Annotated in this window: 51 protein-coding genes and 1 pseudogene (2 of these 52 cut by a window edge); 25 read left to right on the forward strand and 27 right to left on the reverse strand. The window is 70.4% G+C overall.

Annotated features, from left to right (window positions below; genetic code table 11):
• From ACZ5XS_RS01845 to ACZ5XS_RS01860, 4 genes are all read left to right on the forward strand, one after another.
• Positions 1-170 carry the 3' end of an isoprenyl transferase gene (locus tag ACZ5XS_RS01845; protein WP_468647252.1) on the forward strand. 604 nt of this gene lie to the left of the window's left edge, so only the last 170 of its 774 coding nucleotides appear in the window; its start codon lies off the left edge, out of view; it ends in the stop codon at positions 168-170.
• A 326-nt stretch (positions 171-496) separates the two neighbouring features.
• Positions 497-1,822 (forward strand): PhoH family protein, encoded by a 1,326-nt coding sequence (locus ACZ5XS_RS01850; RefSeq protein WP_217241169.1) that lies wholly within the window; start codon positions 497-499, stop codon positions 1,820-1,822.
• Between the two features lie 415 nt (positions 1,823-2,237).
• The gene (locus ACZ5XS_RS01855) at positions 2,238-2,921 is read left to right on the forward strand and encodes an aggregation-promoting factor C-terminal-like domain-containing protein (RefSeq protein ID WP_468647253.1); all 684 of its coding nucleotides are present in this window, start codon (positions 2,238-2,240) and stop codon (positions 2,919-2,921) included.
• Positions 2,922-3,044: 123 nt separating this feature from the next.
• Entirely contained in the window at positions 3,045-4,355 is a 1,311-nt protein-coding gene (locus ACZ5XS_RS01860; RefSeq protein ID WP_468647254.1) for an AI-2E family transporter, read from the forward strand.
• A gap of 103 nt (positions 4,356-4,458) precedes the next feature.
• Here ACZ5XS_RS01860 and ACZ5XS_RS01865 read toward each other — a convergent pair.
• Positions 4,459-4,640 (reverse strand): annotated as a pseudogene (locus tag ACZ5XS_RS01865) (carboxymuconolactone decarboxylase family protein); the annotation flags it as partial.
• 413 nt (positions 4,641-5,053) lie between these two features.
• Here ACZ5XS_RS01865 and ACZ5XS_RS01870 point away from each other — a divergent pair.
• Entirely contained in the window at positions 5,054-5,452 is a 399-nt protein-coding gene (locus tag ACZ5XS_RS01870; RefSeq protein ID WP_468647255.1) for a roadblock/LC7 domain-containing protein, read from the forward strand.
• A gap of 44 nt (positions 5,453-5,496) precedes the next feature.
• On the opposite strand, the gene ACZ5XS_RS01875 is transcribed toward ACZ5XS_RS01870, so the two are convergent.
• The 5 genes from ACZ5XS_RS01875 to ACZ5XS_RS01895 form a co-directional block, all read right to left on the reverse strand.
• Complete coding sequence (locus tag ACZ5XS_RS01875) at positions 5,497-7,836, reverse strand: ABC transporter permease (RefSeq protein ID WP_468647256.1); 2,340 nt, start codon at positions 7,834-7,836, stop codon at positions 5,497-5,499.
• Entirely contained in the window at positions 7,833-8,522 is a 690-nt protein-coding gene (locus tag ACZ5XS_RS01880) for an ABC transporter ATP-binding protein (protein WP_468647257.1), read from the reverse strand. Before ACZ5XS_RS01880 ends, ACZ5XS_RS01875 begins: the two co-directional genes overlap by 4 nt.
• A complete protein-coding gene (locus ACZ5XS_RS01885) occupies positions 8,519-9,043 on the reverse strand; it encodes a PadR family transcriptional regulator (RefSeq protein WP_217241163.1) in 525 nt (174 codons plus the stop codon). The genes ACZ5XS_RS01880 and ACZ5XS_RS01885 overlap by 4 nt, the downstream gene beginning before the upstream one ends.
• Positions 9,044-9,137: 94 nt before the next feature.
• Entirely contained in the window at positions 9,138-9,392 is a 255-nt protein-coding gene (locus ACZ5XS_RS01890; protein WP_308406917.1) for a type II toxin-antitoxin system antitoxin, read from the reverse strand.
• The gene (locus ACZ5XS_RS01895) at positions 9,389-10,324 is read right to left on the reverse strand and encodes an SPFH domain-containing protein (protein WP_468647258.1); all 936 of its coding nucleotides are present in this window, start codon (positions 10,322-10,324) and stop codon (positions 9,389-9,391) included. The genes ACZ5XS_RS01890 and ACZ5XS_RS01895 overlap by 4 nt, the downstream gene beginning before the upstream one ends.
• A 235-nt stretch (positions 10,325-10,559) precedes the next feature.
• Here ACZ5XS_RS01895 and ACZ5XS_RS01900 point away from each other — a divergent pair, with 235 nt between their 5' ends.
• Positions 10,560-12,845 (forward strand): transglycosylase domain-containing protein, encoded by a 2,286-nt coding sequence (locus tag ACZ5XS_RS01900; RefSeq protein WP_468647259.1) that lies wholly within the window; start codon positions 10,560-10,562, stop codon positions 12,843-12,845.
• 449 nt (positions 12,846-13,294) lie between these two features.
• Positions 13,295-13,858 (forward strand): hypothetical protein, encoded by a 564-nt coding sequence (locus tag ACZ5XS_RS01905; protein ID WP_468647260.1) that lies wholly within the window; start codon positions 13,295-13,297, stop codon positions 13,856-13,858.
• 119 nt (positions 13,859-13,977) lie between these two features.
• Here ACZ5XS_RS01905 and ACZ5XS_RS01910 read toward each other — a convergent pair whose 3' ends face one another.
• The 6 genes from ACZ5XS_RS01910 to ACZ5XS_RS01935 all read right to left on the reverse strand — a co-directional run bounded on the left by ACZ5XS_RS01910 (position 13,978) and on the right by ACZ5XS_RS01935 (position 21,751).
• Positions 13,978-14,514 (reverse strand): hypothetical protein, encoded by a 537-nt coding sequence (locus ACZ5XS_RS01910; protein WP_468647261.1) that lies wholly within the window; start codon positions 14,512-14,514, stop codon positions 13,978-13,980.
• Between the two features lie 78 nt (positions 14,515-14,592).
• Positions 14,593-15,066 (reverse strand): hypothetical protein, encoded by a 474-nt coding sequence (locus tag ACZ5XS_RS01915; RefSeq protein ID WP_468647262.1) that lies wholly within the window; start codon positions 15,064-15,066, stop codon positions 14,593-14,595.
• A 211-nt stretch (positions 15,067-15,277) separates the two neighbouring features.
• Entirely contained in the window at positions 15,278-17,380 is a 2,103-nt protein-coding gene (locus tag ACZ5XS_RS01920; RefSeq protein WP_468647263.1) for a SpoIIE family protein phosphatase, read from the reverse strand.
• Positions 17,381-17,675: 295 nt separating this feature from the next.
• Positions 17,676-18,371: a cytidylyl-2-hydroxypropylphosphonate hydrolase gene (gene fomD, locus ACZ5XS_RS01925; RefSeq protein ID WP_468647264.1), complete on the reverse strand. Its 696-nt coding sequence runs from the start codon at positions 18,369-18,371 to the stop codon at positions 17,676-17,678.
• 83 nt (positions 18,372-18,454) lie between these two features.
• Entirely contained in the window at positions 18,455-19,864 is a 1,410-nt protein-coding gene (locus ACZ5XS_RS01930) for a class II fumarate hydratase (RefSeq protein WP_468647265.1), read from the reverse strand.
• Positions 19,865-20,086: 222 nt separating this feature from the next.
• Entirely contained in the window at positions 20,087-21,751 is a 1,665-nt protein-coding gene (locus ACZ5XS_RS01935) for a fumarate hydratase (RefSeq protein WP_468647266.1), read from the reverse strand.
• Positions 21,752-21,916: 165 nt separating this feature from the next.
• Between ACZ5XS_RS01935 and ACZ5XS_RS01940 the strand changes: the two genes are divergently transcribed.
• Both ACZ5XS_RS01940 and ACZ5XS_RS01945 read left to right on the forward strand, forming a co-directional pair.
• Positions 21,917-22,609 carry a DUF1707 SHOCT-like domain-containing protein gene (locus tag ACZ5XS_RS01940; RefSeq protein ID WP_468647267.1) on the forward strand — a complete coding sequence of 231 codons (693 nt, stop codon included), beginning with the start codon at positions 21,917-21,919 and terminating at the stop codon, positions 22,607-22,609.
• Between the two features lie 228 nt (positions 22,610-22,837).
• Complete coding sequence (locus tag ACZ5XS_RS01945) at positions 22,838-23,215, forward strand: WhiB family transcriptional regulator (protein ID WP_468647268.1); 378 nt, start codon at positions 22,838-22,840, stop codon at positions 23,213-23,215.
• A 95-nt stretch (positions 23,216-23,310) separates the two neighbouring features.
• Here the strand turns inward: ACZ5XS_RS01945 and glpX are convergent, their stop codons facing one another.
• Positions 23,311-24,345, reverse strand: coding sequence for a class II fructose-bisphosphatase (glpX, locus tag ACZ5XS_RS01950; protein WP_468647269.1), 1,035 nt, complete (start codon positions 24,343-24,345; stop codon positions 23,311-23,313).
• A gap of 126 nt (positions 24,346-24,471) precedes the next feature.
• Between glpX and ACZ5XS_RS01955 the strand changes: the two genes are divergently transcribed.
• A complete protein-coding gene (locus ACZ5XS_RS01955; RefSeq protein WP_468647270.1) occupies positions 24,472-24,993 on the forward strand; it encodes a DUF4245 domain-containing protein in 522 nt (173 codons plus the stop codon).
• Positions 24,994-25,108: 115 nt separating this feature from the next.
• Here ACZ5XS_RS01955 and ACZ5XS_RS01960 read toward each other — a convergent pair whose 3' ends face one another.
• From ACZ5XS_RS01960 to xseA, 3 genes are all read right to left on the reverse strand, one after another.
• Entirely contained in the window at positions 25,109-25,699 is a 591-nt protein-coding gene (locus ACZ5XS_RS01960) for a malonic semialdehyde reductase (protein WP_468647271.1), read from the reverse strand.
• 178 nt (positions 25,700-25,877) lie between these two features.
• Entirely contained in the window at positions 25,878-26,117 is a 240-nt protein-coding gene (locus ACZ5XS_RS01965; protein WP_468647272.1) for an exodeoxyribonuclease VII small subunit, read from the reverse strand.
• Positions 26,118-26,126: 9 nt separating this feature from the next.
• Complete coding sequence (xseA, locus tag ACZ5XS_RS01970; RefSeq protein ID WP_468647273.1) at positions 26,127-27,335, reverse strand: exodeoxyribonuclease VII large subunit; 1,209 nt, start codon at positions 27,333-27,335, stop codon at positions 26,127-26,129.
• 165 nt (positions 27,336-27,500) lie between these two features.
• On the opposite strand from xseA, the gene ACZ5XS_RS01975 reads away from it, so the two are divergent.
• Together ACZ5XS_RS01975 and ppgK are read left to right on the forward strand one after the other, a co-directional pair.
• Positions 27,501-28,517: a 4-hydroxy-3-methylbut-2-enyl diphosphate reductase gene (locus ACZ5XS_RS01975; protein WP_217241145.1), complete on the forward strand. Its 1,017-nt coding sequence runs from the start codon at positions 27,501-27,503 to the stop codon at positions 28,515-28,517.
• Positions 28,518-28,587: 70 nt separating this feature from the next.
• Positions 28,588-29,334, forward strand: a complete 747-nt coding sequence (gene ppgK, locus ACZ5XS_RS01980) for a polyphosphate--glucose phosphotransferase (protein ID WP_468647274.1) — start codon at positions 28,588-28,590, stop codon at positions 29,332-29,334.
• Between the two features lie 4 nt (positions 29,335-29,338).
• Here ppgK and ACZ5XS_RS01985 read toward each other — a convergent pair whose 3' ends face one another.
• Complete coding sequence (locus tag ACZ5XS_RS01985) at positions 29,339-29,926, reverse strand: DUF6542 domain-containing protein (protein ID WP_468647275.1); 588 nt, start codon at positions 29,924-29,926, stop codon at positions 29,339-29,341.
• A 197-nt stretch (positions 29,927-30,123) separates the two neighbouring features.
• Between ACZ5XS_RS01985 and ychF the strand changes: the two genes are divergently transcribed.
• The gene (ychF, locus tag ACZ5XS_RS01990; RefSeq protein ID WP_468647276.1) at positions 30,124-31,212 is read left to right on the forward strand and encodes a redox-regulated ATPase YchF; all 1,089 of its coding nucleotides are present in this window, start codon (positions 30,124-30,126) and stop codon (positions 31,210-31,212) included.
• A 145-nt stretch (positions 31,213-31,357) separates the two neighbouring features.
• On the forward strand, positions 31,358-32,776 hold the full coding sequence (locus ACZ5XS_RS01995) for an ATP-binding protein (protein ID WP_468647277.1): 1,419 nt from the start codon (positions 31,358-31,360) through the stop codon (positions 32,774-32,776).
• Positions 32,777-32,995: 219 nt separating this feature from the next.
• Here the strand turns inward: ACZ5XS_RS01995 and ACZ5XS_RS02000 are convergent, their stop codons facing one another.
• The 5 genes from ACZ5XS_RS02000 to ACZ5XS_RS02020 all read right to left on the reverse strand — a co-directional run bounded on the left by ACZ5XS_RS02000 (position 32,996) and on the right by ACZ5XS_RS02020 (position 36,950).
• Entirely contained in the window at positions 32,996-33,865 is an 870-nt protein-coding gene (locus ACZ5XS_RS02000) for an ABC transporter permease (RefSeq protein ID WP_468647278.1), read from the reverse strand.
• On the reverse strand, positions 33,862-34,773 hold the full coding sequence (locus ACZ5XS_RS02005; RefSeq protein ID WP_468647279.1) for an ABC transporter ATP-binding protein: 912 nt from the start codon (positions 34,771-34,773) through the stop codon (positions 33,862-33,864). The genes ACZ5XS_RS02000 and ACZ5XS_RS02005 overlap by 4 nt, the downstream gene beginning before the upstream one ends.
• On the reverse strand, positions 34,770-35,123 hold the full coding sequence (locus tag ACZ5XS_RS02010) for a transcriptional regulator (RefSeq protein ID WP_468647280.1): 354 nt from the start codon (positions 35,121-35,123) through the stop codon (positions 34,770-34,772). The genes ACZ5XS_RS02005 and ACZ5XS_RS02010 overlap by 4 nt, the downstream gene beginning before the upstream one ends.
• A complete protein-coding gene (locus ACZ5XS_RS02015) occupies positions 35,120-35,629 on the reverse strand; it encodes a hypothetical protein (protein WP_468647508.1) in 510 nt (169 codons plus the stop codon). The genes ACZ5XS_RS02010 and ACZ5XS_RS02015 overlap by 4 nt, the downstream gene beginning before the upstream one ends.
• Positions 35,630-35,765: 136 nt before the next feature.
• Positions 35,766-36,950, reverse strand: coding sequence for a serpin family protein (locus ACZ5XS_RS02020; protein ID WP_468647281.1), 1,185 nt, complete (start codon positions 36,948-36,950; stop codon positions 35,766-35,768).
• Between the two features lie 102 nt (positions 36,951-37,052).
• Here ACZ5XS_RS02020 and ACZ5XS_RS02025 point away from each other — a divergent pair, with 102 nt between their 5' ends.
• From ACZ5XS_RS02025 to ACZ5XS_RS02050, 6 genes are all read left to right on the forward strand, one after another.
• A complete protein-coding gene (locus tag ACZ5XS_RS02025) occupies positions 37,053-38,270 on the forward strand; it encodes a DUF4190 domain-containing protein (RefSeq protein WP_468647282.1) in 1,218 nt (405 codons plus the stop codon).
• Positions 38,271-38,417: 147 nt separating this feature from the next.
• Positions 38,418-39,170, forward strand: a complete 753-nt coding sequence (locus ACZ5XS_RS02030) for a GntR family transcriptional regulator (protein WP_217241131.1) — start codon at positions 38,418-38,420, stop codon at positions 39,168-39,170.
• A gap of 404 nt (positions 39,171-39,574) precedes the next feature.
• Positions 39,575-39,766 (forward strand): SPOR domain-containing protein, encoded by a 192-nt coding sequence (locus tag ACZ5XS_RS02035; RefSeq protein WP_030041955.1) that lies wholly within the window; start codon positions 39,575-39,577, stop codon positions 39,764-39,766.
• Between the two features lie 45 nt (positions 39,767-39,811).
• Complete coding sequence (locus tag ACZ5XS_RS02040) at positions 39,812-40,222, forward strand: (deoxy)nucleoside triphosphate pyrophosphohydrolase (protein ID WP_468647283.1); 411 nt, start codon at positions 39,812-39,814, stop codon at positions 40,220-40,222.
• A gap of 203 nt (positions 40,223-40,425) precedes the next feature.
• On the forward strand, positions 40,426-40,833 hold the full coding sequence (locus tag ACZ5XS_RS02045; protein ID WP_468647284.1) for an ATP-binding protein: 408 nt from the start codon (positions 40,426-40,428) through the stop codon (positions 40,831-40,833).
• Positions 40,834-41,085: 252 nt separating this feature from the next.
• Entirely contained in the window at positions 41,086-43,710 is a 2,625-nt protein-coding gene (locus ACZ5XS_RS02050; protein ID WP_468647285.1) for a SpoIIE family protein phosphatase, read from the forward strand.
• A 23-nt stretch (positions 43,711-43,733) separates the two neighbouring features.
• On the opposite strand, the gene ACZ5XS_RS02055 is transcribed toward ACZ5XS_RS02050, so the two are convergent.
• Positions 43,734-45,317 carry a hypothetical protein gene (locus tag ACZ5XS_RS02055; RefSeq protein WP_468647286.1) on the reverse strand — a complete coding sequence of 528 codons (1,584 nt, stop codon included), beginning with the start codon at positions 45,315-45,317 and terminating at the stop codon, positions 43,734-43,736.
• Between the two features lie 107 nt (positions 45,318-45,424).
• Here ACZ5XS_RS02055 and ACZ5XS_RS02060 point away from each other — a divergent pair, with 107 nt between their 5' ends.
• Positions 45,425-46,510, forward strand: coding sequence for a glycoside hydrolase family 18 protein (locus tag ACZ5XS_RS02060; RefSeq protein ID WP_468647287.1), 1,086 nt, complete (start codon positions 45,425-45,427; stop codon positions 46,508-46,510).
• Positions 46,511-46,788: 278 nt separating this feature from the next.
• Positions 46,789-47,742 carry a class I SAM-dependent methyltransferase gene (locus ACZ5XS_RS02065; protein WP_468647288.1) on the forward strand — a complete coding sequence of 318 codons (954 nt, stop codon included), beginning with the start codon at positions 46,789-46,791 and terminating at the stop codon, positions 47,740-47,742.
• Here the strand turns inward: ACZ5XS_RS02065 and ACZ5XS_RS02070 are convergent.
• The 4 genes from ACZ5XS_RS02070 to ACZ5XS_RS02085 are packed head-to-tail and all read right to left on the reverse strand — an operon-like array spanning position 47,734 to position 51,631.
• Entirely contained in the window at positions 47,734-48,510 is a 777-nt protein-coding gene (locus ACZ5XS_RS02070; protein ID WP_468647289.1) for a succinate dehydrogenase/fumarate reductase iron-sulfur subunit, read from the reverse strand. The two genes, ACZ5XS_RS02065 and ACZ5XS_RS02070, sit on opposite strands and share 9 nt — an antisense overlap.
• A complete protein-coding gene (locus ACZ5XS_RS02075) occupies positions 48,507-50,465 on the reverse strand; it encodes a fumarate reductase/succinate dehydrogenase flavoprotein subunit (RefSeq protein ID WP_468647290.1) in 1,959 nt (652 codons plus the stop codon). The genes ACZ5XS_RS02070 and ACZ5XS_RS02075 overlap by 4 nt, the downstream gene beginning before the upstream one ends.
• Positions 50,465-51,304, reverse strand: a complete 840-nt coding sequence (locus ACZ5XS_RS02080) for a hypothetical protein (protein WP_468647291.1) — start codon at positions 51,302-51,304, stop codon at positions 50,465-50,467. The genes ACZ5XS_RS02075 and ACZ5XS_RS02080 overlap by 1 nt, the downstream gene beginning before the upstream one ends.
• A gap of 36 nt (positions 51,305-51,340) precedes the next feature.
• Positions 51,341-51,631, reverse strand: coding sequence for a hypothetical protein (locus tag ACZ5XS_RS02085; RefSeq protein ID WP_217241121.1), 291 nt, complete (start codon positions 51,629-51,631; stop codon positions 51,341-51,343).
• Positions 51,632-51,916: 285 nt separating this feature from the next.
• Here ACZ5XS_RS02085 and ACZ5XS_RS02090 point away from each other — a divergent pair, with 285 nt between their 5' ends.
• The 3 genes from ACZ5XS_RS02090 to ACZ5XS_RS02100 form a co-directional block, all read left to right on the forward strand.
• The gene (locus tag ACZ5XS_RS02090) at positions 51,917-54,109 is read left to right on the forward strand and encodes an ABC transporter family substrate-binding protein (protein WP_468647292.1); all 2,193 of its coding nucleotides are present in this window, start codon (positions 51,917-51,919) and stop codon (positions 54,107-54,109) included.
• A 139-nt stretch (positions 54,110-54,248) separates the two neighbouring features.
• Positions 54,249-56,156: a translational GTPase TypA gene (gene typA, locus ACZ5XS_RS02095; protein WP_468647293.1), complete on the forward strand. Its 1,908-nt coding sequence runs from the start codon at positions 54,249-54,251 to the stop codon at positions 56,154-56,156.
• A 665-nt stretch (positions 56,157-56,821) separates the two neighbouring features.
• A protein-coding gene (locus ACZ5XS_RS02100; RefSeq protein WP_217241118.1) for an ABC transporter permease crosses the window boundary here: on the forward strand, positions 56,822-57,066 show its beginning. 790 nt of this gene lie beyond the right edge of the window; only the first 245 of its 1,035 coding nucleotides appear in the window; its start codon is at positions 56,822-56,824; its stop codon lies beyond the right edge, outside the window.

Raw genomic sequence — 57,066 nt, forward strand, 5'->3', positions numbered from 1 at the left:
ACCTGGTGATCCGTACCAGCGGCGAACAGCGGCTGTCCGGATTCATGCTGTGGCAGACGGCCCACTCGGAGTACTACTTCTGTGAGGTCTTCTGGCCGGCCTTCCGCAAGGTCGACTTCCTGCGTGCCCTGCGTGACTACGCCGCACGCCACCGGCGTTACGGCGGCTGAGGACGCGCCTCGCCGAAGGGCGTCTGTATACCCCGTTTGGGGCGGAAGTAACAAGGAGTTCACCAGCGCGTCGTCATATGCACTGGCATGGCGGCGCATGTTCGAGGGCATAAGCCAAGCAGGTCGACGCCCGAACCACGGGTGTCGTATCTCAGCGGACGGCACGGGGCCGTCCGCCCGGGAGGCCCTTTGCACCAGCCCGACCGTGCGGTCACAGCGCGGACGACGACGCGGAGGGCCGGTTATCGGCCCGTGCAGGGCGGCCGACGACCGGTCCAGCTCCACTCCGTCGCTCCCCGACCTCATCCGAGGGGGTACGTCCTTCCGTGGTGACCAGCACAAAGCGCCCCAAGCCAGACCGGCGCACTTATGTTCTCGACACCAGCGTCCTGCTGGCCGACCCGCACGCCCTGAACCGCTTCGACGAGCATGAAGTCGTGCTGCCGATCGTCGTGGTGACGGAGTTGGAGGCCAAGCGGCACCATCCCGAACTCGGCTACTTCGCCCGGCAGGCACTGCGCCTGCTCGACGAGTTCCGGGTCCGGCACGGCCGCCTCGATGCCCCCATCCCGATCGGGGACCTCGGCGGGACCCTCCGTGTCGAGCTCAACCACTCGGACCCGAGCGTGCTGCCCAGCGGCTACCGCCTCGGGGACAACGACTCCCGCATCCTCGCGGTCGCCCGCAACCTGCAGGCCGAGGGGTTCGACGTCACGGTCGTGTCGAAGGACCTCCCGCTCAGGATCAAGGCCTCGTCCGTCGGGCTCCTCGCCGAGGAGTACCGCGCCGAGCTCGCCATCACGGACTCCTCCGGCTGGACCGGAATGTCCGAACTGACGCTGCCCGGCGAGCAGGTGGACATCCTCTTCGAGGAGGGACAGGTCTACGTCCCCGAGGCCGCGGACCTGCCGGTGCACACCGGACTGACCATCCAGTCCGAGCGCGGCAAGGCGCTCGGCCGGGTCACGCCCGAGGGCAACATCCGGGTGGTGCGCGGGGATCGCGAGGTCTTCGGCATCAAGGGCAGGAGCGCCGAGCAGCGCATCGCGCTCGATCTGCTCCTCGACCCGGACGTCGGGATCGTGTCCATGGGCGGCCGGGCCGGCACCGGCAAGTCGGCGCTCGCGCTGTGCGCGGGGCTCGAGGCGGTCCTGGAGCGCCGTCAGCACAAGAAGGTGATGGTCTTCCGGCCGCTCTACGCGGTGGGCGGGCAGGAGCTCGGCTATCTGCCCGGCTCCGAGTCCGAGAAGATGAGCCCCTGGGCACAGGCGGTCTTCGACACGCTGTCCGCGGTCACCAGCCGCGAGGTCATCGAGGAGATCACCGCACGCGGGATGCTGGAGGTACTCCCTCTCACCCACATCCGCGGCCGCTCCCTGCACGACGCGTTCGTGATCGTGGACGAGGCGCAGTCGCTGGAACGGAACGTCCTGCTGACCGTTCTGTCCCGGATCGGCGCGAATTCACGGGTCGTCCTGACCCACGACGTGGCGCAAAGGGACAATCTGCGAGTCGGCCGCTACGACGGTGTCGTCGCCGTCGTCGAGAAGCTGAAGGGGCATCCGCTCTTCGCTCATGTCACGCTGACGCGATCCGAGAGGTCCCAGATCGCCGCCCTTGTGACCGAAATGCTGGAGGACGGACACATCTGACCTTCACGCCCCATCTCGGGGTGGTTTCGCAGCAGTTGGCGCCGTCCGGAAAGGCAGTGAGCCTAGCCGGGCGGCGCCTTCGCGTGTGGAGTTTTCCGATATCCCCAGGCCCAAACGGCATGTGAGCTTTCACACGCAACACAGAATTGCCTTGCGGCGTCCGGTTACGGCAGAGTCTCACTCCTGTCAGGCCCCGCATACGGCACACCTGTACCCCCAGCGGTACGGCACCACAGTCAGACCACATCAACTCCATATCGTCGCCGTATGCCGCCCGCGTCTCCACATGGCGCTCCTCTCGGGGAGTTGCCCCACCGGGCCCGCGCCTCCGTGACCCGTAGTTGGGAGGCCAGTGCAAGGGGCACGATTGCGTCCGCCAGGGTCACCGAGGCGGGCGATGCTGGAAGGAAACCGTGTGAGCCCGATTTCGGTCCGGGGATTCGCAGTGGCCTCTGCCACGGCGGTCACCGCTGTCGGAAGCGTTGTTGGAGTTGCCTCGGGCAGCACCGCGCAGAACAACGACGCCGAGGTGACGGCAGCCGACTCGACGCTCCTCGCAGACATCCCCGCGGGTCAGCAGGCCCAGGTGCAGACCGCCTCCCTGACACAGCAGGCGGACGTACAGGCCATCGCCGCGGACGCGAGCGCCAAGAAGGTGGCGGAGGAAGCGGCCCGCAAGGCTGCCGCCCAGACCGCGATCGAGAAGAAGGAAGCCGCCGAGAAGGCTGCCCAGGAGGCCAAGGAACGCGCCGAGGCGAAGACCAAGGCCAGCCGGGACTCCTCCAGCTTCCCCGTCCAGAACTCCTACACCATCGCGCAGATCCAGGCGATGGCGCAGGCGATGGTGCCGAGCGGCCAGTGGCAGTGCTTCAGCAACATCGTGGACCACGAGTCCACCTGGAACTACCGGGCGGTCAACCCCTCCTCCGGTGCCTACGGTCTCTTCCAGGCCCTGCCGGGTTCCAAGATGTCGTCGGTCGGCTCCGACTGGCAGACCAACCCGGCCACCCAGATCAAGTGGGGCCTCAACTACATGGACAGCCGCTACGGCAGCCCCTGTGAGGCCTGGTCGTTCTGGCAGGCCAACCACTGGTACTAGCCGACACCCGCTCAACCCGGCGCAGCCCCTCCCCGTCCTAGGGGGAGGGGCTTTCGCCATGTACGGTCGGTGCCGACGACGCCAGGGGGAGTGGTGGGGACGGACGGGGGAGAGGGACGGATCATGTCACGAGTGCCAGGGTGGCTCGGACGGCTCGGCGCCAGACTGACCGACATGGGCGAGCGGTTCGGCGAGCGCCGGGCCGAGGCGGAGCGGGAGCATGCGGAGGCGGAAGAGCGGGACCTGCCCGCCGACCACCTCCCGCCGCCCGCGGACCCGGTGCCCGTGGTCGTGGTGGAGCGCCCGGATCCCGCCCTGGCCGTGCCCTGGGGGATGCGTGTCGCCGCCGAGGCCGGCTGGCGTCTGCTCGTCCTCGCGGGCACGCTCTGGGTCCTCATGCGGATCATCAGCGCCGTACAACTCGTCGTGCTGGCCTTCGTGGCGGCACTGCTCATCACGGCCCTGCTCCAGCCGACCGTGGAACGGCTGCGGCGGCTCGGTTTCCCGCGCGGGCTCGCCACCGCCCTCACCGCGATCCTCGGGTTCGTCGTGATGGGCCTCATCGGCTGGTTCGTGACCTGGCAGGTCATGGAGAACATCGACAACCTCTCCGACCAGATCCAGGACGGCATCGACGAGCTGCGCAAGTGGCTGCTCAACAGCCCCTTCCACGTCACCGACAAGCAGATCAACGACATCGCCGAAAACCTGCGCGAAGCGGTCGGCGCGAACACCGACCAGATCACCTCGGCCGGTCTGGAGGGCGTGACGGTCGTGGTCGAGGCGCTGACCGGCATACTGCTGGCGGCCTTCTCGACGCTGTTCCTGCTGTACGACGGCCGGCGCATCTGGGAGTGGACGCTGAAGCTGGTGCCGGCGGCGGCCCGGCCGGGCGTGGCGGGCGCGGGCCCGCGGGCCTGGCGGACGCTGACGGCGTACGTCCGCGGCACGGTGATAGTGGCCCTGATCGACGCCATCTTCATCGGCCTGGGCATCTACTTCCTCGACGTCCCGATGGCCGTCCCGCTCGCCGTCTTCATCTTCCTGTTCGCCTTCATCCCCCTCGTGGGCGCGGTCATGTCCGGCGCGCTGGCGGTGGTCGTCGCGCTGGTGACGCAGGGCGTCTTCACGGCGGTCATGGTGCTGGTGGTGGTCCTGGCGGTCCAACAGATCGAGGGCCACATCCTCCAGCCGTTCATCCTGGGCCGCGCGGTGCGGGTGCATCCGCTGGCGGTGGTCCTGTCGGTCGCCGCGGGCGGGATGGTCGCCGGCATCGGCGGGGCGGTGGTGGCGGTGCCGCTGGTCGCGGTGGCGAACACGGTGGTCGGCTATCTGCGGTCGTACTCCCACGAGGTCGCGCTGAAACAGTCGCCGCGTCCCAGGGGCGCCACGGCGGTGGGGTCGGCCCCGCCCGAAACGCCCCCGCCGGCATAGCCCGCGGCCCTGGGTCCCGGCGCGGGCCCCTTCGGCAGCGGTCACGGCAACGCCGAGAGCCCCGCCCGGCACCGACGGGGAACGGGGCCCGGACGCCGCCGTACTCGGAGAGCACCGCTTCCGCGTCCAGCGTCGCGCCGACCGCAGGCCCGCCTTGCGGAGCGCCTGCTCGGGGGAGTCGAGGCACATGCCGCAGCCGTTGACCGCGGAGACCGCGGACGATCACAGGTCGAAGTCGACCTTGTCGACACCCGGGTTGCCGATGACGTTCATCCGCAGGCCGGCCCACACCTCGCGGTCGCCAGGACCGTACCCCACAACCGCGCCGGAAGGCCGGAGTCGCCCCGTGGAAACGGGCTTGGGGCAATCGCGCAAACGGCGACCGATAAACGCAGTTGGTGAGGCCGGAGGCCTCAACTTCCGTCAGTCGTGGACAGCTTGGGAGACCGCGTCCAGAATATGCGCCCGGCCTGATACACCTTGCCCCTCAGCGCCACGCGATGCCGGGCTGCCGGCTGCTCCCACGACCCTGACCGGGCACGGCCCCGAAGGCCGTACCGGACGCCGCGGGACGCCGGGTCCGGAGCCGAGCGGATCAGCGGCGGGCAGCGGGCCGGCCGGTAGGGCAGCCCTGCGGTTCACGCCGACCACACACGGCCGGCCGACCGGATGCCAACAGAACTAGGGGAGTGCGATACATGGATCACAAAGCCCTCGCGCTGGAAATGCGCGGCTTGCGCGAGCAGGTCGCCGGGATCACCGACACCGCCGTAGCCGCCGCCGACGGGCTGCTGATCGCAGCCGACACCGCCGACACCGCCGACTCCATCGAGCCCGAGGGCATCGCCGCGCTCGCCGCGGCAGGTCTCGGTCTCGCCCGCCGTACCGCCGAGGCGACGGGGCGCGGCGCGCTGTCCCGGACGGTGACGTACGGCAGCCACGGCTGCGCGGCCGTCTACGCCGTCGGCGAGAGCGCGCTGATGGTCGTCGTCGCCGACGAGGGGACCGACGTGGACCAGCTCCACCGCGCGACCCAGCCGGCTCTGCGCCGTATCGACGCGATCCTCACCGGCCAGGCGACCACCGCGACCGGGTGAGGAGAAAGCGGGGCCCTCCGGGAAACCGAAGGGCCCCGCTGCCGCTACTCCGTCCGCAGCCCGTCCGGCCGCATCAGCCTCAGCAGCGGTGGCAGGCTGAGCAGCGTCACCACCAGGACGACCGCCGCACCGACGCCGGCCATCGAGAGCACGCTCGGCCAGTCCACGCGTACGGTCGTGCTCGTCATCCGCAGCAGGACCGCGCCCAGCGTCAGCCCCACCGCCGTGGCCAGCAGCAGACCGAGGGCGATCGGGATGGCCGTCTGCCACAGCACCGACAGACTCAGTGTGCGCCGCCGGGTACCGAAGGCGACCAGGGCCGACAACAGCTTCTTGCGCTCGCGCAGCTGCTCCAGCTGCGAGACCAGGATGCTCGCGCCGATGAGGGCGAGCACGCAGGCTGCGCCGACGAACAGGCCGGTGCGGATGGCGGCGTAGCCGTCGGCCTGCCGGTCCGACTGCCAGACCATGGGCTCCGTCAGCGGGTCGATGGTCGCCGACGTGTTCCGCACCAGGTCGTGGACGTCCGGCACGGACTCGTCGAGCTTGAGGTAGAGCTGTCCGTCCAGGGCCTCGCCGGCCGCGTCCGGCAGCGCCTTCGGGGTGATCAGGAAGCCGCCCCGCTCCGACCCGGTCGGGTCCGGGCGGGTCTGCGCCTGCTTCATGCCCGACGGGACCACCCAGGGCACCTCCGAGCTCTTCACGTCGCCCTCGAAGGACGGGTCGAGGTACAGCGTGTGTCCGGCCTTCGCCAGCTTCAGCGTGTCGGTGTCGTAGTCGGCATCCCGTACGAAGAACACGTCGCCGTCCCGGCACGAGGGCAGCGTGGCCACCTCCCGCAGTGACGCGCAGTCCGCGACGGTCACCTGGGTGCCGAGGAGCGGATCCGTGCGCCGCTCCCCGGCGTACCCCTCGGAGTACGCGTAGACCTGGCGCACGCCCTGGGTCCGCCGGAACTTCTCGGCGGAGGGGCCGAGCGGTTCCCCGTCCCTCAGCGACACCTGCATCTGCGCCAGCGAGACGTCGTAGCCGGTGTCTTTCGTGTAGTCCTTCTCCACCCCGGCGAACAGCATCTGCAGCGCGATCGCCCCGGCCACCGCCACCGCGATGCCGTTGACCATGCGGGCCGCCGTACCGCTGCTCAACTGGAGCCTGCGTACGGCCAGTTGCCAGGCCACGCCGCCCCCGTCGAGCCGGCCGACGACCGCCTCGACGATCCACGGCAGCAGCGCGGTCACGCCGACGAGCAGGAGGACGACCCCGCCGGTGACGAGGTACTGGTTGAAGTCACCCTCGTCGCGGCCCTGCCCGACCATCGGGTAGAGCATCGCGAGCCCGGCCAGCGGCAGCAGCAGCCGCCACCACAGCCGGCGCCGCGTGGGCTGCGCCGTACGCACCACACCGAGCGGCTCGATCACCACACGGCGCAGCGCGAACAGCGTGACCAGCACGGCGGCCGCCGGCACCGCGAGGCCGACGAGCAGGGCGAGCGCGGGGGAGGGGTTGAGGTAACTCGGGAACACGCTGATGTCGAAGACCTCGACCGAACCCGCCACCTCACGGCCGATCAGGAAGAAGCCCGCTCCGAACACCAGCCCGAGCACCGCGCCCGCGAGCGCCTCGCCGGCGGCGATCCGCCGGGTGGACCGGCTGTCGGAGCCCACCAGCCTGAGCGCCGCGAGCCGCCGGTCGCGCCGCTCGCCGCCGAAGCGCACGGCCGCGGCGATGAAGACGGCGACCGGCATCAGCAGGACGACGAAGACCACGAGGATCAGCAGGAGCAGGACGGGGTCCAGATCCTCGGACGTCTCCTGGGAGAGTCCGAACCGCTCGATCCGCGCCACCTCGCCTCCGCCGAGCCCTTCGGCGAGGCCCTGGCCGCCGCGGTAGAAGGCGAGCTCGGCCGAGCCGATCAGCCCGCTCTCGCCGATCGTGCCGACGATCCGCTGCGGCAGCCGCTCCCGCAGCAGCTTCCCGGAGCCGGACTCCAGGAGGTCCTTCAGCGCGGGGGAGACCACCATCTCGCCCTTCGCCGGGAACTTCTCCACCCCCGGCGGCAGCGGCGCCCGCGGTCCTTCCGGCTCCAGCTCCCGCCCCCGGACGTCCTTGTCGCGGAAGGTCGTACCGGCGTTCGCGATCAGGAGCGAGTGGTCCGACCTGGCCACCTTGGTGTCGGTGTCGCCGTAGTAGAGGTCGTTGCGGGCGGCCTCCCGGTCGTCCCGGACGGCCAGCGCGTTCGGCAGCGCGGTCGTCAGCAGCAGCAACGCCACCCCGAGCCCCACCCCGACGGCCGTCAGCAGCGCCCGCATCCACCCCTCGCGCCCGCCGGCGAAGGCGAACCTGACCCCCATGGCCAGGTCCCGCCACCACTGCCGCACGCTCATACGACCCGCTCCATGTCCCGGGACTTCCCGTCCCGTACGACGATCTCGCGGTCGGAGTAGGCGGCCACCCGCGCCTCGTGCGTGACCAGCACGACGGCGGCGTTGGTGGACCGGGCGGCGTCGGTGAGCAGTTCCATCACGCGCTCGCCGTTGAGGGAGTCGAGTGCGCCGGTAGGCTCGTCGGCGAACAGCACGCGCGGGTTGGTGACGAGGGCCCGGGCGACGGCGACCCGCTGTCCCTGCCCGCCGGACACCTCACCGGGCCGCTTCCTGCGCAGGTCGTCGACCTCCAGCCGCTCCATCCAGGACAGCGCGGCCTGTTCGGCCGCCTTGCGGGAGGCGCCGTTCAGCCTGAGCGGCAGGGCGACGTTCTCCACGCAGGTCAACTCGGGCACCAGCTGCCCGAACTGGAAGACGAACCCGAACTCGCTGCGCCGGAGCGCACTGCGCTGGGCGTCGTTCATGGTGGCCATCTCGTGCCCGTTGTACGTGATCGACCCGGAGTCGGGCGGCACGATCCCGGCGAGACAGTGCAGCAACGTCGACTTGCCGGACCCGGACGGGCCCATCACGGCGACGATCTCACCGGCGTGGACGGAGAACTCGGCGCCGTCGAGCGCGACGGTCGGCCCGTAGGCCTTGCGCAGCTCGTCGGCCGCGAGCAGGGAGCCTGCGGGCGCGCTCACTTGGCCACCACCTCGGCGAGCTTCTCCAGCCGCGCGGCCGTCAGCTCCAGCCAGCGCAGGTCGGCTTCCAGGTGGAACAGCGCGTGGTCGCAGATCAGCTGGTCGGCCAGGTCGCCCTTGCGTTTGCGGTCGGTGAGGATCCGCATCATGCGCAGGTGCTCGGCGCGCTGGGTGTCGAGGATGTCGCCCGCGTCGCGCCGGGTGAGCAGCGCGAGGACGACCTTGGTGTACAGCGTGGACTGGAGGTAGGGCTCCGGCTTTTCGGGGGTCGCGAGCCACCGCTGTACGTCGGTGACGCCGGCCTCGGTGATGGCGTAACGCTTCCGCTCCGGCCCGTCGCCGGGTTCGACCCCGTCGACCTCGACGAGCCCGTTCTTCAGCAGGCGGGACATCGTCGAGTAGACCTGGCCGTAGTGCAGCGGCCGGTCGTGACCGAACTTCTCGTCGAAGGCCCGCTTCAGGTCGTAACCGTGACGGGGGCCGGACTCCAGGAGTCCCAGGAGGGTGTGACCGATGGACATGCGGAGGACTGTACATGGGGTGTATACCCCGCATGTATACCTTGAGTGTGTAGCCCGCCGCGGACCGTGCGGCCGTGCAGGTGGGAGCCGATTGTCACGGTTCTGCGACAGGCCCCGAACCCCCGGGCGGACGCCCCCGGCGGGGCAGCGGGCCGGTCTCCCTCGGCAGCCGCCCCGCGTCGGCCAGCGCCTTCCGCAACAGGAACTCGATCTGCGCGTTCGCCGACCGCAGCTCGTCCCCGGCCCACCGGGCGAGCGCCTCGTACACCGCGGGGTCCAGCCGTAGCAGCACCTGCTTGCGCTGCTGCGGCCGACGCTGAGGGGCCTGCCCCTCGGAGGGATCCGTCACTGGTAGAGCGTCCCCGTGTTCAGGACCGGCTGCGGTGCCCGGTCGCCGCACAGCACCACCATCAGGTTGGACACCATCGCCGCCCTCCGTTCGTCGTCCAGCTCCACGATGCCCCGTTCGGAGATCCGGGCGAGTGCCGCCTCGACCATGCCCACCGCTCCGTCGACGATTTCCCGCCGCGCCGCGACGACCGCCCCGGCCTGCTGCCGCTGGAGCATCGCCGAGGCGATCTCGGGGGCGTACGCGAGGTGCGTGAAGCGGGACTCGATGATGGAGACGCCGGCCGCCTCCACGCGCGCGTGCAGTTCGACGGCGAGCTTCTCGGTGATCTCCTCGGCGTTGCCGCGCAGCGAGAGGCCGTCCTCCTCGTGGGCGTCGTACGGGTACTCGATGGCGATGTGCCGTACCGCCGCCTCGGTCTGGGTGGAGACGAACTCCAGGAAGTCGTCCACCTCGAAGGTGGCCTGCGCGGTGTCCTCGACCCGCCACACCACGACCGCGGCGAGCTCGATCGGGTTGCCGTAGGCGTCGTTGACCTTGAGGACGGCCGTCTCGTGGTTGCGGACGCGGGTGGAGATCTTCTCGCGGGAGGTGAACGGGTTCACCCAGCGCAGCCCGTCCTCGCGGATCGTCCCCCGGTAGCGCCCGAAGAGCTGGACCACCCGGGCCTCGCCCGGCGCCACCGTGTTCAGACCGCACATGGCGATGAAGGCGGCGAGGCCGATCAGGATGCCGAGGACGATCAGGGCGGCCTTGACGCCGCCCGCGGCTTCCGCCGAAGCGCCCACCACCAGCCCGATGCCCAGCAGCAGGCCCACCAGGCCCAGCAGCAGGGCGAGCGCGCCGCCGATGCTGTGCGCGGCGAACTCCCGCACGCGTGGGGCGGGCATCCGGGGCAGGTCGGCGGTGGGCGCGGAGTCGTGCGTGGACATGTGGTCCCCCCGTTCTCGTAAGACGTACGTATAGCTAAGTGATATCACTTTACCCCGCCGCGGCAACCATGAAGCCCTTTCGGGAGTCAGGTTCCATGGACACAGGTGCTGATTCTCACGTCCGTAAAAGACCGGATCGAGGGCCCTTTGTCACATACGGCGGTGTTAGCTTGCTGAGCTGACCCGGGCCACGAACCTGTGTGACAGCCGAGAAGGAAGCGGAGCGAGCGGACTCATGGGACGAGCGGAAGAGAGACGAGCGCGGCAGCGCGGTGGTCGCCGCGCGGCGCCCAAGAGCCGCCGTTCATCGGCCGCCGCGGGCGGCGAGTCCGGGAAGAGCGTCATACGCAGGCTCTTCACCTGGAAGAAGATCCTCGGCACCTTTTTCGGACTGTGCCTGCTCGGCATCGGCGCGTTCATCGCGCTGTACATGATGGTGGGCATCCCCAAGGGCAACGCGGCCGCCCAGCAGCAGAGCAACGTCTACAAGTACAGCGACGGCTCGATCCTGACCCGCAAGGGCGAGACCAACCGCGAGATCGTGGATCTCGCCGACGTCCCCAAGTCCGTCCAGTACACCTTCGTCGCGGCGGAGAACAAGACCTTCTACACGGACGCCGGCGTCGACCTCAAGGGCACTGCCCGCGGCCTGATCAACACGCTGTCCGGCAAGGGCAAGCAGGGTGGCTCGACGATCACCCAGCAGTACGTCAAGAACTACTACCTGAACCAGGACCAGACCGTCACGCGCAAGCTGAAGGAACTGGTCATCTCGCTGAAGGTGGACCGCACGACGTCCAAGGACGACATCCTCGCGGGCTACATCAACACCAGCTACTACGGCCGCAGCGCCTACGGCATCCAGGCCGCCGCCCAGGCCTACTACCGCGTCGACGCCAAGGACCTCAAGGTCGAGCAGGGTGCCTACCTCGCCGCACTGCTCCAAGCCCCCAGCCAGTACGACTGGTCGGCCGCGAACGACACCGGCAAGAAGCTGGTGACGGAGCGCTGGAACTACGTCCTGGACAACATGGTCGAGGAGGGGTGGCTGAGCAAGGCCAAGCGCGACGCCATGACGTTCCCGAAGCCGAAGGAACCGAAGGGCGCCCCCGGTCTGGACGGCCAGAAGGGCTACCTGGTCGACCTCGCCAACCGGCAGCTCGAGGACCAGCTCATGCAGGAGCAGGGCATCTCGCGGGACGAGGCCGAGGCGCAGGTCGACAACCAGGGCTGGACCATCACCCTGAACATCGACAAGAAGAAGCAGGCCCAGCTGGAGAAGGCGGCCAAGACCCAGCTGACCAGCAAGCTCGACCCCGAGAAGCGGTCGGTCGACAGGAACATCCAGGCCGGCGCGGTGTCCGTGGACCCCAAGACGGGCAAGGTCCTCGCTCTGTACGGCGGTGAGGACTACTACAAGCACTACCGCAGCAACGCGACCCGCACCGACTACCAGCCCGCGTCGACGTTCAAGCCGGTGATCCTCGCCGCCGCGCTGGAGGAGAACGCGAAGACGCAGGACGGCAAGCCGATCACCGCGAGCACGGTCTACGACGGCACCAGCAAGCGTCCCGTCGAGGGCAGCGACATCGCCTTCTCCCCGGAGAACGAGGACGACCGGAACTACGGCGACGTCACCGTCCAGACCGCGATGAACAAGTCCATCAACTCCGTCTTCGCACAGCTGGGCGTCGACGTCGGCATGGACAACGTCCTCGAGGTGGCCGCCAAGCTCGGCATGGACACCGCCGACCTCAAGGCGGTGCCCGCGCAGACCCTCGGCACCATGGGCGCCAGCCCGCTGCAGATGGCCGGCGTCTACGCCACCCTCGACAACCACGGCAGGAAGGTCACCCCGACCATCCTCAAGTCGGCCGAGCACAACACCCGCACGGTGGAGCTGCCCGACCCGATCGGCGACCAGGTGCTCAGCCGCGAGACCGCCGACACGGTCACCTCGGTCCTGACCGGCGTGGTCGACGACGGTACGGCCCGCACCTCGGTCCGCGACAACGCCGAGCGTGACGGCCAGCAGGTCGCCGGCAAGACGGGCACCTCCGACGACAACAAGTCGGCCTGGTTCACCGGCTACACGCCCGACCTGGTCACCTCCGTCGGCCTGTTCGGCGAGGACGCCAAGACCAGCGCGCAGACCAAGATGTACGGCGCCGGCGGCGAGGAGCGAGTCAACGGCGGTGGCTTCCCGGCGCAGATCTGGGCGGCGTACACCTTCGGCATCTCGGCCAAGAACTCCAAGTTCGACCTGGACACCGACCAGGGCGCCGCGGTCCAGCCGACGAAGACGCCGACGCCCACTCAGCGGCCGACGCAGACCCCCACGCAGGAGCCGACGACCAAGGCACCGACGACCAGGCCCCCGACGTCCGAACCGCCGACGTCCGAGCCGCCCACCGAGACGCCGACCCAGACCCCGACGACCTCTCCACCGGCGACGCCGACGACCACACCACCGACGGACGAGATTCCGGAGGACCCGATCGACCCGGGTGAAGAGCAGTAGCGACGATGGAAGGCCGCCCGGCCACGGCGTGTTCACCCACAGTTCACTCGAATGTCGCTCTGAAGAGCCTGATCGGCGGTAGCGGCCTATCGTTGTGCCATGTTTTGACCCTGTTTCCCGGCGGCGCCGTCCGGCGCGCACCATGAAAGGTGGCACGAGCATGGACAGTTCTCTTCGAGAGCTCGCCGAGTGCAAGGTCGGCACACGTGATTTCAGCGTCGGTCTCGTACAGGATTCAGGATCCGAACCGAGGCAGGAGTCTCCCGAACGCTGCGCTTCGCTGTACGACGCCATACGCGACATGAGCGCGTACGGGTCGGTCATAGAAGTGGAGAGGTAGGAACCACGGTGACGACCTCCTGTGCAGTCGGCGGGAGGGCGAGGTGCCGGGGAAACGAGCCGCTTGAACACGGCTCGGTGAAAGTGGCTGCCGACGGGCGGGGGCTTTCATGAACGGGGAAGACCCGAACGTTTTTGACTCCCACCCGGAGGAGCCCCGTGGACGCACGTTGGGGGACAAGTACTTCAAGGAGTTCGTGAGGCTCGTGCACGTGAGCCTGAGGAGCGGGTGGTGGGGCGAGCCGCTGAGTGCGTTGTGCGGCGCGGCGGGGGGCGCCTGGCTGGGGCACGACGGCGACCTGCCGATGGAGGAGGCGCTGGGAGTCGCCGTCTCCATGGTGGGAATCGTCATCGGGTCCGTTTTCGCCGTCCTGGCGATGATCACGCGAGCCTGTGACAACACCTTCCTGAAGAAGGCAAGAAAAGCGCGTATCTTGCCCATCGTCAATTACTTGTGGCCGTTCTTCACCATTATCGCCATGGGAATTCTGTCCACGGTCTTCCTGCTGGTCGTGGCCGGAGTCTCCGAGGATGCCCCGAGAGTGTTGCCCATGATGACCGGGGCGGCAGCGGGCTTCTGTGTCCTGTGGACTCTCGCGGGCCTTCTCCCCGCAATGGGGGCCCTCATCGTTTTCACCCGGCTCATCGAGAAAACCTCCGGCATAAGCGACTGAAGGGCTGAGCGATTGAAGGACTGAGCGATTGAAGGACTGAGGGCGGCGAAAAGGCGGCAAAAAAGGCGCCGGTGCGGGACGCGAACAGCGTCTCCCGCACCGGCGTGGCAGGCCCCGCGTCACTCGTCGACGTTGAGCTCCAGGTGGACGGACCCGCCGTCCAGGGTGATGTAGCCGTCACCATAGGCGGAGCGGTAATGGCCGGTGCCGCCGATGATGGCGGTCTTGGCCGTCACGGGCTGGTGCGGGTTGTAGGTGATCATGTCGCTGAGCGTCAGCGTCCCCTTCTTCAGGCGCAGTACACGTGTGCACTGCGTGGTCACCTCGTGGTGCCGGACGTGGATGGCGCTGCACTCCGACTCACCGTCACCGGCGCGCAACGGCTGCCGGCTCGACTTCTTCGCCGTCTTCTCGTTCTTCGGCTTCTTCTTCTCGCTCTTCGCCGTGTTCTCGGTGTAGAGCTCCACACGGGTCATCCAGCGGTCACCGGTCCGGATGTGCCGGGGCGAGGTGTCGAACGCGGTGACGCCCGTCAGCTCCACCCTCTCGATCTCGTTGTCCTTGTCCGACCCCTCGGCCTGTGCAAGCGACGGGACAAGGGCGATCGCGGTGGTGAGGGCGGTGACGACGACGCCACGGGCAGCCGATTTGATCACGAAACCTCCAGGCCGAACAGGGTGCCCCAGATGTTCCGGAGCATGGGCGAGTCATTCCGGTCGGGAGCGGTGCGCCGGTCAGTCATCGACGTAGAGGTCGAAGTGGACGCTGTCGCCCGTCAGGGTGATGTAGCCCTCTCCTTCGGCGTCGTTGTAGATCCCCGTGCCGCCCGCGATGGCGGTCTTGGCCGTCACGGGCTGCCTGCCCTCCCGGGTGATCAGGTCGTGGAGGGTGATCTCCCCGTCCTTCAGACGCAGCACCCGCGTGCACTGGGTGGTCACCCGGTTCTCGTGGGCCTCCACGGCGCTGCAACGCGAGCTGGCGTCGCCGGCGAACGTGTGCTTGGGGGTGTACAGGCTCAGGTAGGTGACCCAGTTGTCGCCCGGAGCGATGACACCGGGGCTCGTGTCGAGTGCGGTGACGCCGGTGTACTTGACGCGCACGACGTCCTCGTCGCCGGCATCCGCCAAGGCCTGTGCGGACAGCGAAAGAGTCAGTGCGGTGGTCAGGGCGCCGACGGTCACGGCGCGGCGGACGGTGGCAGAGGGCATGCATCCTCCTGGGGGTGACTGCGGGCGCCCGATCTCGGGAGCGCCGGCGAGTCATTCCAAGCTCCGGAACCCGGCCAGGCAACGCACCATGCGCGGTGGCGGCGCACATGCCACCCGAGCAGAGGAACGGCCGGTCCCGCTTCCGTGGTCGTCCGGACCAGGCCGGACGACCAGGAAAGCAGGAGCAGGAAGGCAGTACCGGGAAGCAGTACTAGGAAGCGGACGGCACCCCGAGCTCGAACCAGACCACCTTGCCGGTGGAAAGCCGGGTCGCCCCCCACCTCCTGGCCACCTTGTTCACCAGGAGCAGCCCGCGACCGCCCTCGTCCGTGGCACGCGCCTGCCTGAGCCTCGGCAGTTGCGGAACATCGTCCCCGACCTCGCAGCGCAGCACGTCCGTCCGCAGCAGCCGCAGCGTGATCGGCCGGGTCGCATAGCGCACGGCGTTCGTCACGACCTCGCTGACCAGCAGCTCCACCGAGTCGGTGATGTCCTCCATGCCCCAGCGGGCGAGCGCCCGGCGGGCCAGCCGCCGGGCCCGGCCCGGTGCCGCGTCCTCCGGCTCCAGGAACCAGTACGCCACGTCACTGGGCGCGATCCCGTCGAAACGGGCGGCGAGCAGGGCGATGTCGTCGTCCCGGTCACCCGGGCCGAGCATGTCGAGGACCTCGTCGCACAGCGCCTCGAGGGGCGGCGGATGGTCGGGTCCCGTGAGCTGCGCGGTGGCGGCGAGCTTCTCACGCAGCTGCTCTATCCCGGTCCACACGTCCCGCAGACGCGACTCGACGAGCCCGTCGGTGTACAGGAGCAGGGTCGCTCCGGCCGGGGCGTCCAGCTCCACGGCCTCGAAGTCGACGCCGCCGACCCCGATGGGCGCGCCCGGCGGCACCCGCAGCACCTCGGCACGGCCGCCCAGGTGCAGCAGGACCGGCGGGGGATGGCCGGCGTTGGCGATGGTGATCCGGTGCGAGACCGGGTCGTAGACGGCGTACAGGCAGGTCGCCATGCGGTCGGTGCCGAGCCGCTGGGCCTGCTCGTCGAGGTGGTGCAGGACCTCCTGCGGCGGCAGGTCGAGCCCGGCGAGGGTCTGCGCGGTGGTCCGCAGCTGGCCCATGATCGCGGCGGACGTCATCGAGTGCCCCATGACGTCACCGACCACCAGTGCCACGCGACTGCCCGGCAGCGGGATCGCGTCGTACCAGTCGCCGCCGACCCGCGCGGTCTCGGCCGCCGGGAGGTAGCGGGACGCCAGCCGCACGCCCGTGGGCCGCGGCAGTGTCTCCGGCAGCATGGTGCGCTGCAGTTCGTCGGCGATGTACGCCTCACGCCCGTACAGCACCGCCTTGTCGATGCCGAGGGCGCTGTGCGTGGCGAGTTGGGCGGCGACCAGCAGGTCGTCCGGCTCGAAGGCGATGCGGTCCGGGCGGCGCAGGAACAGTGCGGCGCCGATCACCCGGCGCCGCCCGCGCAGCGGGGCGAGGATCGCGCGCTCTCCGGCGGGTACGGCGAACTCGGAGTTGTCGCCGAGGAGTTCGGCCAGGGCGGCGCGTACGTCCTCGGTGTCGGTGAAGACGGGACGCACCCCGCGCAGCACCTCGGCGAGCGCGCTGCCGGGCCGTACCTCGCACAGTTCGGTGCCGAGCGTGTCCAGCTCGGACGGCTCGGCCTGGAGCGCGGAGCTGAACCCGCCGTCGGTGTCCCGCTCCTCCGGGATCCGGTCGGTCCGGCGCAGCCGCAGCACCAGAGGCCCGGTGGGCCGCTCGTCGCCGACCGGCAGCGGGTCGCGCAGATAGACGAGGATCGCGTCGGAGAAGGTCGGCACGGTCGCCCGGCACAGCCCCATCACGATCTCGTCGAGGTCGATGCCACGGGCGATCCGCCGGGTCGCGGCTCCCACGAACCGCAGCCGGTCCCCGTCCCGCCGCATCGGCGTGGGCCGGCCGGGCGGCAGCCCCTGTCCGGTACGGCGCTCGGCGCTGGTCGCGCTCTCGGCGCCCGGCTGGGCCGGGATCACCTCGGGCACGGGCCGCGGACGGTGCGTGTCGGGCTCCACGGAGGCGGCGGGCTGGGAGTGCTCGGGGTCGGTACCTACGGCTCTGGTGTCCTTACCGCTCGATGTCGTCGTGGCGGGACAGGCGGGCGGCGTCTCGCCGGCACGTGCCTGTGCCGGTAAGGCGCCGGCGCCGGGCGCGTGCGACGGCGTGTCGGCGCTCTGCGGAGGCGACGGCGTCGAGGTACGCAGGAGCGCCCCGCGGGGATCCGCGGGGGCGACGCCCGTCTGGGGGCGTTCGAAGGAGGTCGGCTGCTCCGTCACGCGTGTCGAATCCGTCCGTCCGGCGCTGAATGCCGCGCGTGCAATTGGTCCCGCCGAAAACCCGATACCCGGAATACGTGTCCCGGGAACGGATTTCCCGCGTGGTCAGAGGCTGTTTCTGTGCCACCGGCAAAAACGCCGCCCTCCGCACCGGTGTTGCCCTCGTACCCCTCGCTCACGTCCTGCCGCCCCTCGGTGACGATCGGTCAAGCCCAGCGCGTGCCCCGGAGGTTGCCACTGCGCGCCCTTGCGGAGGACGATCCTACGTTTCTTGCCCGGGGGCGCATCAAGGGTCTCATGACGACATGTGCGCGGGCGTACGATCCCAGTCCTCCGGCAGGGCCGGGACACTCCAGGACGGATCGGGACGCCAGTGCTGCCAGCCGTCCGAGAACGGCGGCCCCCAGTCCCGGATCACCTCCACCACGGAGCGGCCCGCTTCCCGCACTTTCCGCGCCTGTTGGCCGTCCATCAGCCCGTCCCGCCGGGCCTGCGCGAACTCGTCCTCGTCCAGCCAGCGCCAACTGCGGTCCAAATGGACCGAGATGTCGAGAAAGTGATCCTCGGAGTCCACCCCGCCGGCCCAACGTGTCAGTGGCTCCTCCAGGTTCACGTACCAGTTCTTGAACCGCCAGCCCGGCTCCCAGAACAGCCACACCGACCACGGCTCACCGGGCCGCGCGAGCTTCAGCACGCCCGTCCCGAACCACCGGTCGCGCCGCACGGACCGCGGCTTGGTGTAGCGGCTCTCCAACGGCTCGACGTGCACGGGCGTACCGTCCGCGAGCACCGGCCTCACACACTCGGTGCCCGGAGCCATCCACACGGCGAGCAGTTCACTGTCGTCCCGTACGACGGTGACGGGACGCGCGATGTGGAACCGCGCGCCGCCGTTCTCCCGGTAGCGCCACAGGATGTGACTGCCTGGCGCCCAGAACACCGCCGACCCGCCCGCGTCCACGTCGGCTCTCACCGCTCCACCGTCTGCCATGCACAGATATTAGGTGCCATAGGCATACGACGCTGCGGCGCGTGTCACGGTTCACGCGCGGAGCGCGACGGGTGCGCGATTGGTTACGGGTGCGTCATCCGCAGGACATCCAACGCCTCGTCCAGTTGCCCGGCCGTGAGGTCGCCACGCTCCACGTACCCGTTCTCCTCGACGACCTGACGGATGGTCTTCCGCTCCGCCAGCGCCTTCTTGGCGACCTTCGCGGCCTCCTCGTACCCGATGTACTTGTTGAGCGGGGTGACCACGGAGGGCGAGGACTCGGCGTACTCGCGGGCCCGGTCCCGGTGGGCGACGATCCCGTCGACGGTCCGGTCGGCGAGCAGCCTCGACACGTTGGCGAGCAGCCGGATCGACTCCAGGACGTTCTTGGCGATGACGGGCAGCATCACGTTCAGTTCGAAGTTTCCGGCGGCTCCGGCGGTGGCGACGGTCGCGTCGTTGCCGACGACCTGGGCGCAGACCATGAGCACGGCCTCCGGGACCACCGGATTGACCTTGCCGGGCATGATCGAGGACCCGGGCTGGAGGTCGGGGAGACTGATCTCGGCGAGGCCGGTGCGCGGCCCGGAGGCCATCCACCGCAGGTCGTTGGCGATCTTCGTCAGCCCCACGGCGACGGTCCGCAGCTGCCCGCTGGTCTCCACGATCCCGTCCCGGGCACCCTGCGCCTCGAAGTGGTCGCGCGCCTCGGTGAGCGGCAGCCCGGTGGTGCGGGCGACTTCCGCGATGACGGCGGCGGAGAAGCCGGGGGGCGTGTTGATCCCGGTCCCGACGGCGGTCCCACCGAGCGGCAGCTCGGCAAGCCGCGGCAGGGAGGCCTGCAGCCGCTCGACGCCGTACCGCACCTGCGCCGCGTACCCCCCGAACTCCTGCCCCAGCGTCACCGGTGTGGCGTCCATGAGGTGGGTCCGCCCCGACTTCACGACGTCGGCGAACTCCTCCGACTTACGGGCGAGGGAGTCGGCGAGGTGCTGGAGCGCCGGGACGAGATCCCGGGTGACGGCGGCGGTGGCGGCGATGTGGATGGACGAGGGAAAGACGTCGTTGGACGACTGGGACGCGTTGACGTGATCGTTGGGATGTACGTCCCTGCCCAGCCGCTCGGTCGCGAGCGTGGCGATGACCTCGTTGGTGTTCATGTTGGACGAGGTCCCGGACCCGGTCTGGAACACGTCCACCGGGAAATGCCCGTCCCAGTCCCCCCGGGCGACCTCCTCGGCCGCCTCCTGGATGGCCTCGGCGATGTCCTTGTCCAGCACCCCGAGACTCGCGTTGACCTTGGCGGCGGCCCCCTTGATCCGGGCGAGTGCCTCGATGTGGGCCCGCTCGATCCGCTGCCCGGAGACCGGGAAGTTCTCCACGGCCCGCTGCGTCTGGGCCCGCCACTTCGCATCGGCGGGCACCCGCACCTCGCCCATGGAGTCGTGCTCGATCCGGTAGCGCTGGTTGCCGTCGTCGGCAGTCGTCGTCATCGTCGTACCTCCGGTAGGAGAGCATGGCCGCGCGAGGGCGTATTCCCCAGCTGGTTCCCCAGCCGGCATGTCTTCACGACCCGGCCTGTCCTCCTCCCAGCCCGTCCGGCGTCTGAGGACGAGGCCGTCAGGCCGAACGGGGTCCGGGGCGGAGCCCCGGGGGACGGGACGGGACGGGTAGGGGCGGCGGGGGCGAAGGAAACCCCCGGCGCCCCCGTGGCGCTACGCCAGCCCAGGCCCCCGCACCGGAATCGACGTGAACGTCGGCGCGGGCGCCGGGTCCTGGAAGAAGTCGTTGCCCTTGTCGTCGACGACGATGAACGCCGGGAAGTCCTCGACCTCGATCTTCCAGACGGCCTCCATGCCGAGCTCCTCGTACTCGACGACCTCGACCTTCTTGATGCAGTCCTGGGCGAGGCGGGCGGCGGGGCCGCCGATCGAGCCGAGGTAGAAGCCGCCGTGGGTGTCGCACGCGTTCGTGACCTGGGCGGACCGGTTGCCCTTGGCCAGCATCACCTTGGAGCCGCCGGCGGCCTGGAACTGCTCGACGTAGGAGTCCATGCGGCCGGCCGTCGTCGGGCCGAAGGAACCGGACGCGTAGCCCTCCGGGGTCTTCGCGGGTCCCGCGTAGTACACGGGGTGGTCCTTCAGGTACTGCGGCATCTCCTCGCCCGCGTCCAGCCGCTCCTTGATCTTGGCGTGCGCGATGTCGCGGGCCACGACCAGCGGACCGGTGAGCGAGAGGCGGGTCTTGACGGGGTACTTGGTCAGCTCGGCGAGGATGTCGTCCATCGGCTGGTTCAGGTCGATCTTGACGACGTCGCCCTCTTCGAGGTGCTCGTCCGTCGTCTCCGGCAGGAAGCGCGCCGGGTCGGTCTCCAGCTGCTCCAGGAAGACGCCCTCGGCGGTGATCTTCGCGACCGCCTGACGGTCGGCGGAGCAGGACACCGCGATGGCGACCGGGCAGGACGCGCCGTGCCGAGGCAGGCGCACCACACGCACGTCGTGGCAGAAGTACTTGCCGCCGAACTGCGCCCCGATGCCGATCTTCTGGGTCAGCTCGAAGACCTTCTCCTCCAGCTCCTTGTCCCGGAAGCCGTGGCCCAGCTCCGAGCCCTCGGCGGGGATCTCGTCCAGGTAGTGCGCGGAGGCGTACTTGGCCGTCTTCAGGGCGTACTCCGCGGACGTACCGCCGACGACGATCGCCAGGTGGTACGGCGGGCAGGCGGCCGTGCCCAGTGAACGGATCTTCTCCTCCAGGAACTTCATCATGGAGGACTCGTTCAGGACGGCCTTCGTCTCCTGGTAGAGGAAGGACTTGTTGGCGCTGCCGCCGCCCTTCGCCATGAAGAGGAACTTGTAGGCGCCGCCGTCGGTGGCGTACAGCTCGATCTGCGCCGGCAGGTTCGAGCCGGTGTTCTTCTCGTCCCACATGGTGAGCGGGGCCATCTGCGAGTAGCGCAGGTTCAGGTTCAGGTAGGCGTCGTAGATGCCGCGGGACAGGGCCGACTCGTCGCCGCCCTCCGTGAGCACGTTCTGCCCGCGCTTGCCCATGACGATCGCGGTGCCGGTGTCCTGGCACATGGGCAGCACGCCCGCGGCCGCGATGTTCGCGTTCTTCAGCAGGTCCAGCGCCACGAACTTGTCGTTGCTCGACGCCTCGGGGTCGTCGATGATCCGGCGCAGCTGGGCCAGGTGGGCCGGGCGCAGATAGTGCTGGATGTCGTGGATGGCCTCCTCGGCGAGCTTGCGCAGCGCCTGAGGCTCGACCTTGAGGAACGTCCGCCCGTCCGCCTCGAAAGTGGAGACACCCTCGGAGGTCACCAGCCGGTACGGGGTGGTGTCCTCTCCCATGGGGAGCAGATCGGTGTACGCGAACTCAGGCATCTCGCCCATTCCTCACTCGACAGACGGCCGCTGGCCTCCATTGGCAGCGCCCACCAGCGTAGAACCTGCCGCTGACCGCGGTCTTGTGAGGTAAGGCTCAGTTGGCAGGGCCAAGGTTGTCCACACCCCTAGTCGCGATCTATCGCGTTTGGGTACGCTGCTGCCGTGGACCTTCAGAAGCACACCGAACCGCAGGTGCCGCCCCCGGCCGAACTCCGCGCCTCGGACGCCGACCGCGACCGGATCGCCGACATCCTGCGCGAGGCCCTCGCGGAGGGCCGCCTGACCGCCGACGAGCACTCCGAGCGCGTCGAGGGGGTGCTGAACGCCAAGAGGGTGGGCGAGCTGGAGGTCTTCATCCAGGATCTGCCGGCCGCCCACGAGCGCCGGGCCGGCCCCGTCTACACCCCGGCCCCGAACCGCCCCACCGACGCGATCCCGCACGACCCGGACGACAACGTGGTCGCGGTCTTCAGCAGCGCCGTCCGCAAGGGCCGCTGGCGAGCGGGCCGCCGTATCCACGCGTACGCCGTCTTCGGCAGCGTCGAGATCGATCTCAGCGAGGCGATCTTCGAGTACCGGCAGGTGGTCATCAAGGCGGTCTCGGTCTTCGGCAACGTCGAGGTGCGCGTCCCGGAGAACGTCTCGCTGCGCGGCACCGGCGGTGGCATCCTCGGCAACTTCGAGGTGGACACGCTGGATTCCCCCGACCCCGAAGCGCCCGTCGTCTACGTGGACGGCTGGGCCGTGCTCGGCAACATCGAGGGCAGGCCCAAGCGCGGCAAGCTCGTCGCGGACATCCTGGACCGCGTGCACCGCAAGGTCGACAGGAGTCTGCGCAAGCACCTGGACCGCTGACGGTGGGCATCCTCCCGGCCGTGAACGGCCGGACTTGTGGTGTGGGGACGGGTGCGGTGCCGTGAACCCGACGGGACGCGAAGCGGAGGGGAGCACCGCTCGTCACCCCGGGGGGCGCGCGCATCCCGACGGAACCAGCGGTCCGGAACTCAGTGCATAGGCGCGCGCACAGCGGGTAGGCCTTGCTGCATCGTCGCTCGCTCGCGAAGCCGTCGTCAGGAGTAGACCGTGCTGCAACCGCCGCATTCGTCCCTGCAGGTCGCTGCCGTCCCGGCCCAGCGGGTGCCAGTGCGGGACAGGGACCAAGACGCACCCTGGCACACCGAGGCGGTGTGCCGGCGCGACGAGGCCGGCCTGTTCTTCGCACCGTCCAAGGAACCCACCGCCGCCCGGCTCTCCCGTGAGGAGGCGGCGAAGCGCGTCTGCGGGCGCTGTCCGGTCATGGTCGAGTGCCGCGAGCACGCGCTCCTGCAACCGGAACCGTACGGCGTCTGGGGCGGCCTGACCGCCGCCGAACGCCGCGTGGTCCTCGCCAGGCGCCGCCGCCGCGACCTGGAGCTGAAAAAGTCGACGAGGCCGGCGGACCGGATAGCGGCAGCGGGCTGACCGGCCCGCCCGACATACGCCGAGGGGGCGCCCCCACCGCACCGGGGGCGCCCCTTTGACGCTGGCCGGGGAGGTTGCACAACCCCCCGGCGGACCTACTTCGCCTTGTCGAAGTCGATGGCGCTGTAGGCCCGCAGCTTGCTCAGCCGGTGCTCGGAGTCGATCCTGCGCACCGTTCCCGACTTCGACCGCATCACGATCGAGTCGGTGGTCGCCGTCTCCGACCGGTACCGCACGCCCCGCAGCAGCTCACCATCGGTGATGCCCGTCGCCACGAAGAACACGTTCTCGCCGGAGACCAGGTCGTCGGTCGTCAGCACGCGGTCCAGGTCATGCCCCGCGTCGATGGCCCGCTGCCGCTCCTCGTCGTCCTTCGGCCACAGCTTGCCCTGGATCGTGCCGCCCAGGCACTTCACGGCACAGGCGGAGATGATGCCCTCCGGCGTGCCGCCGACGCCGAGCAGCAGGTCGACGCCGGTGCCCTCGCGCAGCGCCAGGATCGAGCCGGCCACGTCGCCGTCGGAGATCAGCCTGATGCGGGCGCCGGTCTCCCGGACCTCCTCGATGAGGCCCTGGTGCCGCGGCCGGTCCAGGATGACGACGGTGACGTCCTCGGGCGTGGACCGCTTGGCCTTGGCGACCCGGCGGATGTTCACGGACACGGGCGCGTCGATGTCGACGAAGTCGGCGGCTTCGGGCCCGGTGACCAGCTTGTCCATGTAGAAGACGGCGGACGGGTCGAACATCGACCCGCGGTCGGCGGCGGCCAGCACGGCGATCGCGTTGGTCATGCCCTTCGCGGTCAGTGTGGTCCCGTCGATCGGGTCGACGGCGATGTCGCACTCGGGCCCGGTACCGTCGCCGACGCGCTCCCCGTTGAAGAGCATCGGGGCCTCGTCCTTCTCCCCCTCGCCGATGACGACGACGCCGTTCATCGAGACGGTGGAGACGAGGGTCCGCATGGCGCGCACCGCGGCACCGTCGGCGCCGTTCTTGTCGCCGCGCCCGACCCAGCGGCCCGCGGCCATGGCCGCGGCTTCGGTCACTCGTACGAGTTCCAGGGCGAGGTTGCGGTCGGGAGCCTCGGAGGGAACCTCGAGCTCGGACGGCAGATGATGATGCTCGGTCATCGGAGCGCACCTTTCTGATACGGCGACGGCCGGATGAGGGTATGGGCCAGACTCTATCCTCAGGCAGACAAAATGAGCAGGGGGCCCCACGGATGAGCGGACCAGGGCACCTGCGACGATAGGGACGTGGCAGGTTCGAACGGTAAGCAGAAGACGGTCCGGGACATGATCCTCTCCCTGGGGCTGATCGGCCTCATGGCGGGTGTCATCTACCTCTTCATCCCGCATGACGACTCCGAGCCGGAGATCAAGAAGGTCGACTACCGGGTCGAGTTGCTCACGGCACGCCGCGCCGCGTCCTACCCGGTGGCGGCGCCCGAGGGGCTCTCCGCCGGCTGGAAGGCCACCTCCGTCCGCTATCAGGGCGACAACTTCGACACCTGGCACCTGGGCTTCCACGCGCCTGACGGGGAGTACGTCCAGGTCGAGCAGTCGACTCAGAAGCCGTCGAAGTTCATCGACGAAGCCAGCCAGGGCGCCCAGGCGACCAAGACCACCCAGGAGATCGGCGGCCGGACCTGGACGCGGTACACCGGCGGCCGGTACGACGCGCTCGTGCACCAGGGCGACGGGGCGACGACGGTGGTGGCGGGCACCGGCACGATCGGCCGGCTGGCGGAGATGGCCGGGGCACTGAAGACGGCGTGAGCCCGTAAGGACACGAAGAAGGCCCCCGGCTCAAGCCCTGCAGCCGGGGGCCTCTTCTGTGACGTACCTGAGGTGCTGTGGACCCGAGCGCTCGGGTCCCGTGAGCGCGGACCGCTCAGACGGTCGTGACGACCTCGTCGTACGCCAGACGCGGGGAGCGCGGGAACCAGGCGTCCTCGCCCGGCTTGCCGATGTTGACGACCATCAGCGGGGTGTGGTCGTCGTCGAGGAACTCCTTGCGGACGCCCTCGAAGTCCAGACCGGTCATCGGGCCGGCGGCGAGGCCCGCGGCACGGACGCCGATGATGAAGTACGCGGCCTGCAGGCCGGCGTTCAGCGCGGCGGCACCCTCGCGGGCGGAGCGCTCGCCGAAGAAGACGTCCTTGGCCTGCGGGAAGTGCGGGAAGAGCTCCGGCAGCTCCTCGTGGAACTCGTTGTCCGCGGAGAGGATCGCGACCAGCGGGGCGGTGGCCGTCTTGGGCTGGTTGCCCTCGGCCATGTGCTGGACCAGGCGCTCACGGGCCTCGGCGGAGCGGACCAGGGTGACGCGCAGCGGGGACTGGTTGAAGGCGGTCGGACCGTACTTGACCAGGTCGTAGATCGCCTGCACCTGCTCGTCGGTCACCGGCTCGTCGGTGAAGGTGTTCGCGGTGCGGGCCTCACGGAACAGGAGGTCCTGGGCGGCGGGGTCAAGGACGAGAGACATGGAGCAACCTTCTCGAGACGTACGTCGGATCCGGGAACCGGACCGGCTGACATCGACGACCGTACGCGAATGATGTTCAAGTTTCAACAAAAAGCGGGGCGCGGTGATCCGCCTCACAGGATCGAAAGACCGCGCCCCACCTCGCCCTCGACGGCTCCTGCCGCCTGCTGCCGGGCCGCTACCCGGCGTCGCCCGTGTCCTCCCGGTCAGCCGGCTCCTCCTCCGCGAGGGCCGCGTCCAGCCGCGCCCGCGCCCCCTCCAGCCAGCGACGGCACACCTTCGCCAGCTCCTCGCCCCGCTCCCACAGAGCGAGGGACTCCTCCAACGTCGTGCCGCCCGCCTCCAGCCGCCGTACGACGTCGATCAGCTCGTCCCGCGCCTGCTCGTACCCGAGCGCCTCATCCGTCTTGCTGCTCATTCGCCCACCCTATGCATCGACTCGAACGACAAACTCACCCTCGGCGACCCGTGCCCGCAGGACCTCGTCGCCCGTGACCTCGTCGGGGTCGCGGACGACGTGGCCGTCGGTCTTCTGGAGCACGGCGTAGCCCCGCTTGAGGGTGGCGGCGGGGGAGAGGGCCACCACGCGCGCGTGCGTGTGCGTCAGCTCGGAGTCGGCGCGGTCGAGGTGATGGCCCAGGGTGCGCCGGCCGCGGTCGAGCAGGGCCCCGACCTGGTCGGCCCGCTCGTCGATCATCCGGTGTGGATCCACTATCACCGGCCGGGCGAGCGCCTGGGCGAGCCCGCGTTCCTCCCGGTCGACGAACGCCTGCACACACCGCCGGGCCCGGTCCCGCAGCATCCGCACCCGCTCGAACTCCTCCCCGACGTCCGGTACGACCTTCTTGGCGGCGTCGGTCGGGGTGGAGGCGCGCACATCGGCGACGTAGTCGAGGAGCGGTGTGTCGGGTTCGTGCCCGATCGCAGACACGACGGGCGTACGACAGCTCGCGACCACCCTGATCAACTGCTCGTCGGAGAACGGCAGCAGATCCTCCACGCTGCCGCCCCCGCGCGCGACGACGATCACGTCCACCTCGTCGTTCTCGTCGAGCTCCTTCACGGCCTGCACGACCTGCGGTACGGCGTGCACCCCCTGCACGGCCACGTTGCGCACCTCGAAGCGGACGGCGGGCCAGCGGTGCCGGGCGTTCTCCAGCACGTCCCGCTCCGCGGCCGAGGCCCGCCCGCAGACCAGTCCGACGAGCTGGGGCAGGAAGGGCAGCGGCTTCTTCCGCTCCGGCGCGAACAGCCCCTCGGCGGCGAGCGCCTTCTTCAACTGCTCGAGCCGGGCGAGCAGTTCCCCGACGCCGACAGGCCTTATCTCCGCGGCCCGCAACGAGAGCTGCCCCCGCGGGGCGTACCACTCCGGCTTCGCGAGGACGACGACCCGCGCACCCTCGCTGACGACGTCGGCGACGGCGTCGAAGACCTGCCGATAACAGGTGACGCTCACGGAGATGTCGTACGACGGATCCCGCAACGTGAGGAAGACGACCCCCGCGCCCGGCCGCCGCGACAGCTGGGTGATCTGGCCCTCCACCCACACCGCCCCGAGCCGGTCGATCCACCCCCCGATGAGCCGCGAGATCTCACCGACGGGCAGGGGCGTTTCGGGAGAGGTGTTGACAGCCATGCCGCGAGGGTAACGGCCGCGTACGACAACGCCCCGTCGTGCGTCGCCCGGTCCCACCGGTGCCCCGTCCGTGTGGTCCTCGTCCCCCGCCCGCCCCGCTCACCGCCGGTCTCCCCACCAACCCGACACACCGGCGATCTTCGACCCGCCGAACGCGGCCTTACGATGGGGTGCATGACTGCTTCGCCTGGCCGCCGTGTCCTGCTCGCCGCCCCCCGTGGCTACTGCGCGGGTGTGGACCGCGCCGTGATCGCCGTCGAGAAAGCCCTGGAGCAGTACGGCGCTCCGGTCTACGTCCGGCACGAGATCGTCCACAACAAGTACGTCGTACAGACCCTGGAGAAGAAGGGCGCCATCTTCGTCGAGCAGACGGAAGAGGTCCCCCCGGGCAACATCGTCATGTTCTCGGCGCACGGCGTCGCCCCGACCGTCCACGAAGAGGCCCAGCAGGGCCGGCTCGCCACCATCGACGCGACCTGCCCGCTGGTCACCAAGGTCCACAAGGAAGCCGTCCGCTTCGCGAGCGAGGACTACGACATCCTCCTGATCGGGCACGAGGGCCACGAGGAGGTCATCGGCACCTCCGGCGAGGCCCCCGACCACATCCAGCTCGTCGACGGCCCCGCCGACGTCGCCAAGGTCGAGGTCCGCGACGAGTCGAAGGTCGTCTGGCTCTCCCAGACCACCCTCTCCGTCGACGAGACCATGGAGACCGTCGACGCCCTGAAGGAGAAGTTCCCGCAGCTCATCTCCCCGCCCAGCGACGACATCTGCTACGCCACGCAGAACCGTCAGCTCGCGGTGAAGCAGATGGGCGCCGAGGCCGAGCTGGTGATCGTCGTCGGCTCCCGCAACTCCTCCAACTCCAAGCGCCTGGTCGAGGTCGCCAAGCTCGCCGGCTCCCGCGAGGCGTACCTCGTGGACTTCGCCGACGAGATCGACGAGGCGTGGCTGGAGGGCGTGTCCACGGTCGGGGTCACCTCCGGTGCCTCCGTGCCGGAGATCCTGGTCGAGCAGGTGCTGGAGTGGCTGTCGCAGCGCGGCTTCGAGGACGTCGAGCTGGTCAAGGCGGCCGAGGAGTCCATCATCTTCTCCCTGCCCAAGGAGCTGCGCCGGGACCTGCGCGAGGAGGCGGCGACGCTGATGGAGCAGCGCGGCGGATCCGGTGCGGATGCTGTGTGAGAAGACCTCGGCCGATGCGTGACAGCGCCTCGGCCGAATGACTGTCCGTCGTCCGTCGTAACGTAGAGCCATGCAGATCTTCGGCGTGGACATCGGCGGATCCGGGATCAAGGGCGCTCCTGTGGACCTGGACAGGGGCGACCTGGCGGACGAGCGTTTCAAGGTGCTGACTCCGCACCCGGCGACCCCGGACGGGGTGGCCGACGGCGTCAAGCAGGTCGTCGACCACTTCGGCTGGACCGGGCCGGTGGGGCTGACCTTCCCGGGCGTGGTCACCGGCGGAGCCACGATCCGTACGGCGGCCAACGTCGACAAGGGCTGGATCGACATGGACGCGCGCGCGTTGTTCAGCGACCGGCTGGGCGGCCTGCCGGTGACGGTGGTCAACGACGCGGACGCGGCGGGGGTCGCCGAGATGAACTTCGGCGCCGGCCAGGGCCGCAGGGGCACGGTCATTCTGCTCACCTTCGGCACAGGCATCGGCAGCGCCGTCTTCGTCGACGGTGTCCTCGTCCCCAACACCGAGCTGGGCCATCTGGAACTGCACGGGCACGACGCGGAGACGCGCGCCTCCAGCAAGGCCAGGGAGGACGAGGAGTTGACGTGGGAGCACTGGGCCCATCGCGTCCAGAAGTACCTCGCCCACGTCGAGATGCTCTTCTCGCCCGAACTGTTCATCGTCGGCGGCGGCGTCAGCCGCAAGTCGCAGAAGTTCCTGCACCACATCGAGGACATCAAGGCGGAGATCGTCCCGGCGCAGTTGCTGAACAACGCAGGGATCGTGGGGGCGGCGATGCACGCGGTGGAGGGGAACTAGAGGCTCACACGGGCGGGCGGTTTCGTGCCGCCCGGCGGTTCATCAGGCGGATCTTCCGCACCGTCGCGATCAGGCCGGCGATGAGCGTGCCCCCGTACAGCCAGCCGGCCTGCGTGGCGAGCGCGGTGAACAGCCCCATCAGCCGGCCGCCGACCCCGCCGCCCCCGGTCTCGGCCACGGGGACGAGCCCCACCGCGAAGGCGATCGGTACCACGATGGGGGCGGTCAGCAGATCGCCCCGCCGGATCCACACGGCGGTCAGGACGCACACCGGCAGGAACAGGACGCCGTACACCGTGAGCGAGGCGCCGAAGAGCAGTTGGTCGAGGCAGCCCAGCGCGAGCATCAGCGCCCCGCAGAACAGCCCGCCGCCGAGCCCGGTCAGGCGCGGGTTGGGCATCCGGCGTACGGACTGGACGATCGGCGGCACGGTCGGCCGTACCGCCGCGGGCCGACGTGGCGGCACACCGCCGCGCGCCGACGGGGGACCGGTTCTGCCGGCCTTCGCGCTCCGCGCCGCCTGGGGCGGCAGGGGCGGCGGCACACCGCGTCGCGTTCCGTCGTGCGGGGTTCGTGTCCTGTGTTGCTCCACTGGACCAACTTAGGTCGTTTTATGTGTCGAATCGCTCGTCAGACACGCCGTCGATCCGACCTTGGCCAAGCGTTCGATACGTCGCCGGGGCGGGAGCGGGCACGCCGTAGACTGGTGGATCGGCCCCCACGGGCCTGACGCCAGGGGCCCGCCCCCGGTCCTCTCTCGCCAGCCCTCTCACTCCGGGAAGTCGCACCGTGTCGCTCACGATCGGAATCGTCGGACTGCCGAATGTCGGCAAGTCGACCCTGTTCAACGCCCTGACCAAGAACGACGTGCTGGCGGCCAACTACCCGTTCGCCACGATCGAGCCGAACGTCGGTGTCGTGGGCGTCCCGGACGCCCGGCTGACCAAGCTGGCCGAGATCTTCTCCTCGCAGCGGATCCTCCCGGCCACCGTCGACTTCGTCGACATCGCGGGCATCGTGAAGGGCGCCTCCGAGGGCGAGGGCCTGGGCAACAAGTTCCTGGCCAACATCCGTGAGTCCGACGCGATCTGCCAGGTCATCCGAGCCTTCAAGGACGAGAACGTCGTCCATGTCGACGGCAAGGTCTCACCCAAGGACGACATCGAGACGATCAACACCGAGCTGATCCTCGCGGACCTCCAGACGATCGAGAAGGTCCTGCCGCGCCTCCAGAAGGATTCGCGGATCAAGAAGGACATCGTCCCGAAGGTGAAGGCCGTCGAGGAGGCGAAGGAGATCCTGGAGAGGGGCGACACGCTGTTCTCGGCGGGCATCGTCCAGGGCTCCGGCAACGAGGAGCTGCTGCACGACCTGCACCTCCTCACGACCAAGCCGTTCCTCTACGTCTTCAACGTCGACGAGGACGAACTGGTCGACGACGACTTCAAGGCCGAGCAGCGCGCCCTGGTCGCCCCCGCCGAGGCGATCTTCCTCAACGCCAAGCTGGAGCAGGACCTCGCCGAGCTCGACGAGGAGGACGCGATGGAGCTCCTCCAGTCCGTCGGCGCCGAGGAGCCCGGCCTCGCCACCCTCGCCCGCGTCGGCTTCGCCACCCTCGGCCTCCAGACCTACCTGACGGCAGGCCCCAAGGAATCCCGCGCCTGGACCATCAAGAAGGGCGCCACCGCCCCCGAGGCCGCCGGCGTCATCCACACCGACTTCCAGAAGGGCTTCATCAAGGCGGAGGTCATCTCCTTCGGCGACCTGGTGGAGACCGGTTCGGTGGCAGAGGCCCGAGCGAAGGGCAAGGCCCGCATGGAGGGCAAGGACTACGTCATGCAGGACGGGGACGTGGTGGAGTTCCGCTTCAACGTCTAGCGGGTGCTGTACCGCCACGCCGTTGATCTGCCACACGCACAGGTCACAAGGGGCTCGACTCTTCGGAGTCGGGCCCCTGAAGGCTATAGAGTAACGTTCATGTTACTAACATCATTGTTAGTGCCATGGGTGGAGGTCGGCAGACGTGGTGGATTTTGTGGGCCGTCGCCAGGAGCTGGCGACACTGGAGCGAGAGCTGCAGAAGGTGGCGACAGGGGCCGGTGGGGAGCGGCCCGGTCGGTGCGTGATGTTGCGTGGGCGGCGCCGGGTGGGCAAGTCGCGACTGGTCGAGCGGTTCGCGGAGCGCTCCGGAGCCCCGTTCTTGTTCTACGCGGCGACCGGTGCGTCCCCCCGGGACGATCTGGCACGGCTGGCCCGGGACGCCCAGGCGTCGACGCTGCCGTTGGCGGGGCTGGTGGCCGCCGCGCGGCCGGAGAGCTGGGACGCCGCGTTCGATGTGCTGGCCGCGGCGCTGCCCGCCGACCGGGCGAGCGTGCTGGTCATCGACGAAGTGCCGTACTTGATGGATACCGATGGCGCCTTTGAGGGGATGCTGCAACGGGCCTGGGACCGGGTGCTGGAGACCAAGCCGGTGCTGCTGGTCCTCATCGGCTCCGATCTGTCGATGATGGAGGCGCTGAACAGCTACGGACGCCCCTTCCACCAGCGCGGCCGGGAGATGGTGCTGGGACCGCTGAACCCCGCCGAGGTGGGGCGGATGCTCGGGCTGGATCCGGCGGAAGCCTTCGACGCCGCGCTGGTCACCGGCGGGCTGCCGCTGATCTGCGCGGAGTGGCCTCGGGGCACAGGGCTGTGGGACTTCCTCGGTGAGGCGCTGAGCGACCCGGTCTCGGCCCTGCTGGTGTCGGCCGAGCGTTCGCTGGCTGCCGAATTTCCCCCGCAGGCTCAGGCGCGTACGGTGCTGGCGGCCATCGGCAGTGGTGAGCGGACCTTCACCAACATCGCTCGTGCCGCCGGCGGAATCGGGGCCACGCCACTGCAGCGAGCGCTGGAACTGCTCACGGACAAGCGGATCGTCGCAGCGGAGCTGCCCGTGTCGCTGCGTCCGTCGAAGGATCGCCGCTACCGGGTGGCAGACCCCTACCTGCGGTTCTGGCTGCACCTGCTCGGCCCCTCCATGGAGGAGATCGAGCGGGGGCGGGGCGATCTGACCCTGGCGCGGATCCGGGAGAACTGGACCAGCTGGCGCGGCCGGGCCGTCGAGCCCCTTGTCCGCGAGGCCCTGGCGCGGATACTGCCCGACGACCGGATTCCCGCGGCCCCCGCGGTGGGCGGCTACTGGACCCGTACCAACGACGTCGAGATCGATGTCGTCGGGGCGGATCGCGCTCCCATCGCCAAGGAACTGCTCTTCGTCGGCTCCATCAAGTGGCTGGAGCAGTCGCCCTTCGACCGGCACGACCTGGCCGCTCTCCATCGACACCGGGCCGCCCTCACCGACGAACCTGTTCCCGTCGTGGCGGTTTCGCGCAGTGGAGTCGACTGTCCGGGACTTGACGCCACCTACGGTCCCGGCGATCTGCTGACCGCCTGGCCGCTGTGAGGGGCGGATGGCAGGCAAGGCGCGAGAGGCGATTCGCTGCCCGGAGTCCCGCCGAGGCCAGGCCCTCGGTGGGTGGTCCGGTACGGGCGGTGCCGGAACGCACGAGGCCGTGGCGATCCGACTCGCTCCGGCCCCTTGGCGGATGGCTTGCCGGCCGGCGCGCCCCCTCGCCGCGGAGGGTGACGAAGACCGCCGTCACCCCAGCGGTCACCAGGCCGCCTACTCGGCCGGCGCGCCGCTCTGTGCCGCCTTGCGGTGGCGCGCGGCCAGGCGGGAGCCGGACTCGCGGCGGGCGGCGCGGCGTAGGAGGGGCACCGCGAGGAGGAACCCCAGGGCCGCCCAGGCGGTCAGGACGAGGGCGACCATGGGCAGTTCCCAGGAGCCGGCCGCCTCGGCGGTCCGTGCCGTGTCGGGGAGCAGGGCCGAACGCAGGCCCTGTGCCATCCACTTGAGGGGGAAGACCGCGGCCACCTGCTGGACCGGAACGGGCAGCGAGGTGATCGGGAACACCGTTCCGGAGGTGACCAGGAGCCCCATCGTCGGCAGCATGATCAACGCCAGCGCCTCGCGGGGGTTGGGCAGCACGGCACCTATGGCCGCGCCCAGCGGTACGACGGCGAGCAGTCCGAGCGTGGTGACCCACACCAGTGTCAGCCAGTCGCCCGGCCCGTGCGGCAGCGGCCCGTCCACCAGCAGCGCCGCGGCCGCCAGGAGCAGGGCCAGGGTGCCGACCGCCATGACGACCACCAGCACGCACTTGGCGACGAGGTAGGCCGGTATCCCGCCGGGTGTGGCCCGCAGCCGCAGCAGGACGCCCTCCTCCCGTTCCGTCACGAGCATCTGCGGCAGGTTGATCAGCCCGACCTGGAACAGCAGGTAGGCGGCGAAGCCCGCCAGCACCAGATGGGCCATGGGGATTCGGGTACCGGGCACGTCGTCGCTGACGTAGGCGGCGATGAGCTGGGCGACGGCCACGTTGGTCAGGTGGCCGGACATCTCCTTGCCGTTGCGCAGGAGGTGCCGCAGCTCGATGCCGCCGCGCTGGAGACCGGCGCGCGGCCAGCCGTTCTTCATGGGTGTCCCCTTCATGCGGCCTGTGCCTCCCCGTCCACGTCCCCGTCCGTGCCGTCGGCCTCCCGGTGCACCATGTGCAGGTAGGTGTCCTCCAGCGTCGGGCGGCGGACCTCCAGGTCGGCGATCGGGCCGTCCGCGTGCCGGTGGAGTTCCCAGACCAGCCGTGAGGGGTCCTCGGTGCGTTCGCGGTGGGGCGTCCCGTCGTCGGACGTCCAGCGGACCTCGGCCTGGGCGGCGGCCCGCCGGGCCAGTTCCGCGGGCGTGCCGCAGGCCCGGATCCGGCCGCCGACCAGCATGGCGATCCGGTCGGCGAGCCGCTCGGCCTCCACCAGGTCGTGGGTGGTGAGCACGACGGTGACGTTCTCGTCGCGGGCCAGCCGTTCGACCAGGACGTGGAACTCGTGCCGTGCCTGAGGGTCGAAGCCGGTGGTCGGCTCGTCCAGGAAGAGGAGTTCGGGGCGGCCGACGATGCCGAGCGCGACATCGAGGCGCCGGCGCTGGCCGCCGGACAGCCGGTCCACCTGCCGGCCGGCCTGGTCGGTGAGGCCGACCAGGGCCAGCAGTTCGGCCGGGTCACGCGGGTCGGGGTAGTACGTCGCGAAGTGCGTCAGCAGCTCGGCGACCCGCCAGCGGCGGTGGTCGCGCCAGGACTGCAGAACCAGGCCTATCCGGCCGCGCCAGGCGTCGTCGCCCCGCTCCGGGTCCGTTCCGAGGACCATCACCTCACCGGCGGAACGACGCCGGAAGCCCTCCAGTATCTCGACCGTGGTGGTCTTCCCGGCGCCGTTGGGTCCGAGGAGCGCGAAGACCTCGCCGCGGTGGATGTCCAGGTCGACGCCGTGGAGGACGCCGATGTCGCCGTACGCCATCGTCAGGTCGCGCGCGTGGACGACGGGCTGGGCGGGCGTGCGCTCCGGCGTCATCGCCCTGCCCCCGATTCGTGTCGCAGTGGTGGCGGTGTTTCGGCCACCGTCGCAGGGCCGGCGCCCTCGACGATGGCCCGGAGTGCCGCGACGTGCCCCTCGAAGGCGCTGCGGCCGTGGTCCGTCAGCCGTACCCGTGTGCGCCGCTTGCGGCCGCCGCCTTCCTTGTGAAGCTCCAGATAGCCGGCCTCCTCCAGGGTGTGCAGCTGTTTGGAGAGCGCGGAGTCGCTGAGCGAGAGGCTGTCGCGGACGAACGCGAAGTCCGCCCATTCGGTGGCGGCGAGCAGCGCGACCACCGACAGCCGGGTGGCGGGGTGGATCAGTTCGTCGAAACCGGCGGGGATGCTCATCGGCCTGCCCCCGCGTCCGCTCTTCCCGTGCCTGCCGTCCGTGTGCCGCGGTCCCGCGCCGACCCGGCCGCCCAGCGGCTCGTCGGCCCGACGAACAGCACGAACACCGTTGCCGAGACCGTGGCCTGGATCAGGCTGGCGGACATCGGCTCCAGGGAATCGACCAGCCGGCCGGACAGCAGGGTCGTCCCGCCGGTCACCACCGCACCCGCGACGAAGGTGGCGAACATCCGTCGGGTGCACCGGGTGTGGTGCAGACGCACCCGGCTCCGACGGTTGTGCAGCACGGCCAGCACGCTCAGCAGCGCGACGTACGCGACGATGACCAGCCCCACGCCCCAACCGGGCAGGTCCAGGCCCAGACCGGCCAGGAAGAGCCACATGAGCGCGGCCGTGGTCCAGAGGGCTCCGGAGCCCCCCGCGGCGGAGCGCTCGACCTCGTCGTACACCCGCTCCTGCGGCACTCGGATGCGCTGCAGGTCTCTCCATGCCTGTTCGGCATCCATCGGTGTGCTCACGTCCCCCCACCCTCCGGTCCGGCGCTTTACTTTCCCATCGGGAAAGTTATCATCGACTTTCCTGATGGGCAAGTCGGAGGGGAGATCTGCTCGGCGATCCCCGGTGTTCTGACAGTGAGTCAATTCAGTACTGCTGCGCGGGGAAGGGCTTCGGGTCGGTGACCCAGCCCGCCGCGAGGGCGAGGCCCGTCTCGCGGTGGACGGCCAGGAAACCGAAGGGGCGGTCGAAGCAGGCCACCGCCCTGGTCGTCTCGAACGGCGGCTCCTGGAGCGATCTGCCGTGGAAGCGCATGGTCATCGCCGTCACCGCCGCCGCCCTGAACCCCTCCGCGCTGAACGCCGCCGTCATGGCCTGGCGTGCCGAGCCCACGACGAGCGGCATGGGGCTGATGCCGGGGAAGTGGTCCGGGCCGTCCCGCACGGCGGTGGTCAGACCGAAGAGGTGGTGGTGGGCGAGCAGGTCGTGCTCGGCGTCCAGGGCGAACTCCACGGTGAACAGGGCCAGTGACGGCGGCACGGGGGTGTGGGTGCGCAGCCGGTGAAGGGTCAGACCGGGACCGGCGTCGCCCTCGGGCAGCCGGCTTCCCGGCACCGCGTCGAGCGGGTCCGCCAGGAGGTCCGTCCCCGCGCCCAGCACCTCGCCGGGACCCATCCGTTCCTCACTGAGCAGCAGCTGGACGTCGATCCCCTCGACACCGCGCACGGTCACCCGCGTGACGGCGCCGGCATCGCTCCGGGCCACCGCGACGACATCGAGGTCCGGGACCTCCTGCACGAGCCCCGCCCGGACGGCACCGTCCCCCCAGCGGCCGGGACACCTCTGAAACGGCACCTCCCAGTCCGTCCGCAGGACCAGCGCGCTCGCCAGCGTCAACTCCGTGAGCGGCTCGATCCCGACAGGCGTGCGCTCGATCGTCCCGCCGGTCCGCTCGGCGGCCCACGCGTCCAGTGCCTGCAGGTCGGCACCCGGATCGCCGGTGAGCACGCCGTGCGTTCCCGCGGGCAGGCCCGCCGCCCACCCCTCGCGCAGCTCCAGCGTGCGCTTGGTCCACAGTCCGACGGCCGGATCCAGACCCCGGATGTCCGCCATCGTGGCGAGCAGTTCCCGCGCCGCGTCGGCGGCTCGGCCGGCCGGTACGCCGATCGCCGCCGCCAGTTCCTCGCGCGCCGCCCCCGCCGCTCCGTCGGCCAGAAGGGCCAGCAGCGGCCAGACGCCGGGCGCGGAGAACACCGTCCCGCCCCCCGTGGCCGCCGCCCACCTCGCGGTCAGCCCGTTCGCCGCCCGGATCGTCGTATGTGTGACCGGCATTCCGCCCCCCTGAGCCCCGCGCTTACCATGCGCTCTGTCGTACGTCAGTTCCCTACGGTCAACGCCCCGGCCCCGCCGCCCGAACGAGGAAGCACGGTACTCGTGTCCATACCCCCGCCCCCTGGGCCCTACCAGCCTCAGGAACCCCAAGGGCCGTACCCGCAGGGCCAGTACCCGCCACCGCCTCCGCCGTCCCCGCAGGGACCGTACGGGCAGCCTGCCTACGGCCCCTACCCCCCGTCCCCCTACCAGGGCTGGGGTCAGGGCTACAGCCCGTACAACCAGCCGGCGCCGGTCAACGGGCTCGCCATCGCCTCCCTCGTCCTCGGCGTCCTGTGCTGCCTGCCGGCCGTGGGACTGGTCCTGGGGCTGATCGCGCTGGGGCAGATCAGGAAGAAGGGCGAGCGCGGGAAGGCCATGGCCGTCATCGGGTCGGTGCTGTCGTCCCTCGGGCTCGCCCTGTGGGTGCTGGTGCTCGCCACCAACGGTGTGTCGGACTTCTGGGACGGGTTCAAGGAGGCCGCGCGCAGCAGCTCGCCTGCCAAGGGCGAGTGCTTCGACTCGGCGAGCGGCCTGGAGGGTTCGACGTACGACCTCGACGAGGTGCCCTGCTCCGGCGCGCACGACGGCGAGGTGTTCGCGGTCGTCGTGCTGCCGGACGGCGACTTCCCCGGTGACGCCTCGGTCACCGACACCGCCGGGGACAAGTGCTACAAGCTCCGCTCCGCCTACGCCATGGACACCTGGGCCGTACCGGAGGACGTGGACGTGTACTACGTGGTGCCCTCCCAGGAGACCTGGAACCTCGGCGACCGCGAGATCACCTGCGCGTTCGGCAACGCGGACAGCGACGCGGCCATGGACGGCGGCTCGCTGCGCAACGACGAGACGACGCTCGACGCGGACCAGCTCGCGTACCTGAAGGCGGTCAACGTCCAGCAGGCGGCAGCGGAGTCGGTGCCCGCGGACGTTCCGGAGGACGATCTGGAGGCGAACAAGGAGTGGGCCGCGCGCATCGTGTCGGCGCTCGCCGAGGAGACCGGGCTGCTGCGCGGCCGCACGTGGCCCGCCGACGCCCGAAAGCCGGTCGCGGCCGTCGCCAAGGAGGCGGAGGCCCTTCAGGCGCCGTGGGCGAAGGCGGCCGCGGCCGCCGACGTGGACGCGTTCTACCTGCACTACGGCGAGGCCCTGGAGCTGGAGGACCCTGGTCTGTCGGTCACGGCACGCAAGGCTCTGGGGCTGGCCACCACCCCGCCGGCCGAGGAGGAGGGCGGCACGGACGGAGACGTCGGGGGATCGGGTGACGGCCTGGAGGTGTGACGGTGGCCATAGCGGGGATAAAGCGCCTGCGTAAAGCCCTGCACGGGCCCATGTCATCACATCGAGTGATTCTCTGGCCTTTGCTTGCGTGACACAACCCACGGTTGCCAGGCTGTTGCTGTCTGTACAACCTGATGGGAGCGGCCAGTGACTTTCGGTGAGCAGCCGGCGTACCTGCGTGTCGCGGGTGATCTTCGCAAGAAGATCGTCAACGGTTCGCTGCCACCGCACACCCGCCTCCCGTCCCAGGCCAGAATCCGCGAGGAGTACGGCGTCTCGGACACCGTCGCGCTGGAGGCGCGCAAGGTGCTGATGGCCGAAGGGCTGGTCGAAGGCCGCTCCGGGTCCGGGACGTATGTGCGTGAGCGTCCGGTGCCCCGCAGCATCGCGCGCTCCGGCTACCGCCCGGCCGGCGGGGCCACCCCCTTCCGGCAGGAGCAGGCCGACGGCGGGACGCGCGGCACCTGGGAGTCGAGCAGCGAACAGGCCGAGGCGAGCGGTGCCGTCGCCGAGCGGCTCGCCGTCCGGCCCGGCGACCGCGTGATGTGCACGAAGTACGTCTTCCGGGAGGCCGGCGAGGCGATGATGCTCTCCACCTCCTGGGAGCCCCTCGCCGTCACCGGCCGTACGCCCGTGATGCTGCCCGAGGAGGGCCCGCTCGGCGGCATGGGCGTCGTCGAGCGGATGGCCGCCATCGACGTGGTCGTCGACAACGTCACCGAGGAGGTCGGCGCCCGCCCCGGTCTCGCCGAGGAACTGCACGCGCTCGGCGGTGTCCCCGGCCATGTCGTCCTCGTCGTCCAGCGCACGTACTACGCCTCGGGCCGCCCGGTGGAGACGGCCGACGTGGTGATTCCGGCGGACCGGTACCGGGTCGCGTATCACCTCCCCGTGAAGTAGCGCGCATACCGGCCGACTTCTGCTGCGCCGGAGGTGACTCGGTGCGGCCGGATGTGAAGTGGCGCACGCCCTCCTGGCAGTTGCCCCCGGCGAACCCCCAACCGGCGCCCTTTCGTACGGCGTTCGAATTCAGCCGTTCTCGCAGGTCGGCGCCGATGCCGGGGGTGCGTCGCCGACCGGGTGCATCGACGCTCAAGGAGGGCGCGTTCCGTAATGTGCGCCCCCTGGCGCGCCGGTCGAGGCTGGCTGGTTGCGTACCTCTTTGTGAAAAGGCGTGTTCGCTGCGTAAAGGTTGGGCGTAGGCTCGGGCATATGCGGATTGCGGTTTCCTTAGCGGGCGGGGCCCGGCGCAGGTTGTCGGTGGGAAGCGGGCGGGCCGGGGTGGGAAGGAGCAGTGAGGCGCGATGAACGACGGCACGATCACTCTTCCCTGGCTCGTCATACGGCAGGACGACAACGGCAATCGCTACCGCGTGGGCAGGTACGCGACCCGCGCCGAAGCCCAGAAGATCGCGGACAGCCTCGACGGCCGCGGCCACAAACAGCTCTACTGGGTCGAACGGATCGGGCAGAACGGAACCAGTTCGGCCGACTGAGCCCTCCCATGCCGTCGGCCCCTGCGCTCCCGTAGGCTCCGGCGCATGACGGAACGGATCGTGGTGGTGGGGGCCGCCCTGCTCGACGGCGGCCGCCTGCTCGCCGCCCGCCGCAGCGCACCCCCCGAACTCGCCGGGCGCTGGGAACTGCCCGGCGGCAAGGTCGAGGCGGGCGAGGCGCCCGAGGCGGCGCTCGTGCGCGAACTGCGTGAGGAACTCGGCGTCCGCACCGAGCCCGGCGAGCGGATCCCGGGCGAATGGCCGCTGAAGGCGCCCTACGTCCTCCAGGTGTGGACGGCCCGTCTTCTTCCCGGCTCCGACGACCCCAAGCCCCTTCAGGACCACGACGAACTCCGCTGGCTCGCTCCCGCCGAGATCTGGGACGTGCCCTGGCTGGACCAGGACGTGGCGGCCGTGCGCGAGGCGGCGACCCGGCTGGAGGCCGGCACGCGCTGAAACGTCGTACGGCTGGGCGGGCGGGGGCCGGCGGGCCGGGGCGCGCCGATGGCCGTACGTCGTGCACGACCGGCGTGCGCTGGTCTCCCTTACGCCGTTGGTGCCACAGTGCGCCCTCGTGGGCGGTACTGGCCCCTTGATATCGGGTATGTGCCCATTAACCCCACGAAACCGGACATGGGGCGAGCTGGCAGGCCCGGGATGTGATCGGCGTGATCGACACCGAAGGCGAGTGCGCCGGGTGGACCTTCCCGGCGGACCCGGGCGCCGTGCGCAGCGCTCGGGCCGTCGTGCGGGGCCAGCTGCGCGACTGGGGTCTCGACGGCCTCGCGGACCTCGCGGCGCTCCTGGTCAGCGAGCTGGTGACGAACTCCCTGCGGCACGCGACCGGTCCCATCGGCGTACGGCTGGTGCGCCCCGCCCACCTTGACGGCGTCCTGCTGGTGGAGGTCTCCGACCCGCTCCCGGACCCGCCCCGCGAGCGGGTCGCCCGGCCCGAGGACGAGAGCGGCCGGGGCCTCCAACTGGTGGCCCACTCCTCGCGCCGCTGGGGCACCCGGCCCGACGACGCGGGCAAGACGGTGTGGTTCGAACTCGCCCTGCCGGGATGAGCCGGCGGTGTACGACCGCCTCCGCACTGTCGAGCAACTGGTTCAGGCCAGTGGCGGTTGTGAATCCACGTGGTTCGACGGCGTGCCCGCTGGTTAGAAGACTGTAGGTGTTGTCACGGTCCGGACCGAAAACCATCGGGACCGTGCTGTGATCGTGAACACCGTGTTGTGCGGCGCCGTAGTGCTGGATACTGCGGGCAGCCGCCCCCGGTGACCGGTGCCGGACGCGGTGAGCTGGAGGGGACGGTTCGCGTGAGCGAGATACCAGCGAAGGCCACGGAGTCGAAGGACCCGTCGGACGGCGCGAGGACGGAGGCCGCGGGCGATGCCGCCGCGGGCATCCGTCCGGAAGACGTGCCGCCCGGCGACGCCATGTGGCAGAGCAGCCCGCCCGGTTCGATCTACGACTACATCAAGGTCGCGTCCTTCTCCATCGGCCCCGACGGGCTGGTCGAGCAGTGGAGCCTGCGCGCCGAGCAGCTCTTCGGCATCGCCGCCGAGCGGGCCGTCGGCATGGACCCCATAGAGGTGTTCATCGACCCGGACCTGCAGGAGCGGGGCCAGCGGAAGATGGCGGAGATTCTCGACGGACGGGAGTGGACCGGCGTGGTCCCCTTCCGCGTACCGGACTCGGCGACCGGCGAGCCCGGTCGTCAGGGGCTCGCCGAGGTGTACGTCATGCCGACGCGTACGGAGGACGGCGAGAAGGCCGCCGTCTGCATCGTCGTCGACGTCCGCACCCTGCGCAGCATCGAGACCGACCTCGCCGCCTCGCAGGCGATATTCGGTCAATCTCCGTTCGGCTTCCTGCTGATCGACCCCGACCTGCGGGTGCGCCGCGCCAACCTCCAGTTCGCCAACACCTTCGGCGGCACCCCCGACGACCACCGCGGCAAGGGCGTGTACGACTACCTGCAGGGCCCGGAGGCCGAGCGGATCGCCGCGACCCTGCGCCGGGTGCTGGAAACCGGCAACTCCATCACGGACATGCACGTCACGGGCTTCGTGCCGGGCTCCGACGAACGCCGCCACTGGTCCATCAACCTCTACCGCGTGCACAGCGGCTCCGGACGCCCCATCGGCATCGCCTGGCTCGGCCTCGACATCACCGCCCGCCGCGCCGCCGCCCGCGAGGCCGCCAACGCCCGGCGCAATCTCGCCCTCCTGAACGAAGCCGGCGCCCGCATCGGCAACTCCCTCGACCTGGAGACCACCGCCCGGGAACTCCTCGACGTCGTCGTCCCTGGCTTCTGCGACCTGGCGACGGTCGACCTCTACCAGGGGCTGCTGGCCGGCGACGAGACCCCGCCGGGCCTCGCCGACGGCAGTGCGGAACTGCGCCGCGTCGCCTTCGCCAGCGCCGTCTCCGACGGGCCCTTCGCCGGTTCGGGCGACCCGGTCGCGGTCGGCGCGGTCCACCACTACCCCTTCAACTCGCCCTGCGCGGACGCCCTGCGCACGGCCCGTCCGCAGTGGGTGCCCGCCGAGGACGGCGGCCTCGTCCAGTCCACGCTCGCCGTGCCGATGGTCGCCCACGACACCGTCGTGGGCATCGCGCAGTTCGCCCGGACCAAGGGCAGCGAGCCGTTCGGCGAGCGGGACCGGGACCTCGCGGTGGAGCTGGCCGCGCGGGCGGCCGTCTGTATCGACAACGCCCGTCTCTACCGGCGCGAACACGAACGCGCGTTGATACTGCAGCGGTCGTTGCTGCCCCCCGGCGACCCGGTCGCCTCCGGCCTCGACATCGCCTGCCGCTACCTGCCCGGCAACTCGTCCTCGGACCGGCCGAGCGAGGTCGGCGGCGACTGGTTCGACGTGATCGAACTGCCGGGGCACCGCACCGCGCTCGTGGTGGGCGACGTGATGGGCCGAGGCCTGCGGGCCGCGGTGGCGATGGGCGAACTGCGGTCCGCGGTACGCACTCTGGCCCTGCTGGACCTCGAACCGGCCGAAGTCCTCTCCGCGTTGGACGAGATCGCGCGCGGCCTCGGGGCGCCGGGAGGCGTCCAGCAGGCCACCCGCGCGGCCCGCCGCCCCCGCGAGGCCGACCTCTCCGAGGTGTACCTGGCGACCTGCGTGTACGCCGTCTACGACTCGGTGACCCGCAGGTGCACGTTCGCGAACGCCGGCCATCTGCCTCCCGTCCTGGTCGAACCCGGCGAGGCGGCACTGATGCTCGACGTGCCGCCGGGCATGCCGCTCGGCGTGGGGGGCGAGCCCTTCGAGGAGGTGGAGGTCGAACTGCCGGAAGGCGCCCTGCTCGCGCTCTACACGGATGGACTGGTCGAATCGCGCGACCACCCTCTCGACGAGGGCCTCCAGGCCTTCGTAGGAGCGCTGACCGACCCCTCCAGCCCTCTGGAGGACGTCTGCGACCACGTCCTGCACACCCTCGACAGCCTCCACGGCGAGGACGACATCGCCCTGCTCATGGCACGCGTCCAGGGCCTGCCCGCCGACTCGGTCGGCGACTGGACGCTGCCACGCGAGCCGCGCAGCGTGGGCAAGGCCCGCGAGTACGCCCGCGGCCAGCTGCAGCGCTGGGACATGGAACCCCTGGTCGACACGACGGAGTTGCTCGTCAGCGAACTGGTCACGAACGCCCTGCGCTACGGCGAGGGCGACATCAGGCTGCGGCTGCTGCTCGACCGCACGCTGGTGTGCGAGGTCTGGGACTCCGGCCTGGTCCAGCCCCGCCGTCGCCGCGCCCGCGACACCGACGAGGGCGGCCGAGGCCTGCAACTGGTCGGCCTCCTCAGCGCGGCCTGGGGTTCCCGCCGGACGCCCCGCGGCAAGACGGTGTGGTTCGAACTCCCGCTGCCTGACGGGGAGACCGGCCTCGCGGACCCGGCGGAGGCCCTGCTGAGCCTGTTCTGAGCGAGGCGGGCGAGTCGAGGGCTTCACAGGGCCGGCGAGTCGGGGTTCGCCCGAGTGCCGGGGCCGCCGAAACCTGCCTGCGGGGCGGCGTCCGCGTCGGGTTTGCCGTGCATGCGTACGTCCTGCTCGGCGAGCTCCCGCGCCCGGCGGGCCAGGGAGTCGGCGTGCAGCCGGTCGGTGAGGGTGGAGGGCGGGGCGGCCGGTCCGGCCGGTGCCGTGTCCCGCGCCGCCGCCAGCAGGGTGCGGGCCTCGGCGCCCACCGCGGCCCGGTGTGCCGCGATGAAGGCGTCCGCGCCGGCGATTGCGCTGTCCGCCGTGAGCAGGGCGGCGGCCGGGAGGACACCGGTGCGGCCGGTGGCGAGTGGTGCGGCCGCCTCGACGGTCCGGCGGAGGAGGTCCAGGGGGTCGTACGGGCGGGCGCCGGTCAGGGTGTGCCGTACGGAGGCCAGGACGGCGTCGGCGTGCCCCAGCCGGGCTCGCAGTTCACCCACGGGGACGTGGGACAAGGGGCCCTCCGCGGGCCCGTCCGGAGCCCCGTCCGAAGGCCCCTGCTCCCCGGTGGCCGGCCGTCCTCGTACCACCGCCAACTCCGCCTCGGCGCCCGTCAGGGTGGCCGGGAGCATCTTCTGGGCCGTCGTCAGATCGGCCGCCAGTCGCTCCACCCCGTCGAGCAGTACCGCGGCCCGGGCGATGGCGCCTTCGGCGGCGCGGAGTTCGCGGGCCGTGCCGTCCGGGTCGCCCGAATCGGCCGCCTGGCGCGACCGGTTGAGGTGGGTGGTGGCGAAGACCAGGTGGTCCTTGGCCTGTTCTACGTGGCCGGTGACCGGGGCGGTGGCGGACAGGGCGTAGCGCCGGGTGACGTCCGCGAGGGTGGTCTCCGTGGTTGCCGTGCGGGCGGCCAGCTCGCGGAACCGGGTCTCCGCGAAGGCCAGGGCCTGCCCGGACTCCCGGGCCGGCGCGCGGAGCCGGTCGAAGGCCGCGGCCTCCATGTCCAGCCGGCGGCACGCTTCCTGGCACCGGCCCACGATTCCGGTCAGCGCGTGGCGACGGGAGGTCTCGTCCTCCGGGACGCCCGCGTCGTACCGGCGGCGCATGCGGAAGGCGGCGGACAGTTCGGACTCGGCCTCCCGTAGGGCCCGGGTGAACGGCGCGACGGCCGCCGGTCCGGAACGCGGCTCGGCGAAGCCCAGTTCCTCGTGGCCGGCGCGGATCCGGTTGTCGGCCTCGGCGAGGAGGGCCCGCGCCTGTTCGTCGAGGCCGCCGAGGGGCGGGACGGGGGGCGCGGTGCGGGTGCTGCCGCCGGGGGTCGTACGGGTTCGGGTCCGCCGGGTGCGTCGTACATAGCCGTATCCGGCCAGGGCGCCTGCCGCGCCCACCACGGCGAGCGGCAGGACCAGGTCCGCGGCGGAGGTCTCCTCGTCCTCCGGCGCGGCGGCAACGCGCCGGGAGTCGGTGCTGATCGCAACCGGAGCGTCCGTGTTGATCGTCATCCCTGGCAACGCCAGCCACACGAGCCCGGCCGCACCGCCCAGCACGGCATGCGCCACCCGCACGGATATGGAAGAGCGGGTGCGCCGCGAGCGGCCCCGGATCAACGATGACGTCACCTTTCGGAGCGTATGAGGAGGAATGCGGGGGCGCGACCGGGGTGGCGGGTGGCCGTAGACCGATGAGGGAGGGGAACGCCGTCATGGAACGTTCTGGGGGGACCGGGATGGAAGCAGAGCAGGAGCCCGAGACGGAGCCGGCGACGGCGCCGGAGCAGGAGCCCCGGTCCGGGCCCGAGCGGCGGCGGACCTGGGTCCGCCGGGTCCGTCGCACCGCTCTCGCGCTCGTCCTGGTCGTCGTGCTGCCGGTGCTCGCTTCCCAGATCGCCCTCCGGGTCAATTACGCCGGCGATCCGGCGGCCGGCACCTACACCCGCGGCAAGGACGCCATCTGGCTCGGCCATGCCTGGGTCGACGGACGGAAGAAGGACGCCGACGTCGCTGCCCTGGCCCGCCGGCTGGAGAGCACCGGGATGCGTGATCTCTACGTCCACTCCGGGCCCCTGGAGCACAACGGCACGCTGCCCAAGTCGGCGTATCCGAGAGCGCGTTGGTTCATCGACGCGATGCACGGGGCCGCGCCCGGCATCCGGGTGCAGGCCTGGCTCGGTGACGTGCTCGCCACCGAGAGCCCGAACGGCATGCGGCTGGAGCGGCCGGAGACCCGGGCCGCCGTCGTCGAGTCCACCCGGCAGATCCTGGCCGTGGGCTTCGACGGCGTGCACTTCGACCTGGAGCCGCTGCACTCGGGCGACCGGAACTACCTCACCCTCCTCGACGCGCTGCGGCCCGTCACCCGCGCCGCGGACGCGCAGCTGTCGATCGCCGCGCACCAGATCGATCCGGTGCCGGGGTTCCACTCCTTCTGGGGCACGGTCGCCGGGCACCCGAAGTGGTGGTCGCAGAAGTTCTTCGGGCAGGTCGCGCGACGGGTCGACCAGATCGCGGTGATGTCGTACGACACCATGCAGCCGTTGGAGAGCACGTACGGCGGCTATGTCGCCCAGCAGACAGCGCTGGCCCTGGAGGCCACCCCGCGGTCCACCGACCTGCTCATGGGCCTGCCCTTCTACCACGAGAACCGGTTCGGCCACTGGAATCACGCCGAGACCGCCGCCGCCGCGGTCAGGGGGGTCCGGCTGGGCCTCTCGCGTACGGACGCGGACCGTGCCAACTTCGGCGTCGCCGCATACGTGGACTTCGCGGCCACGGAGGAGGACTGGACGGCGTACCGGGAGGGCTGGGTGCGCTGAGAAACCCCCGCCTTCGGTTTACGTCGGGGGGCGGGGGCGCGTCGGGGGGTGTCCGTCCTCGGAACGGCGCGGAATCGGTCGCTCACCGACTCAACGGCGTCGACGCGCCAACCCTGCGGGCGAACACCCCCCGACACGCCCCCTCCGCGCCGTACGCGGGTGCCGGACCGCCATGCGGTCCCACGTAAGCCTCCCGTGGCCGAGACGTCATGTGCGCTTCGCCCGTACGGGTTCTTCCGTTGGTTGTGAGCCGGCTGTGGGCGCCCTACCGTCCACGGATGCGAGCGCTACTGACCAGCAAGACCGCCCGGCGTGCCCTGCGGCCGATCGTCGAACTCCTCGACCAGCGCATCGAGCGCCAGGTCCGCCGGGTCATGACGAACACCGTCGGGAACACGACCCGGAACGCCCCCGGGAGCACCGCTGCCGATGTGACGCAGCAGGAGCTGCAGAAGCTGCGCGGCCGCCAGCGCCCCCTGGAGCTGTTCTTCGACGGCACCGGGCGCGGCGCGTCACGGCTGCCGTCCGCGCCCCACCTCGACCGCACGATCGCGGAGCTGGCGCGGGTGACCGGGGACAAGGACGGTGCCGAGCGCAACGTCGCCCAGGCGTTCCGGCTGCTCATCGCGTTGGAGGCGCTCGGCGTCGGCCGGATCGCCGGCGGGACCATGAACATCGTCGGCAAGCTGTCCGCCGTGCCGCTGCTCGATCCGCCGAACGACGAGATCCTGGAGATCGGCACGCTGTACGGGATGTTCGGCGCGGCCCTGATCCGGATGATGGAGCGCGCGGGGCGTGATCCGAGGCTGACGATCGTCGATCCGCTCGCGGGGACGCAGCTGCAGCCCGGCGCCACCATGGGGGACGACGCCTCGGGCACCCCGGTGCGGGGAGCCGCGGTGCGCACCAATCTGTCGCTGGCGGGCGCGGCCGGTGCCGCGACCCGGATCCAGCAGGGCTTCTCCGAGGACCCCGAGGTACGCGCCCTGGTCTCCGACCGGTCCTACGGCGTGATCGTCGTCGACGGGGACCACTCCGCCGCCGGTGTGGCGGCCGACCTGGAGTGGGCCGAGCGGATCGTGGCACCCGGCGGCATCGTCGTACTGGACGACTTCGGGCACCCGAAGTGGCCCGGTATCAAGGAGGCCTTCGAGAAGCACATGGCCACCGAGACCCGGTTCACCTACCTCGGCCAGGTCGCGCACTCGGGTTATCTGCGGGCCTCAGCCTGACGAGGGCCGCCGCCGGATCTTGTTGCCGAGCCATACGAGCGGGTCGTACTTGCGGTCCACCGCCCGTTCCTTCAAGGGGATCAGCGCGTTGTCCGTGATCTTGATGCCCTCGGGGCAGACCTCCGTGCAGCACTTGGTGATGTTGCAGTAGCCGAGGCCGTGTTCGTCCTGGGCGGTCTGTTTGCGGTCGAGGCCGGACTCCGCCGCCGCGTCCAGTGGGTGCATGTCCAGTTCCGCGACCCGCATCAGGAAGCGCGGGCCGGCGAAGGCCGGTTTGTTCTCCTCGTGGTCGCGGACCACATGGCAGGTGTCCTGGCACAGGAAGCATTCGATGCACTTGCGGAACTCCTGCGGCCGGTCCACGTCCTCCTGCATCATCCGGTACTCGCCGGGACCGAGGTCGGCGGGCGGTACGAAGGCGGGCACCTCGCGGGCCTTCGTGTAGTTGAAGCCGACGTCCGTGACGAGGTCCCGTACGACGGGGAAGGCGCGCAGCGGAGTGACGGTGATCGTCTCGTCGGGGGTGAACACCGACATGCGGGTCATGCACAGCAGACGGGGGCGCCCGTTGATCTCCGCCGAGCACGAACCGCACTTGCCCGCCTTGCAGTTCCAGCGGACGGCGAGGTCGCCGGCCTGGGTGGCCTGGAGGCGGTGGATGATGTCGAGGACGACCTCGCCCTCGTTCACCTCGACCTTGAAGTCCTGGAGGTCGCCGCCCTGCACGTCACCCCGCCACACCTTGAAGTGGGCCGTGTAGCCGCTCATTCGTACAGCTCCTCTTCGGCGAGGTACTTGACCAGCTCCTCCTTGTCGAAGAGGGCGAGCAGGTCGGGGCGGATGGGGTCGGTGGACTCACGGCTGAGGTCGATCTGGCCGCGCACCGGGTCGGTGGCCGCCAGCCCGCCGGTGGGATCCGTGAGCCGGCACAGCAGGTTCACGGGGCGCCACTCGCTGTCCATCGCCGGGTGGTCCTCGCGGGTGTGGCCGCCGCGTGACTCGGTCCGCTCCAGCGCGGCCCGGGCCACGCACTCGCTGACCAGGAGCATGTTCCGCAGGTCCAGGGCGAGGTGCCAGCCCGGGTTGAACTGGCGGTGGCCCTCCACCCCGGCCCGCCGGGCCCGTAGCCGCAGGTCCGCCAGCTTCTCCAGGGCCTGCTCCATCTCCGCCTCGCGGCGGATGATGCCGACCAGGTCGTTCATGGTCTGCTGGAGTTCCTGGTGGAGGGTGTACGGGTTCTCCGGCGGCCCTCCGGCGGGTTCCGGGCCTTCCGCCGAGAACGGCCGCAGGGCCTCCGCCGCCGCCGTGTCGACCTGGGTGTCGTCCACGGGCGGGCGGTCCGCCGCGAGCCCGGTCGCGTAGTCGGCCGCGTGCCAGCCCGCGCGCCGGCCGAACACCAGCAGGTCGGACAGGGAGTTGCCGCCCAGGCGGTTGGAGCCGTGCATGCCGCCCGCGACCTCACCGGCGGCGAACAGACCCGGCACCCCGCGCGCGGCCGCGGTGTCCGACTCGACGGCGATGCCGCCCATCACGTAGTGACAGGTGGGCCCTACCTCCATCGGCTCCGCCGTGATGTCGACGTCTGCCAGCTCCTTGAACTGGTGGTACATCGACGGCAGCCGGCGCCGGATCACCTCGGCGGGCATCCGCGTCGACACGTCGAGGAACACGCCGCCGTGCGGGGAGCCGCGGCCCGCCTTGACCTCGGAGTTGATCGCGCGCGCCACCTCGTCACGGGGGAGCAGCTCGGGCGGGCGCCGGTTGTGGTCCGGGTCCTCGTACCAGCGGTCGCCCTCCTCCTCGGACTGGGCGTACTTCTCCTTGAAGACGTCGGGGATGTAGTCGAACATGAAGCGTTTGCCCTCGGAGTTGCGCAGGACGCCTCCGTCGCCGCGCACGGACTCGGTGACGAGGATGCCCTTCACCGACGGCGGCCAGACCATGCCCGTCGGGTGGAACTGCACGAACTCCATGTTGAGGAGGGGTGCCCCGGCCAGCAGCGCCAGCGCGTGGCCGTCACCGGTGTACTCCCACGAGTTCGACGTCACCTTGAAGGACTTGCCGATGCCGCCGGTCGCGATCACCACGGCGGGGGCTTCCAGGACGAAGAAGCGCCCGGTCTCACGGTCGTAGGCGAAGACTCCGGACACCCGCGAGCCCGCGGCGGAGCCGCTGTCAGGCACAGTCTTGAGGATCCGGGTGACCGTGCACTCCTGGTACACCTTCAGGCGCGCCTCGTAGTCGCCGGTCTCCTGGAAGTCCTGCTGCTGCAACGACACGATCTTCTGCTGGAGGGTGCGGATCAGTTCCAGGCCCGTACGGTCGCCGACGTGCGCCAGGCGCGGGTACTCGTGGCCGCCGAAGTTGCGCTGCGAGATCCGGCCGTCCTTCGTACGGTCGAAGAGGGCGCCCCAGGTCTCCAGCTCCCACACCCGGTCCGGGGCCTCCCGCGCGTGCAGCTCGGCCATCCGCCACTGGTTGAGGAACTTCCCGCCGCGCATGGTGTCGCGGAAGTGGACCTGCCAGTTGTCACCGGAGTTCACGTTGCCCATCGCCGCGGCGATGCCGCCCTCGGCCATCACCGTGTGCGCCTTGCCGAACAGCGACTTGCAGATGACGGCAGTACGGGCACCGCGCTCACGCGCCTCGATGGCGGCACGCAGCCCGGCCCCGCCGGCACCGACCACGACGACGTCCCATTCCTGCCGGTCGACCACGGACATCAGAAGAACCTCGGATCGTCGAAGGCGCCGGACGCGACCAGGTACACGTAGAAGTCGGCGAGCGCCACGCTCACCAGCGACGCCCAGGCGAGCAGCATGTGCCGGGCGTTGAGCCTGCCGACCCACTGCCACATCCGGTAGCGCACGGGATGCTTCGAGAAGTGCTTGAGCTTGCCGCCGACGATGTGCCGGCAGGAGTGGCAGGAGATCGTGTACGCCCAGATCAGCACGATGTTGATCAGGAAGACGAGCGTGCCGAGGCCCATGTGGCCCCACTCGTAGTGCTCGTCGCGGAAGGCGAGCACGGTGTCGTAGGTCAGGATCCCGGCGACGACGATCGCGGCGTAGAAGAAGTACCGGTGGATGTTCTGCAGCACCAGCGGGAAGCGGGTCTCGCCCGTGTACTTCTTGTGCGGCTCGGCCACCGCGCAGGCCGGGGGCGACGCCCAGAAGCCCCGGTAGTAGGCCTTGCGGTAGTAGTAGCAGGTCAGGCGGAAGCCGAGCGGGAAGATCAGGATGATGATCGCGGGGGAGATGCCCCACCAGCCCCCGAAGAGATCGGCGTTGGGGCCGCCCCTCATCGGCTCGCAGTTGTCGGCGAGACAGGGGGAGTAGAAGGGCGAGACGTACGGCGCCGCGTAGTAGTCGGCGTTCGCGAACGCCCGCCACGTCGAGTAGACGATGAAGGCGAGCAGACCGGCCGCCGTGGCGGCCGGGGCCAGCCACCAGCGGTCGGTCCGCAGGTGCGGGGCGTCGATCGCGGCGCGCGTACCGGTGTGTACGCCGCCGCGCGGGGGAGGGGGGTCTGCTGTGGCTGGAGGTTCCGTACCAGTGGCCAATTCATGACTCCGGTCGGGTCGGGACTCCGGGACGGCTCAGGGGGCGCGGCGGTCCCGGGCGCCGAGTCCCTCGTCGTCCGAGTCGATCCACAGTGAGTCGTCGTACGGGGTGTCGGGGATGGTGACGAGATCGGGACGCCTGGGCGAGGCCGGTGTGGAGGCCGCCTCACGCAGCAGCGCGACGCTCTCGCGCAGGTGTTCGGCGTCGGCGCGGACGCGGCGCATGTCGAGCCCGCCGCTCCCGAGCTGCTGCTCCAGGCGTCCGACCGACCGGGTCAGATCGTCGAGGCAGCGCTGCACCGATGTCAGTTCGTCGTGCACGGACATGACGTGACCTCACTTCCGTGGGCGGGATTGCCCTGGGCGGCAACGTTCATGCGCCTGCGAGTGTTGCGCGTCACACCTACCGGTGGGAAGGGACGTGCACCGATTGGCCGAGGCGTATGGGTGCATTCCCTGGTGCGTTGCGCCGCACGGGTGGCCTTCCCGGCTGTCGTCGCCGTGTCGCCGTCCGTTGCCGAACCCTTTCCTCTTCAGTGGCCGCATACATGTGATCAGCTCCATATACCGCCAAAAGTGATCATAACGCCCGCGGCTCCCGGAGGTAAGCAGATGTCCCACGACGGCGTCAGACTGCGCGCGGTCATGCGCTCGGTCTCCTTCCTCACCGCGGGTGCGCTCGCGGTGCCCCTGCTCGCCGGATGCAGCTCCGAGGACAAGGCGGGCAGGCCGCTCGCCGGCCAGGACATCGCCCCCGCCGCCCGGGACCGGCTCGCCGACGGCGGCACCCTGCGCTGGGCCGTGGACGCCCTCCCGGAGACGCTGAACACCTTCCAGGCGGACGCGGACGCGGGGACCCACCGGATCGCCCAGGCCGTGCTGCCGTCGATGTACCGGATGGACCGCAACGGCCGGCCCGAGCGCAACCCCGACTACCTGGAGTCCGCGAAGGTCGTCGAGTCCGAGCCGAAACAGGTCGTGCTGTACAAGCTGAACCAGCAGGCCGTGTGGAGCGACGGCCGGGAGATCGGCGCCGCCGACTTCGCCGCCCAGTGGCGGGCCCTGTCCGGCAAGGACACCGCCTACTGGACCGCGCGCAACGCCGGGTACGAGCGCATCGAGAAGGTCGAGCGCGGGGCGAACGACCTGGAGGTGCGGGTCACCTTCGGGCGGCCGTACGCCGACTGGCAGTCGCTGTTCTCGCCGCTGTACCCGAAGGACGTCATGGGGGCGCCGGACGCCTTCAACGACGGGGCGCGGCGCAAGCTCAAGGTCACCGCCGGGCCGTTCGCCGTGAAGAAGGTCGACCGCAAGGACGACGAGGTCACCCTGGCCCGCAATCCGCGCTGGTGGGGGCGGTCCGCCAAGCTGTCCGAGGTCGTGCTGCGGGCCGTACCGCGCGGCAAGCGGGCCGCCGCGCTGGCCGCCGGGACCCTCGACCTCGCCGAGATCGACCCCGAGTCCGTCGGACGCATCACCCTCGCCTCACGCGCCGCCGGCAAGGGCACGAGCGCCCCGCTCCAGGGCCCGGGCGGCACGAAGGGGAACAGCGCGGGCGAGCAGCGGCGCAAGGCGGTCGCCGGGTACCGCAGCCGGCAGGCCCTCCAGGGCTTCGAGGTCCGCAAGTCGCTGGAACCCGCCTACACCCAGCTCGCCCTCAACGGCGCCGCCGGTCCGCTCGCCGACGAGCGGGTGCGCCGGGCCGTCGCCCGGGCCCTGGACCGGAAGGCGCTGGCGAAGGCCGTCCTCAAGCCGCTCGGGCTGCCCGCCGCGCCGGTCGGCAGCCACCTCGCCCTGTCCGGTCAGGCCGCGTACGCCGACAACAGCGGCGCCCTCGGCGGTCAGGACACCGCGGAGGCGCGGGCGCTGCTCGCGGACGCCGGATGGGTGCTCGGCGGGCCGGTCAAGGAGAAGAAGAAGGGGGAGGAGGCGGCCGGCGCCGAGCGGGAGAAGGCCGGGACGTCCGAGAAGGCCGGGGAGGAATCGGCACAGGGCGACGACGGGACGTACATCGTCGGGGAGGACGACAAGGCTCCCCACGAGGGCGACCGGGAGAACGAGCACGGGACGGGTGACGCGCACGGCCGCACGGAGAACCACTCCCGGACGAGCGGGGAGGGCGGCAAGCACCTCGCCCAGGACGGCAGGCAGTACGCGAACCAGCTGAAGCAGGGCGGCGCCCCCGGCGCTTACGCGCCCGAGGGCACGGCGGCTCCGGCGGGCACCGCGGCCGGGGTGCTCGCCAAGGACGGCAAGCCGCTCACCCTCCGCTTCGTGCTCCCCTCGGGGTCCGGCTCGCAGACGCTCCGCACGGTCGCCGACCGGATCAGCCGCATGCTGAAGAAGGTCGGCATCCGCACCGAGATCTCCAAGGTCGCCGACGAGAGCTACTTCAAGGACCACATCGCGTCCGGCCAGTACGACCTCGCCCTGTACTCGTGGCCCGCCTCCGCCTTCCCGGCGACCGACGCCCGCCCCATCTTCGCCAAGCCGGTGCCCGCCGCCGACGGCTCCCTGAACGTCGAGCAGAACTACACCCGCGTCGGCACCGACCAGGTCGACCAGCTCTTCGACCAGGCCGTGGCCACGCTCGACCAGGAGGAGAACCGCGGTCTCATCCGCAAGGCCGACTCCCGCATCTGGGCGGCGGCCGGCTCCATCCCCCTCTACCAGCGCCCCCAGCTCACGGCGGTGCGGAAGAGCCTGGCCAACGCCGGTTCCTTCGGCTTCCAGACGCCGGTCTACGAGGACATGGGCTACCTGAAGAAGGGCATGAAACCGGCCGCGAGCGCTTCGCCGAAGTGAGCCCCGTGGCCCTGTGGAGGCCGTCTCCGCCAGGGCCACGTACCATGGGGTGAGGCCGTGGCGTGTCCAGCCCGGCAGGGTCCCGCGTAACACAGATGTACGCGCAGGCCTTCCTCACACCCCGGGAGATCGCCGCAATATGGCCACGCGCCACGACATCCGCAACGTCGCCATCGTCGCCCACGTCGACCACGGCAAGACGACCCTCGTCGACGCCATGCTCAAGCAGGCGGGTGCCTTCGCCGCGCACGCCGCCGAGTCGCTCGACGACCGCATGATGGACTCGAACGACCTGGAGCGTGAGAAGGGCATCACGATCCTGGCCAAGAACACTGCGGTCAAGTACCACCCGAAGGATGGCAGCGATGTCATCACCATCAACATCATCGACACCCCCGGCCACGCCGACTTCGGTGGTGAGGTCGAGCGCGGCCTGTCGATGGTGGACGCGGTCGTGCTGCTGGTCGACGCCTCCGAGGGCCCGCTCCCGCAGACCCGCTTCGTGCTGCGCAAGGCGCTGCAGGCCCGCCTGCCCGTCATCCTGTGCATCAACAAGACGGACCGCCCGGACTCGCGCATCGACGAGGTCGTGAACGAGGCCTACGACCTCTTCCTCGACCTCGACGCCGACGAGGACCAGATCGAGTTCCCGATCGTCTACGCGTGTGCGCGGGACGGCGTGGCATCGCTGACCAAGCCGGAGGACGGCACCGTCCCGGCCGACAGCGACAGCCTGGAGCCGTTCTTCTCCACGATCCTGTCGCACGTCCCGGCCCCCGAGTACGACGAGGAGGCCCCGCTCCAGGCGCACGTCACCAACCTGGACGCGGACAACTTCCTCGGCCGTATCGCGCTGCTCCGCGTCGAGCAGGGCGAGCTGCGCAAGGGCCAGACGGTCACGTGGATCAAGCGTGACGGCACGATGTCCAACGTCCGCATCACCGAGCTGATGATGACCGAGGCGCTCACCCGTAAGCCCGCCGAGAAGGCCGGCCCCGGTGACATCTGCGCGGTCGCCGGTATCCCGGACATCATGATCGGCGAGACGCTGGCCGACCCCGAGAACCCGGTCGCGCTGCCGCTGATCACGGTCGACGAGCCGGCGATCTCGATGACCATCGGTACGAACACCTCGCCGCTGGTCGGCCGCGGCGGCACCGGCAAGGGCGCCACCGCGAAGGCCGCGGTCAAGGACCGCAAGGTCACCGCCCGTCAGGTCAAGGACCGTCTGGACCGCGAGCTGGTCGGCAACGTCTCGCTCCGCGTGCTCGACACCGAGCGTCCGGACGCGTGGGAGGTCCAGGGCCGTGGTGAGCTGGCGCTCGCCATCCTGGTCGAGCAGATGCGCCGCGAGGGCTTCGAGCTGACCATCGGCAAGCCCCAGGTGGTCACCCAGGTGATCGACGGCAAGGTCCACGAGCCGGTCGAGCGCATGACGATCGACGTGCCCGAGGAGCACATGGGTGCGGTCACGCAGCTCATGGGCGTCCGCAAGGGCCGCATGGACAACATGTCGAACCACGGCTCGGGCTGGGTCCGCCTGGAGTTCGTCGTCCCGTCCCGCGGCCTCATCGGCTTCCGGACCGAGTTCCTGACCGGCACGCGCGGCACGGGCATCGCCCACTCCATCCACGAGGGCCACGAGCCGTGGTTCGGGACCCTGACGACCCGTAACAACGGTTCGCTGGTCGCCGACCGCGCGGGCGCCGTCACCGCCTTCGCGATGACGAACCTCCAGGAGCGCGGCGTGCTGTTCACCGACCCCGGCACCGAGGTGTACGAGGGCATGATCGTCGGCGAGAACTCCCGCGCCGACGACATGGACGTGAACATCACCAAGGAGAAGAAGCTCACCAACATGCGCTCCGCCGCCGCCGACTCGTTCGAGGCGATCGTCCCGCCGCGCAAGCTCTCCCTGGAGCAGTCCCTGGAGTTCTGCCGCGACGACGAGTGCGTCGAGGTGACCCCGGAGGCCGTTCGCATCCGCAAGGTCGTCCTCGACCAGAAGGAGCGCGGTCGCTCCGCGAGCCGCGCCAAGCACAGCTGACGCTCGGTCGGCACACGGCCCGAAGCCCGGCTGCCCCCATCGTGGGGGCAGCCGGGCTTTTTGCAACCCATTTTTGCCTGCTCCCCGGAGGCCGCGTGTCCGGATTGCGGTGATCCTCGCCCGGTACCCATGTAACACGTCCGTTTCGCACCCTTCTCGTGCCGAACAGTTTGTCCAAGTTTTGGAAGATGTACGCGTCAGCTGTGACTGAATTGAGATTTAAAGACGGTGGTCGGTAGTTGGCGCATGGCAGATAGTTAGCCGCGTAACGCTCGGGTCAATGGGTCTCGCGCTGTGGGGACAGCGCCGACTCACGAGCACCAGGGGGTGTCTGACCCTCCGTCAGGGGTGTCGGAGGACAGACATACGCCCCCTCCTGTTGGTGAACACGTGGAGTCATGAGGAGGAGTCCCATGCGCGGTGTCACAAGCACCAGGTGGGTCACAACGTCATCCGTAGCCGTCAAGTGCCCGGCACTGTACGGCGATTGCCACTGAGCGCAGGCGGCCGGCGGATCGGCACGCCCTGGCGCCTACGCGCGTCCGGCTGCGCGTTTCCCGCCTGCTTCGCGGTGTCCTGACGCTTCTTCATGATCCGGTCCGTGACCGCGCACACCCGCGCCGGTCGCCGGCTCGGCACACCCACATCTGTGAAATGGGCGAACTGTGACAAGTCCTATCGACATCGAGGGCGGCGGGACATCGGTCGTCGTCGACGGCGAACCCGAGCCGAAGAAGAAACCCGAGGAACAGCAGCTGGTCGGCCGCTCACCCGGCCAGCTGATGTGGATCCGCTTCAAGCGCGACCGCGCCGGCGTGCTCTCGGCCTGCGTCGTGCTCTTCTTCTTCGCGATCGGCCTCGCGGCTCCGCTGATCTCCAAGCTGTACGGCAAGAACCCGTACACGGTGTA

It is taken from the genome of Streptomyces sp. NPDC033131, from assembly GCF_055578365.1.

What these genes read in the sequence shown, in the direction of transcription:
- ACZ5XS_RS01960 (WP_468647271.1), bottom strand. Translation starts at nt 25,699, where the DNA reads ATGTCTCTCGTCCTTGACCCCGCCGCCCAGGACCTCCTGTTCCGTGAG.
- ACZ5XS_RS01870 (WP_468647255.1), top strand. Translation starts at nt 5,054, where the DNA reads ATGGATCACAAAGCCCTCGCGCTGGAAATGCGCGGCTTGCGCGAGCAG.
- ACZ5XS_RS02010 (WP_468647280.1), bottom strand. Translation starts at nt 35,123, where the DNA reads ATGAGCATCCCCGCCGGTTTCGACGAACTGATCCACCCCGCCACCCGG.
- ACZ5XS_RS02005 (WP_468647279.1), bottom strand. Translation starts at nt 34,773, where the DNA reads ATGACGCCGGAGCGCACGCCCGCCCAGCCCGTCGTCCACGCGCGCGAC.
- ACZ5XS_RS01935 (WP_468647266.1), bottom strand. Translation starts at nt 21,751, where the DNA reads ATGCCTGAGTTCGCGTACACCGATCTGCTCCCCATGGGAGAGGACACC.
- ACZ5XS_RS01915 (WP_468647262.1), bottom strand. Translation starts at nt 15,066, where the DNA reads ATGCCCTCTGCCACCGTCCGCCGCGCCGTGACCGTCGGCGCCCTGACC.
- ACZ5XS_RS01900 (WP_468647259.1), top strand. Translation starts at nt 10,560, where the DNA reads ATGGGACGAGCGGAAGAGAGACGAGCGCGGCAGCGCGGTGGTCGCCGC.
- ACZ5XS_RS02070 (WP_468647289.1), bottom strand. Translation starts at nt 48,510, where the DNA reads ATGAGCGGCTACACGGCCCACTTCAAGGTGTGGCGGGGTGACGTGCAG.
- ACZ5XS_RS02060 (WP_468647287.1), top strand. Translation starts at nt 45,425, where the DNA reads ATGGAAGCAGAGCAGGAGCCCGAGACGGAGCCGGCGACGGCGCCGGAG.
- typA (WP_468647293.1), top strand. Translation starts at nt 54,249, where the DNA reads ATGGCCACGCGCCACGACATCCGCAACGTCGCCATCGTCGCCCACGTC.
- ppgK (WP_468647274.1), top strand. Translation starts at nt 28,588, where the DNA reads ATGCAGATCTTCGGCGTGGACATCGGCGGATCCGGGATCAAGGGCGCT.
- xseA (WP_468647273.1), bottom strand. Translation starts at nt 27,335, where the DNA reads ATGGCTGTCAACACCTCTCCCGAAACGCCCCTGCCCGTCGGTGAGATC.
- ACZ5XS_RS02085 (WP_217241121.1), bottom strand. Translation starts at nt 51,631, where the DNA reads ATGTCCGTGCACGACGAACTGACATCGGTGCAGCGCTGCCTCGACGAT.
- ACZ5XS_RS02015 (WP_468647508.1), bottom strand. Translation starts at nt 35,629, where the DNA reads ATGGATGCCGAACAGGCATGGAGAGACCTGCAGCGCATCCGAGTGCCG.
- glpX (WP_468647269.1), bottom strand. Translation starts at nt 24,345, where the DNA reads ATGACCGAGCATCATCATCTGCCGTCCGAGCTCGAGGTTCCCTCCGAG.
- ACZ5XS_RS02035 (WP_030041955.1), top strand. Translation starts at nt 39,575, where the DNA reads ATGAACGACGGCACGATCACTCTTCCCTGGCTCGTCATACGGCAGGAC.
- ACZ5XS_RS02000 (WP_468647278.1), bottom strand. Translation starts at nt 33,865, where the DNA reads ATGAAGGGGACACCCATGAAGAACGGCTGGCCGCGCGCCGGTCTCCAG.
- ACZ5XS_RS02090 (WP_468647292.1), top strand. Translation starts at nt 51,917, where the DNA reads ATGTCCCACGACGGCGTCAGACTGCGCGCGGTCATGCGCTCGGTCTCC.
- ACZ5XS_RS01975 (WP_217241145.1), top strand. Translation starts at nt 27,501, where the DNA reads ATGGGGTGCATGACTGCTTCGCCTGGCCGCCGTGTCCTGCTCGCCGCC.
- ACZ5XS_RS01930 (WP_468647265.1), bottom strand. Translation starts at nt 19,864, where the DNA reads ATGACGACGACTGCCGACGACGGCAACCAGCGCTACCGGATCGAGCAC.
- ACZ5XS_RS01965 (WP_468647272.1), bottom strand. Translation starts at nt 26,117, where the DNA reads ATGAGCAGCAAGACGGATGAGGCGCTCGGGTACGAGCAGGCGCGGGAC.
- ACZ5XS_RS01905 (WP_468647260.1), top strand. Translation starts at nt 13,295, where the DNA reads ATGAACGGGGAAGACCCGAACGTTTTTGACTCCCACCCGGAGGAGCCC.
- fomD (WP_468647264.1), bottom strand. Translation starts at nt 18,371, where the DNA reads ATGGCAGACGGTGGAGCGGTGAGAGCCGACGTGGACGCGGGCGGGTCG.
- ACZ5XS_RS02020 (WP_468647281.1), bottom strand. Translation starts at nt 36,950, where the DNA reads ATGCCGGTCACACATACGACGATCCGGGCGGCGAACGGGCTGACCGCG.
- ACZ5XS_RS02040 (WP_468647283.1), top strand. Translation starts at nt 39,812, where the DNA reads ATGACGGAACGGATCGTGGTGGTGGGGGCCGCCCTGCTCGACGGCGGC.
- ACZ5XS_RS01895 (WP_468647258.1), bottom strand. Translation starts at nt 10,324, where the DNA reads ATGTCCACGCACGACTCCGCGCCCACCGCCGACCTGCCCCGGATGCCC.
- ACZ5XS_RS02065 (WP_468647288.1), top strand. Translation starts at nt 46,789, where the DNA reads ATGCGAGCGCTACTGACCAGCAAGACCGCCCGGCGTGCCCTGCGGCCG.
- ACZ5XS_RS02075 (WP_468647290.1), bottom strand. Translation starts at nt 50,465, where the DNA reads ATGTCCGTGGTCGACCGGCAGGAATGGGACGTCGTCGTGGTCGGTGCC.
- ACZ5XS_RS01885 (WP_217241163.1), bottom strand. Translation starts at nt 9,043, where the DNA reads ATGTCCATCGGTCACACCCTCCTGGGACTCCTGGAGTCCGGCCCCCGT.
- ACZ5XS_RS01875 (WP_468647256.1), bottom strand. Translation starts at nt 7,836, where the DNA reads ATGAGCGTGCGGCAGTGGTGGCGGGACCTGGCCATGGGGGTCAGGTTC.
- ACZ5XS_RS01860 (WP_468647254.1), top strand. Translation starts at nt 3,045, where the DNA reads ATGTCACGAGTGCCAGGGTGGCTCGGACGGCTCGGCGCCAGACTGACC.